A 54,781-nucleotide genomic window follows, 5' to 3' on the forward strand; every position below is an offset into this window, starting at 1 on the left:
GTGCTGTGATGGATCTGGTGCTGGGCGGGCGAGATCAGGATGCGCTCCACCAGCGGCGTCCGCCTCGGCACCCCGGCAGGCACCACCCGCGGCTTCGGTGAACCCGAGTTCCGCCAGATCGGCCGCTGGATCATCGAGGTGACCGAGGGCCTGGCCGCGAACGGCGAAGACGGCAACGGCGCCGTCGAGGCCAAGGTCAAGGCCGAGGTCGAGGCCCTGTGCCAGACCTTCCCGATCTATCCGGGGCTGTGACGCGGCAAGGGGGGGTGGTAGGCCCGGAGGGACTCGAACCCCCAACCAAGGCGTTATGAGCGCCCTGCTCTAACCAATTGAGCTACAGGCCCGTAGCGGCATCTGCCTAGCAGACCGGTCGCACGGGTCAAGCCAAAGCGGCGCTTGAGATATGGCCGGGCTATGCTAGGGTTTGTATTGCGTAACCCGAATATGGAAAGAGGGACATCCCCGATGCTGAAGACCATCTCGACCGCCTTCGCCTGGGCCGGAGCCTGGGTTGCCACCTCGACCATCGTGGTGGCTGGCGTTCCGGCCCCGCCGCCTGCCGTCGACAACGACAACGGCAACGAAGGCCTTCTGCTGCTGGTCCTGGTCGGCGCGGTGATTTTCGCTGTCGCCAAGGGCAAGGGCAAACCGGTGGAAGAGGGCGCGCCCGAGATCGTCGATGCCGAGGACGGCGCGGGGACCGGCAAGTACTGACCCCTCACGCCCGCCGCAGCATCCTGCGGACCGGGTCCCACAACACCGGCCAAAGCCGCTGGGACATCAGCGGTTTTTCCATATCTTCGGTCAGCCCGAACGTCAGCCGCTCATCCCCCCGGATCACGTAGAGCGTGCCGAACATCCAGTCCCAGACCGCAAGCGAATTCCCCAGGTTCTTGCCGTAATGCGCGGGGTCGGTGCTGTGATGGATCTGGTGCTGGGCGGGCGAGATCAGGATGCGCTCCACCAGCGGGCCATAGCTTAGCCAGACATGCGAATGGTGCAGCGCCGCAAGGCCTGCATTGGCCAGCACGATGAAAAGGTTGATCCCAGCGATCTCGGCCACCGCAAGATCCCCGTCTGCGGCCCCAAGCAGAAGCCCCTGACACAGCCCCACGAACAGCGCCACTCCCCAACCGGTCAGTAGGATCGACAAGGGATGCTGGCGGTAGGTGGTAAAGGGTGTCATCACCTCGGCGCTGTGGTGCACGGCGTGCAGGGGCCAGATCACGCTCCAGCGGTGGAAGAAGCGGTGCATCCAGTACAGCGCGAAGTCCGACGGCAGCCAGAGCAGGAACGCCAGCGCCACCGGCCCCAGGCTGGTCGCGGGCAGAAGGGCAGGGACCACGCCCGCCACCCAGGCTGCGACCGCCGTGGTCAGCGCAACCCCGCCAAAGAGCCCCAGTACCGCCAGGACCCGACCCAGCACGAAAAGCTGCAGGTCGATCCAGTGCGACGGATGCCCCCAGATGCGCGCCGGCACAAGCCAGCGCCAGAAGCCATCCCCTTCGCCGCGCCAGCGCCAGACGCCCCAGGCCGCCAGGCCCGCCAGCGCGAGATAGACGGGTGCCGTCACCAGCCCCGGCCCGAACAGCACCTCATAGACGAAACGGATCGACTCCACCGGCCCCCCTTGTTGCGCCTAGCCAATAGGCAGCCGCTGAATCCCGTCAAGCCCGCAGTTGCCGCAGGGCTGCATCTGGTGTAGCGGACGGGCGGAACCGGGATCGAAGGGGATGCGATGATGGCGACGGGGCACAACGGTCTGACCTATGCCGATGCGGGCGTGGACATCGACGCCGGGAACGCTCTGGTGGACCGGATCAAGCCTGCGGCCAGATCGACCAGCCGCTCGGGCGTGATGGGCGGGCTTGGCGGGTTCGGGGCGCTTTTCGACCTCAAGGCCGCAGGATATCAGGACCCGATCCTTGTGGCCGCCACGGACGGTGTCGGCACAAAGCTGCGCATCGCCATCGACACCGGGCATGTCGACACGATCGGCATCGACCTGGTCGCGATGTGCGTCAACGACCTGGTCTGCCAGGGCGCGGAACCTCTCTTCTTCCTGGATTACTTCGCCACCGGCAAGCTGGAGGTGGAAGAGGCCACCCGCATCATCACCGGCATCGCCAAGGGCTGCGCCGACAGCGGCTGCGCGCTGATCGGGGGCGAGACGGCCGAGATGCCCGGCATGTATCACAAGGGCGACTTCGACCTTGCCGGTTTCGCGGTCGGCGCGATGGAACGCGGGCAGGACCTGCCGCGCGACGTGCAGAAGGGCGACGTCCTCCTTGGTCTCGCCTCCAGTGGCGTCCATTCCAACGGCTACAGCTTCGTGCGCAAGGTGGTCGAGCTTTCCGGCCTTGGCTGGGATGCCGCGTCCCCCTTCTCCGAAGGCAGCCTCGGCCAGGCGCTCCTCACCCCGACCCGCCTTTACGTCAAACAGGCCCTTGCCGCCGTCCGTGCGGGTGGCGTCCACGGCCTTGCCCACATCACCGGCGGTGGCCTGACCGAGAACCCCCCACGCGTCCTGCCCGAAGGCCTTGCCTGCGAGATCGACCTTGGCGCGTGGACGTTGCCGCCCGTCTTCCGCTGGCTGGCCCAGACCGCGAACATGTCGGAACCTGAACTTCTGAAGACCTTCAACTGCGGCATCGGCATGATCCTTGTCGTGGCCGAGGACCGCGCCGAGGCCCTGACCGAACTCCTGCAAGCCGAAGGCGAGACCGTCACCCGTCTGGGATGCATCGTTGAAGGGCAGGGGGTTGTCTACCAGGGCCGCCTGTTGTGAAGCGTGTCGCCATCCTGATCTCTGGGGGTGGCTCGAACATGCTGGAGCTTCTGAGGGACATGGCTGAAGGCGGTTATGCTGAGGCCGTCCTCGTCGCGTCGAACGACCCGGCCGCGAAGGGGCTGGAGAAAGCCGCCGCCCAAGGCGTTCCCGTGGCCGCCGTCGACCACCGACCCTTCGGAGGCGACCGCGAGGCTTTCGAGGCCGTGCTGACCCGGAAGATCGACGCCACGCGCCCCGACATCCTGTGCCTTGCCGGCTTCATGCGCATCCTGACCCCGGGCTTCATCCGCCGCTACGAAGGCCGGATGCTGAACATCCACCCGTCGCTTCTGCCGAAATACCCCGGCCTGCACACCCACGCCCGCGCCCTTGCGGCTGGCGATACCGAGGCCGGTTGCACTGTCCACGAGGTCACTGCCGAGCTTGACGCCGGTCCCCTGCTTGGCCAGGCCCGCGTCCCCGTACTGCCCGGCGATACCGAGGATACACTGGCCGCCCGCGTCCTGACCCTGGAACATCAGCTTTACCCCCAGGTCCTGCGCCGTTTCGCCGCCGGGGACCGGACGCCCGTCCACCTAGGCTGACGGCCCATTCGGCCGCGTCAGGACGAAGGCGGACCCGACCGCAATCAGCAGGACCTGGGCCAGAAGAACCTTCCACGACAACCCCAGCACCAGCGACACGACCAACACTCCGGCCATGCTGCCCACCGCCAGCCGCTTGGCCTTGCGGGAAATTGCGCCGTTCTCTTCCCAGTTCCGGATCGGTGGTCCGAAGACCGGATGGCCCAGCAGCCAGCGATGCAATCGGGGCGAGGACCGGGCGAAGCATCCCGCGGCCAGCAGCAGGAAAGGGGTCGTCGGCAGGACCGGCAACACCACACCCAGAAGCCCCAGCCCCAGGAACAACACTCCGCCTGCCAGCCAGATGCCCCGCATGTGATTATTCCTTGCGCCAAGGTCGCACCAAGGCACGCCTGTGTCCCCGCCACAACCCCGGCTCTTCCCTTTTTGTCCCGTCCCGCCTATAGCGGTGCGACACATGGGCGGGATGACCCCGCGGGCGAAAGGCAGGACATGCGCACGATCACCACGACCGAAGACCTTGCCGCCTATTGTGCGCTTGCCAAGTCCCAGCCCTTCGTCACCATCGACACCGAATTCCTGCGCGAACGCACCTACTGGTCGAAGCTCTGCCTGATCCAGATGGCGCTTCCCGGTGCAGGCGAGGCCGTGCTGATCGACCCGATCGAGGGCGACAAGATGTCGATGGAGCCGCTCTACGACCTCTTCCGCCACGAGGCGACAGTGAAGGTCTTTCACGCCGCCCGGCAGGATCTTGAGATCTTCTTCGTCGAAGGCGGCGTCTTCCCGACCCCCCTCTTCGACACGCAAGTTGCCGCGATGGTCTGCGGCTTTGGCGAACAGGTCGGCTACGAGACGCTGGTCAAACGCATCGCCAAGGCGAACCTCGACAAGACCTCGCGCTTCACCGACTGGTCGCGGCGGCCCCTTAGCGACGCCCAGAAGGACTATGCGCTGGCCGATGTCACCCATCTGCGGGTGATCTACGAATTCCTTGCGGCGCAGCTGAAGAAGAACGGCCGCGCCGACTGGGTGGCCGAGGAACTGTCCCTGTTGACCGATCCCGCCACTTACACCGTGAACCCGGACGAGGCCTGGCAGCGCATCAAGACCCGCACCACCTCGGGCCGGTTCCTCGCCGTGGTGAAGGCGTTGGCAAAGTTCCGCGAGACCTATGCGCAGGGCCAGAACGTGCCCCGCAGCCGGGTGATGAAGGACGACGCGCTGCTGGAACTCGCTTCGACCCGGCCCACAACGGTCGAGGAACTGGGCCGTTCACGCATGCTTCTGCGCGAAGGCCGCAAGCCCGAGATCGCCGATGGCATCCTTGCCGCGGTGAAAGAGGGGCTGGAGATGAAGCCCGAGGACATGCCGAAGATTGACGCTTCACGCGAACAGATGCAGGTCAACCCGGCGCTGGCCGACCTTCTGCGGGTGCTGCTCAAGGCCAAGTCCGAATCTCTGGGCGTCGCCCCCCGGCTGATCGCATCCTCCTCCGAGCTTGACCAGATCGCCGCCGGCGACCGCGATGTCCCGGCGCTGAACGGCTGGCGGCGCGAGGCGTTCGGAGACGACGCCATGCGGCTCTGCAAGGGCGAGATCGCGCTTTCCGCCAAGGGCAACGAGGTCCGCGTCGTCCACCTCTGACCTGCCGCTCGTCGAAGACTTCGTCACTCCTCGCTCGCGACGAGAAGCCGAAGGCGCACGAGGAGCTTTTCCGGAAAGCTACCGCCGCGCTGACCGCGCGTTGCTGGCACCCTGCACCACGATCTCGCGGACGTTCTGCAGTTTCACGTCCGAGATGTAGATCGCCACGTCGATCTCACGCGACTGTTGCGTGTTCACGTCCGTCTTGCCCAGCGGGGGCAACAGGCGGAATTCGTAGACCAGGACTCCGTCGTCACCCAGATCGCGCGCGACCAGTTCGGCATTCCACCAGCCTTGGGTCGGCGTCAGCCCGCGCGCCCGGACCACCGCGCCGCCGGGGATCGGCTCGACGTCCATCGACAGCACCGTATCCACCAGCCCGCGCGGATCGGTTTCCTCGCCGGGCAGCACGATCGTCTCGCGCGGTTCGGACCGACGGAACCAGTTGAACGGGTTCAACCGGCTGTCCCGCAGCCCCCCGCAACCCGCAAGGGTCAGGCCAAGGCCAAGAACGACAAGACGGCGGGAAACGGGCATGGCATCTTCCTGAACGACTGCCCCTTGGGTAGCCGATGGCACCGCATTTGAAAAGCGCTTCTCTGGGCTGGACCTTTGCACTCGGCGGGCTTACCTCCCCCCCAAGCCAAGGAGCAGCGCATGGCCACGCCAGCCTTTGAAGAGATCGCCGAAACCTTCGACTTCCTGGATGACTGGGAAGACCGCTACCGGCACGTCATCGAACTGGGCAAGGCGATGCCGCCCCTGGACGACAGCTTCAAGGTCCCGGCGCTGAAGGTTCAGGGTTGTGCCAGCCAGGTCTGGTTGCGCCCGATGATCGACGCGGGCAAGTTCGATTTCCAGGGCGAGTCCGACGCGATGATCGTGCGCGGCCTGATCGCGGTCCTGCACGCGCTTTATTCCGGCGTGCCGCTGGCCGAAGTCGGCAAGATAGACGCCAGCGCGGAACTTGGCCGCCTGGGCCTGAACGAACACCTCTCCAGCCAGCGGTCCAACGGGGTGCGCGCGATGGTCCAGCGCATCCGCGAAGAAGCCGCTAGCCGCGCGTGACCGTCACCCGGTCTGGGTAAAAGGCCAGGTGCCCGGCAATCGCGGCCACGTCGGCACGCGGTTCCTCATAGGTCCAGACGGCGTTTTCCAGCAGCCCGGCCTCGCCCATGATCGAGTAATAGCTGGCCCGGCCCTTCCAGGGGCAGGTCGTCGTCCGGTCGCTCCGCACCAGACGCGACATGTCGATGTCTGCCCGGGGGACATAGGCGACCGGCGGATAGCTTCCCTCGCGCAGCTCCAGCGCCCGGTGGCTTTCGCCCAGAACGACGCCGCCCGCCGTGACCCTGACCGGCCCGTCGATTGCCGAGATGGTGATTTGGGCCATTGGTGCCTCCTCAGATCGGGGCGCAGGCATCCTGCAGCCACGAAAGGGTAGCACCCGCGACCCGCGGGGCAAGCTTTTCCATGACCTCGGCGTGATAGGCGTCCAGCCAGCGCTTTTCGCCTGGTGACAGCTCCTCGCGCAGGATGAGGCGGCGGTCGAAGGGGACAAAGGTCAGCGTCTCGAAGCTCATCTGCGCCCGGTTGTCGCCCAGGGCAGGGGCCTCCTGCACCACGATCAGGTTTTCCAGCCGGATGCCAAAGGCGCCTTCGCGGTAGTAGCCCGGCTCGTTGGACAGGATCATGCCCGGCTCCAAGGGCACTTCCGAGACCCGACTGATTCGTTGCGGCCCCTCATGCACGCTGAGGAACGCGCCGACGCCGTGCCCCGTGCCGTGGTCGTAATCCTGCCCCGCGACCCAAAGATTGAACCGCGCCAGCGCGTCGATATCCCGACCTGGCAGCCCCTTCGGGAACCGCACCCGGCTGATCGCGAACAGCCCCTGCAAGACCCGCGTGTAGCACTCCCGCGCCTCTGGCCCCGGATCGCCCACCGCTATGGTGCGCGTGATGTCGGTCGTCCCGTCCAGATACTGCGCGCCCGAATCCACCAGAAGAAGCTCGTTCTGCGCGACCGGACGGTTCGTCTCCTCGGTCACGCGGTAGTGCATGATCGCGCCGTTCGGTCCCGCCCCGCAGATCGTGTCAAAGCTGATGTCATGCAGCGCATTCGTCGCCCGCCGGAAGCCTTCCAGCGCCTGCACCACCGAGATCTCGGTCAGGCCCCCGCTGGGCGAGGCCTCGTCCAGCCAGCGCAGGAATTCGACCATCGCGGCCCCGTCGCGCAAATGCGCCTCGCGCGTCGCCGCGACTTCGGCGGCGTTCTTGCAGGCCTTGGGCAGACGACAGGGATCGTCACCCCAGACGACCTCGACCCCCGCGCCCCTCAGAATGTCCGAAACCGCAAGCGGAGCCGTCGCCTTGTCCACCCGCACCGGCCCGGTCAGCGTCTGCAGCGCCGCCGCAAAGCTTTCCACCGGATGCACTTCAACCCCGGCGCCAAGATGCGTCCGCACCGCCTCGTCCAGCTTCGCCGTGTCCACAAACAGATCGACGCGCCCGTCGTCATGCAGCACCGCAAACCCGTGCAGGACCGGGTTCTTCGGCACATCCGCGCCCCGGATGTTCAGCAGCCAGCAGAGCGAATCCGGCAGCGTCACCACCGCCGCCCTCTGCCCCGCCTTGCGCAACGCCTCGGCCAACCGGGCGCGCTTGGCCTCGTGGCTTTCCCCCGCAAGGTCCACCGGATGCACAAAGGCTTTGCCGGAGGGAGCGTCCGGCTGATCCGGCCAGATGGTATCCACCGGATTTTCATTTGTTGCTGAAATGCTTACGCCAGTTCCTTCAAGTGCTTTCTCAAGCTTCTCGATCTCATCCGCCGTGTGCAACCACGGGTCGAACGCCACCACACCTGCGGTCAGCTTCTCCTTCACCCAGTCGCCCGGCTTTACCTCCGGCCACGGCACCGGGGTGTACGCGCCAAGGTCCACCTGGGCCTTCACCTGCGTCCGATAGCGCCCGTCGATGAACACCCCCGCCACGTCGGGCAGCACGATGCAGAACCCGGCCGAACCGGTGAAGCCGGTCAGCCACTGCAACCGCTCATCCCGAGCAGCCACATACTCGCCCTGATGCACGTCCGAACGGGGGATGATGAATCCGGCAAACCCCAACGCCGACAGCCTTTCCCGCAGCGCTGCCAGACGTGGCGGCCCCTGGTCCGGAGACGCATGGCTCTCGAAGCTTTGAAACATGCCCTAGCCTTTCATACTGGCCAAAATATCCTCGGGGGTGAGGAGCGTCAGCTCCGAGGGGGCCGACGGCCCCCTTTACCCCGCCCGTCGCCCGCCCAACGCCCGGGCGCGCTTCTTCGGGTCCACCTCGAAGAGGCCCGCCAGCTGCTCGGTCATCGCGCCCGCCAGCTGCTCGACATCCGTGATCGTCACCGCCCGCTGGTAATAGCGTGTCACGTCATGGCCGATGCCGATGGCAATCAGTTCCACCGCTCGCCGCCGTTCGACCATCGCGATCACGTCACGCAGGTGTTTTTCCAGATAATTCGCGGGGTTGACCGACAAGGTTGAGTCGTCGACCGGCGCCCCGTCGCTGATCACCATCATGATCTTCCGCGCCTCGGGCCGCGCCAGCATCCGCCGGTGCGCCCATTCCAGCGCCTCGCCGTCGATGTTTTCCTTCAGCAAACCCTCTTTCATCATCAGCCCAAGGTTTGGCCGCACCCGCCGCCAGGGCGCATCGGCCGACTTGTAGATGATGTGCCGCAGGTCGTTCAGCCGCCCCGGCATCTGCGGCCGCCCCTGCGCCAGCCACCGCTCGCGGCTCTGCCCGCCCTTCCAGGCCCGGGTGGTAAAGCCCAGGATCTCGACCTTCACCGAGCACCGCTCCAGCGTCCGGGCCAGCACGTCGGCGCAGATCGCCGCGATGGAAATCGGCCGCCCCCGCATCGACCCCGAGTTGTCCAGCAGCAGCGTCACGCAGGTATCGCGGAACTCGGTGTCCTTCTCCTGCTTGAACGACAGCGGAGTGGTCGGGTTCGCCACCACCCGCGCCAGACGGCCTGCGTCCAGCGTGCCCTCCTCCAGATCGAACAGCCATGACCGGTTTTGCTGCGCCTGCAGCCGGCGCTGCAGCTTGTTCGCCAAGCGGCTGACCGCGCCCTTCAGGGGCTCCAGCTGCTGGTCCAGATAAGCGCGCAACCGCTCCAACTCGGCCGGTTCGGCCAGTTCCTCGGCCTTGATTTCCTCATCAAAATCCGTGGTGTAGACGGAATAGTTCGGGTCCGCGTCCGAATAGGGCGCAGGCGGCGGCGGCTCCAGGGGCGCTTCGCCCTCGGGCAGCTCCGCCTCGTCGCCCTGTTCCATGTCGGCGCTGTCCTCCATCGTGACCTGCGCCTGGTTCTGATCCTGCTGTTCCTCCTGGCTCCGCTCGGGCGAGGCTTCGGTGTCCTCGGACTCTTCCTGCTCTTCCCCCGCCGAATCCGGCGAATCCTGGTCCTCTTCGGCCTGATCGTCGCCCGCATCCTCGGGCGCGTCGGGGTCGTCGCCCAACTGGTCGCCGTACCCAAGGTCCGCAATCACCTTCCGCGCCAGCCGTGCGAATGCCGCCTGATCGGCAAGCACATGGTCCAGGTTCGACAGCGTCTCGCCCGCCTGATCCTCGACGAAGCCACGCCAGAGGTCCGCTGCATGCTCTGCCGACTTCGGCAGCGCCCGCCCCGTTGCCATCTGCCGCACCAGATACCCTGCCGCCACCGGCAAGGGGACCTCGGACGCCTGCGTCACCTGGCCATAGCCTTTGCGGTCCGCCTCATGCGCGATCTTCGCGTCGATGTTGCCCGCCGTGCCGGGCATGGCAATCGCGCCCACTGCCTCACACCGGGCGTTTTCCATCGCCTCGTAGATGTCACGCGCCAGGGGGCCGGTCGGCGCATAACGCGCGGCTACCCCGTCGTCGTGGAACCTGCGCCGCAGCGCAAAGGCATCCGCCGTTCCGCGGGCCAGCATCACCTCGTCCCGCGTCATCCGGCGGCTGACCTGCGGCAGGCGCACGCCCTCCTTGTTCATCCCCGCCGGGTCGACCGAATAGGTCACCGTCATCTCGGGGTCATCCGCCATCGTGCGGGTGGCCTCGGCCAGGGCTTTCTTGAACGGATCGGCGGGATTGTCGGTGGGCTTGTTCATAGCGAAGATAAAGCACCCCGCCCCAGCCTCGGCAAGCCCGCGAGCTGCCCGGGGGTCGGAAAAACCCACTGTGCGGGCCGCGCGCGGCGGGCTAAGCCAAACCCAGCCGATGCTGGAGACCCCGATGCGCCCCGCAGCCCTTGTCTTCCTGACAACCCTGCCGCTGCAGGCCCAGACCGCAGACCCGCTGCCGAACTTCCCGCTGGACAGCGCGATCACCTGCCTGGCCTACACGGTCAGCGCCATCGAGGCCGACCCGAAGGGTGACATCGCTGCGGCCCGCGCAGACTGGCTGGTCTTCTTCTCGGGCCTCGTTGCCGCCAAATCGACCCCGGCCGATACCAAGGTCCTTGGTGACCGCTTTGCCAAGGAACTCCTGTTCTACCGCGCCCCCAGCTTCGAGGAAGGCACGACCGCCTCGCCTGCGGAGGTGGACGAAATCCTTACCGGAACGGCCAGGATGTGCTGGTTCGATGCGCTCGCGGCGGACGGCGGGCCTTACGCCGACCAATAATCTCCAGTGCGCCCCTGCACAGACCCGGCGCGGGTGTGCGCAATTGGCATAAGGACACTCCGCCGCACATAAGGGGGGCAGTGAATCGCACCCTTTGTGAAGGATATCTCCCGTGGCCAACAAACCGAAAATCGCCCTGATCATCGGGTCGACCCGCCAGCATCGTTTCGCCGACATCCCGGCCGCATGGATGAAAGCCCAGGCTGACGCCCGTGGCGACATGGATGTCGAGGTCGTGGACCTGCGCGACTTCAACCTGCCGATGTTCGATGAACCGGCCTCGGACGCCTACATGCCCTCGTCCAACGCGGCCGCCGTCGCGTGGCAGAAGAAGATCGCGAGCTTTGACGGCTACATCTTCGTCGTCGCCGAATACAACCACTCGGTCACCGGCCCGCTGAAGAACGCCGTTGACCAGGCCTATACCGCCTGGGCGCGCAAACCGATGGCGGCGATTGCCTACGGCTCGATGGGCGGCGCCCGCGCGCTGGAGCATCTGCGCGGCATCGCGGTTGAACTGCAGATGGTCCCGACCCGCAACGCCGTTCACATCGGCGGCGGCGACTTCTGGAAAGTGCACCCCGGCATGGGCGGCTCGGGCAACCTGGCTGACATCGAAGGCGCGCTGCTGCCGTCGGCTGCGGCCACGCTGGACGACTTGGCCTGGTGGGCCAAGGCCACGATGGCGGCCCGCGGCTAAGCCTTTGGCCTAGCTCAGGATCATCGAACGACACTCGGCGGCCAGGGCTTCGGCTCTGGCCGCTGCCGTTTCCGACACCCGCTGATCGCCCCCGAACCGCGCTTGCGCCAGCAATCCCCGCTGCGCCACCTTGGCGTCGATCCGCCAGGCCATGACCTGCCGCAAAGCGCCGTCTGGCATCGAGGCTTCGATCAGCGACACCATTGCACCAAGCTCCTCTGCCGTCCGCTCGGATGCAGGTCCGTCGAACATCCACTGATCTTCCATGATCGCGGACAGCCGTCCCGCGCAGACCGCAAACTCGCGCAACAAGGGATCGGCCGCTCCGGGGGCGGGCAGGGCCCCGAGCACAAGGACGGCCAGAAAAGTTTCCAAACCGCGCGCCATTTCAGCATTGGGCGCTGAAATATGCACTTTTTCAAGGCAGGAATATAACGTGATCCGGCGGCTCTATGGACTCAGTGGGCCGGGTCCGGCCCGCGCATCACAGCATGCGGCACCAATTCGGGTTGGCCCCGCCGGAATAGGGCACGGCATACCCGGTCGATATCATCTGTCGCGCGACATCCTGCCCCGCCACCTCCAACCGAACCAAGGAACGGCCATAGCGATCCAGGCCCTGAAATCTGGCATCGGTGATCGGGCCGGACTGAACAATCTGGCGCAGGATGGCGGTGGCCTGCCGCCCCGCCGCAAGCTCTGCTGTGCATCCGGGCGAATAGACCTCGGGCGTATCATACCCCAGAAGCCGCGCCTTCACTTCACCCGTGCCTGGGCAAGTCATGTGCACAGTGTCGCCATCGGCTATATAGGTCACTCTGCAGCCATTGCCCTTGGCAGGTAAAGGGCTCGCGGTCCCCAATTCTGTATACGGCAAACATCCCGCAACAAGCGAGACGCCCAGAAGGCAGGCGACGGCCTGCCTCCGCCAAGCCCCTCGCACTTACTTCATCGCCATGCTGGCCGCCGACTCGGGCAGTTCCTCGTTGAAGCAGCGCTGGTAGAACTCGGCCACGGTCTGGCGCTCCAGCTCGTCGCACTTGTTCAGGAAGGTCAGCCGGAACGCATAGCCCACGTTGCGGAAAATCTCGGCGTTCTGCGCCCAGTTCAGGACCGTCCGGGGCGACATCACGGTGGACAGATCGCCGTTCATGAAGGCCGTGCGGGTCAGGTCAGCCACGGTCACCATCTGGCCGATGGTCTTGCGGCCCTTCTCGGTGTTGTAATGCGCGTTCTTCGCCAGCACGATCGCGGTCTCGGCATCGTGCGAAAGATAGTTCAGCGTCGCGACCAGCGACCAGCGGTCCATCTGCGCCTGGTTGATCTGCTGGACGCCGTGATAGAGCCCCGTCGTATCCCCAAGCCCAACTGTGTTCGACGTGGCGAACAGCCGGAAATAGGGGTTCGGAGTGATGATCTCGTTCTGGTCCAGCAGGGTCAGCTTGCCGTCATGCTCCAGCACCCGCTGGATCACGAACATCACGTCCGCCCGGCCCGCGTCGTATTCGTCGAAGACGATCGCCACCGCATTGCGCAAGGCCCAGGGCAGGATGCCCTCGTGGAATTCCGTCACCTGCTTGCCGTCGCGCAGCTTGATCGCATCCTTGCCGATCAGGTCGATCCGGGAGATGTGGCTGTCGAGGTTGACCCGCACGCAAGGCCAGTTCAGCCGTGCGGCCACCTGCTCGATGTGGGTCGATTTGCCCGTCCCGTGATAGCCCTGGATCATGACCCGGCGGTTATAGGCAAAGCCCGCCAGAATCGCCAAAGTCGTGTCCGGATCGAACTTGTAGGTCGGGTCGATCTCCGGCACCCGGTCGGTGCGGTCGGCGAAGCCCTTCACACGCATGTCGGTGTCGATCCCGAACACATCGCGGACCGAGATTTCCTCGGTCGGTTTCATCACCTGATCCAGCATCCTGAAGGTCCATCTTTCGCCGGCGGCACCCCATTGCACCGCACCCGGACATCCTTGGAACATAACGCAGGGGGGTTCAAGGGGAAGGGCGGACTTCCCAATGCCGTGAGCCTGAAACTTGCGACTTCGTGCCGGCGTAGCTTCGGCCTATCCTCCACAGAAAAGGACCGCCGATGCACCGCCGCCTCTTCCTTCTCACCGTCCTCGCCGCCCCGATGGCCCGGGCCGAGACCTTCGAATTCACCCTGACCGAGGCCGAATGGCGCGCCCGCCTGTCTGACACGGCCTTTCAGGTCCTTCGCGAAGAGGCGACGGAACGCCCGCACACCAGCCCCCTCAACCTGGAAAAGCGCCCCGGCACCTACCACTGCGCCGGATGTGATCTTCCCGCCTTCTCGTCCAGGACGAAATACGACAGCGGCACCGGCTGGCCTTCGTTCTGGGACCCGCTCCCCGACGCCATCCGCACCCGTGAGGACGGCGGCCTCTTCGGCGCGCGGACCGAAGTCCACTGCCGCCGCTGTGGCGGCCATTTCGGCCATGTGTTCGACGATGGCCCGGACCCCACTGGCCTGCGCTACTGCATGAATGGCGTTGCGCTGGTGTTCACACCGGCCTAACCCCCACCGGCCTAGTCCCGGAAATACCGGCTGTCCTTGATCTGCTCCCAGGCCCAGACGACTTCCTGCAGCTGCTCTTCGTGGCTGCGGTCGCCACCGTTCATGTCGGGGTGCAGCACCTTGATCAGCCCCTTGTAGACCTTACGGATCTCGGTCTTCGACATCGTGTCGCGGGCATCCAGGATCTCGATCGCCTTGCGTTCCGTCGGCGGCAGCTTCCGCGTCGCGGCCGAGCTTGGGCGGCCCGGATTCTGCGTGGCCTTCTCGCCCAGAAGCGCCATCGGGTCGTTCACCCCCAGCCGCGCCCAGGCATTGCCGTCGCCGATCCGGCTGAAGGGCTTTGTCTCCCGCTCCCACACCCGGTCCTTGTCGAGAAACTTCTGGAACTCTTCGTCGGTGGTGCCCTGGAAGAAGTTCCACTTCAGATTGTACTCGCGGATGTGGTCCTTGCAGAACCAGAAGAACTCATCCAGCAGGTCCGGCGATTTCGGCGCGCGGAACGCGGCCTTCTCCTTGCAGCCCGGGTAATCACACGGCTTGTCCGCCGTGTCGAACGCCCCCGACATCCCGCGCCGCCCGGTTTTCTTGCGCTTCTTGTCAGCGGCGGCGCTGATGTTGAACTCAAAGGGTGGGCGACTGGACATTGAGGGCCTTTCCGACTCGGGGCCATGAGTTTAGGGCTTTTCCCGGAAGTTAGAAGGGGGCTGGCCTGACATGACGGTGAAAGACGAGATTGAGGCCCGCCTGACCGCCGCTTTCCGGCCGTCCGTCCTAAAGGTGGAAAACGAAAGCCACAAGCACGCAGGTCACTCCGGCGACGACGGTTCGGGCGCCAGCCACTTCCACATAACCATCCGGGCCGAGGCTTTCGCGCCGATGTCCCGCCTCGCCCGCCACCGCGCCGTGCAAGCCGCGCTGGGGGACCTGAACCAGCGCATCCACGCGATTGCATTGGATATCGGCTGACGGCGATCATGTACCTGCCGCGCTACCGGCATCAGTCCTTGGGCGACCTGTCCCAGATGGTGCAGGAGCCGCTGATCCGCGATCGCATTGCCATCGCCCGGGCCGCCGAAGGACCAGCCCGGCATTCTGACCGACATCGCGGGCTTCGCGATCTGGGCCTCGGTGTCCGAGGAGGTGGACGCGAAGATCCGTGAGCAGATCAAGGCGGGGACCTTCCCGGTGCGGCTGAAGCCCGAGGACTGGCAGTCAGGGTCGGTCAACTGGCTGCTGGACGTCATCGCGCCGGACCGGAAGACGGCCGGCCGGGTGATCGCCAACTTCGCCCAGGTGGTGAAGACGGGCGAGCTGCGGCTGCACCCCCAGATCGGCGGGCTGGTGGAGAAGGAGCTGTTGGAGAAGATGGGCGGGTCGCGCGGGCCTGTTGCGGGGGCGGCGTGACCACGGTGGACATGGTCGCGGACCTGTGGATTTGCAATGGGTTACGTGTGGGCGTTAGGACTTTGGTAAGAATTGACGAGCGCGCTTGATCCGCAAGGCGGGCAAAATCGAGCGACGGACGGCATGAAGGAATGTATGAAATGGCATGGGCGGTAAGGTTCAAGAGCGAGATCGGACAGTTCTTCCCCGATGGAGACTTTCCGGAATTGCGGGAGCGACTGCATACCTACTTCACCCAGGAAATGTCCGAGAAGGAGAGAGCGATCTTCGGCCACAAAGTCGGTTATGCCCGCTGGGTCTTTGAAAAGTTCACCAATGAAGTCGGTATTCTGCATCCGGGGGACCGGGCCGTCCTGACACTGCCGCAAGATCATGAATGGCCAGTGGCTTTCCAAGCAGCGCGACCGATCAAAAGCCTTGGATCACTCTTCAAAACAATTAACCGCGTCCTTGCCGTCGACGAGGCCATGAAGGATCTGATCGAGGGTCTGGAGCCCGGCATTCATCAGTTCCGTTCGATCACAATTCTGCAGCCGAATTCCGAAGCTTTCCCCGGCAGCTATTTCACGATGATCATCGGCCAATTCCGCGATAGTTTCATTCTCGAACCGGAAACCGAAGGCACTTTGTGGAACCGGTCCAGCTATCTTGACCCGGTCAAGGGGCGCACGTTCACCGGCGCATATACCTTCTCTGCATTGAGTGCGGAACGTTACGCACGACTTCCCCTTTCGAGCGCAACGATTGCCGACGCTCATTTGTGGCGGGAACGTAATCTGATAGGGCCGGACTTTTTCATTTCCGACGCCCTGTATGATGCGATCAAGAAGGCAAAGCTGAAGATCCCGCAGCATTTCAAGGTAAAGGAAGCGTAAGATGGCGCAGGGATTTCAGGGACACCACTCGACGCCTTGGGCCGTTTTCCGGGACAATAGGGACCTATTCGAAGACTTCCTTCCCGGATGGGATGCCGATGGAGAGTACAATTTCGAACTGCGGGCGAACACGCAGGCTGGCGCCATTCAGCGAGCGTAGGGTGCGTGATCACCAACACAATTTGTAGGGTGCGTGATTTCACGCACCACCACCGTCTCCATGCGCGCACCGTTTCAAATCCTTCCCCACCCGGATATCATCCGCCGCTCCAACCGATGGTGCGTGGAATCACGCATCCTACCTGTCGCGCTGGCTTGAAATCACCACCCGTATCGGCCGTCCCGGATATCGCGGTGCACCGATGAATAGGGCCAATCCTCGGGCTTCTCGACCAAGCCATGCTTCACCGGATTGATCCAGCAATACCGAAGATGTGCGGCGAAATCCGCCTCGTTGCGGATGTGACGCTCCCAAAACCGGCGCCGCCATATCCCGCGCTCTTGTCGGAGCTGGTGGCTAAGACGCTGTGGCCCGGCAGGCAGACCACGGGAAAACCGCGCCTTGATCAGCCGCCACCGGGTCGAATAGTCCGCGTCGCCTTCCGGCAAGGTCCAAAGGGCGTGCAGGTGATCGGGCAGGACGACCCAGGCGTCGATCTGGAACGGACGCTCCTTCCGCGTGATCCGGACGACATCCCGCAGGGCTGCGACCTCATCGACCAGAAGCTGCGAGTTGCGGTTGCAGAGTGCGACGGTGAAGAACACCGAAGCCCCGGGAACACGGGGGCGGATATAGCGCGACATGCCGCGCAGCCTGGCCTGCAGGACTTAAGAAACCCCTTACGCCCGCGCCCAACCCGTTGAATCCAAAGGATCGCGCGGGACTGTCCACCGTGGACACTACCCCGCCTTGACCCGCAGCCGCCAGGCGTGGAGGAGGGGTTCGGTGTACCCCGAAGGCTGCTCCCGCCCCTTGAAGACCAGATCGCAAGCCGCCTGGAACGCCGCCCCCTGGAAGGCCGGGGCCATCGGCCGATACAGGGGATCGCCTGCGTTCTGCCGGTCCACCACGGCGGCCATCTTCCGCATCGCCTCCATCACCTCGGCCTCGGAAACCACCCCATGATGCAGCCAGTTCGCCAAGGCCTGCGCCGAGATCCGGCAGGTTGCCCGGTCCTCCATCAGCCCGACATCGTTCACGTCCGGCACCTTGGAACAGCCCACCCCCTGATCAATCCAGCGCACCACATAGCCGAGGATTCCCTGCGCGTTGTTCTCGACCTCGCGGGTCACCTGCGCCCGGGTCCAGGCCTGGAAACTGGCCAGCGGGATATCCAGGATCCCGTCCACATGCGCCCGCCGCCCGCTCTTGGCCAGCCGCGCCTGCACCGCGAAGACGTCGACCTTGTGATAGTGGAGCGCATGCAAGGTCGCGGCGGTCGGCGAGGGCACCCAGGCCGTATTCGCCCCGGCCCGCGGATGGGCGATCTTCTCGTCCAGCATCGCCGCCATCAGGTCCGGCATCGCCCACATCCCCTTGCCGATCTGGGCCTTCCCGGACAACCCGCACTCCAGCCCGATATCGACGTTCAGATTCTCATAGGCCGTGATCCAGGACTTCCGCTTGATGAAGTCCTTCCGGCTGAACGCCCCCGCTTCCATTGAGGTATGGATCTCGTCCCCGGTCCGGTCGAGGAACCCGGTGTTGATGAACGCCACCCGCCCCTTCGCCGCCCGGATGCACTCCTTCAGGTTCACCGAGGTCCGCCGTTCCTCGTCCATGATCCCCAGCTTGACCGTGGCCTTGGGCAGCCCCAGCACCTCCTCGACCCGCGCCATTACTGCATCGGCAAAGGCCACTTCCTCGGGCCCGTGCATCTTGGGTTTCACCACATAGACCGACCCGAGGACCGAGTTCCGCATCCCCTCGGTTTTCCGCAGGTCATGCAGCGCCAGCGTCACCGTCACCATTGCGTCCATCAGTCCCTCGGGCACCTCGGACCCATCCGGCAACAGGATCGCCGGGTTGGTCATCAGGTGGCCGACGTTCCGGATCCACATCAGCGCCCGGCCTTTCAGGGTAAAAGGCGAGCCGTTCGGGTCCAGATACTGCCGGTCCGCCGCAAGCCGCCGCTCCACCGTCCGGCCACCCTTTTGAAACGCTTCGGACAGCGTCCCCTGCATCAGCCCCAGCCAGTTCCGGTAGGCCCCGACCTTGTCCTCGGCATCGACGCAGGCGACCGAATCCTCGCAGTCCATGATCGCCGTCAGCGCGCTTTCCAGCTGCACGTCGGCCAGCAAGGCCTGATCGCGCGAGCCAATGAAATGCGCCCGGTCGAAGACCAGTTCCACATGCAACCCGTTGTTCCGCAGCAGCACCGCATCCGGGGCCTTCGGATTGCCCCGGTAGCCCGCGAACTTCGACGGGTCGACCAGCGGCAGATCGTCGATCAGCAGCGCGCCGTCTTTCACCACATAGCGGCGGACGTCGGCATGGCTGGTCCCGGCAATCGGAAACGCCTCGTCCAGGAACACCCGTGCCCGGGCGATCACCCTGGCACCCCGACCCCGTTCATAGCCGCCCGAGGGCGGCAGTGACCCCATCGCATCGGTGCCGTAAAGGCAGTCATACAGGCTGCCCCACCGCGCATTCGCCGCGTTCAGCGCGTAGCGGGCGTTCGTCACCGGGACCACCAGTTGCGGGCCGGGGACCTTGGCGACCTCGGGGTCGACGTTGGTCGTCTCGATGCTGAAGGCAGGGCCTTCGGGGAGCAGATAGCCGATCTCGGCAAGGAAGGCTTTGTAAGCTGAATGGTCATGCGGCTGGCCACGGCGAGCAACGTGCCAAGCGTCGATCTTTCCTTGCAGATCATCCCGCTTTGCCAAAAGCGCCCGGTTCTTCGGCGCGAAGTCGGCAAGCAGCCCCGCCAGACCCGTCCAGAACGCCCCGGCTGCGATCCCGGTGCCGGGAAGCGCCTCGTCCTCGACGAAGCGGGCAAGCACCGCGTCCACCTGCAGCCCTGCACGATCCATACGTTCGGTCATCGCTCGTCCTCCGCAAGGCCTTCGGGCCGTTCAGTATGCTGTGGCACACAATAGGCGAGGGGGCCGGGTGACGGCAAGGAAAGCAGGGGCTCAATTTCAAGCAAGGCCGAAAATCACTTGTCTGGAAATCAAGAAAGAGAAAACTTTGCCATCTGGCTAAGTTTACCTTGCGCGACTCGGAGAAACGGATTTAGTTAGCGATATGGCTAAGCATGATCCCCACCTTGATCTTCTGTTCCACGCGCTCTCGGACCCGACCCGGCGCATGATGTTAAGCCGTCTGGCCAAAGGGCCGGCCCCGGTGACGGAACTGGCGGGGCTGTCGGGGTTTAAGCTGCCGACGATCCTGCGCCACTTGTCGGTGTTGCAAGAGGCGGGGCTGGTCGAAACCCAAAAGGACGGCCGCGTCCGGTCCTGCGCCTTCCAGCCCAAGGCCCTGCAACCGATGACCGACTGGCTGGAAGACCAGCGCAAGGTCTGGGAGGCGCGGCTGGACCGCCTGGATGATTATGTGATGAACCTGATGAAGGAGCGCGACAAATGACCCCCGATCTTGACCCCGACCTCGACCTTGTCCTGGTTCGCGAGGTGAACGCCCCGCGCGAGATTCTGTACATGTGCTGGACCACGCCCGAGCATCTGGTCCACTGGTTCGTCCCCAAACCGCACAAGGTGACGGCCTGCGAACTGGATGTCCGCCCCGGCGGCAAATGCAACACGACCTTCAACGTCGAAGGCAACGAGATGCAGAACAACGGCGTCTACCTGGAGGTGGTGCCGAACGAGAGGCTCGTCTTCACCGACGCCTACACCGAAGGTTGGAAGCCCGCGCCCGAACCCTTCATGACTGCGATCCTGACGTTCGAGGATATCGGCAACGGCCGCACCAGATACACTGCCATCGCCCGGCACCGGAACGCCGACACCGCCAAGGTGCACAAGGACATGGGCTTCTACGACGGCTGGGGCACCGTGGTGACGCAGCTTGAGGAATATGCGCAGGGGCTGAAGTCATGAGCCGGGATGCGGTGGCCGACCGCTTCGCCACGCTGACCTTTCACCGCAGTGTCGCGGCCCCTGTGGCCACGCTTTACGCCGCCTGGACCTCACCCGTGGCGCGGGCGGTCTGGGCCTCTCCGGCGCCTGCGGTGACGGTAGAGTTTCTGGAAGCGGACAGCCGGGTTGGGGGCCGCGAGGTCTCGCTTTGCAAGGTCGCGGGGCAGCCCGACATCAGGGTCGAGGCCGGATGGCTGGACCTTGTCCCCGAGGCGCGGACCGTGGGGTATGAGGTGGTCTCGCAAACGGGCCGACGGCAGTCGGCGGCCCTTGTCACTGCCGATTTCTTGGGCGACGCAAAGACGAGCCGGATCGAGGTGACCGTCCAGCTGGCCTCGCTGGCTGAGGATATGGCCGACGGCTACCGCCAGGGTTTCACCGCAGGACTGGCCAACCTTGCGGGAGTGGCCGAGCGCACGATGGTGATCCAGCGCGTGATCAAGGCCCCGGTTCCGGTGGTCTGGGGCGCCTGGATGAACGCTGACAGTCTGCCCAGGTGGTGGGGGCCGGACGGGTTCTCGTGCCGGACCAGCCGAATCGACCTGCGGGAAGGCGGCGAGTGGGTCTTCGACATGATCGGCCCCGACGGGACGGTTTACCCCAACCACCACAAGTATGGGGCGATGATCCCCGAGGCACGGCTGAGTTACACCCTGCACTGGGGCGAGAACGGTCCGAAACACGCCGACGCCTGGGCCAGTTTCGACGACATCGGCGGGGCGACCAAAGTGACGCTGGGCATGGTGATGGCGACGGCCAAGGAATATCACGACGCCAAAGGCTTTGGCGCGGTCGAGCTGGGCCTGCAGACCTTGGGCAAGCTGGCGCGGGCCGTCGGAGCGGATTGATCAGCCCAGATGCGGTGCCAGGAAGGCCCGGCAGGCCGCCTTGGCCGCCTGTGGAGACATTGCGTCGGGGTCCAGGCAATGCTGCAGGCAAAGGCCGTCGATCAGGCAGATCAATGACCTGGCAAGCGGGGGGGCATCGACGGCTTGCCCCCGCGCTTCTGCAAGCGCCGCAATCGCCTCGCTGACCTGCGCCAGATAGGCCTGGTACTGCCGCCGGTGTTCGTCCCGCAGCGCCGGAGTGTTGGCGATCTGGCCCCAGAGGGCGACCCAGGCGTTCAGCGTGTCGCGGTTGAAGGCCTTGGGCGCGAAGGTGCCCTCGATCAGCGCGTCGATCCGGGTTTCCGGGGGCAGGGCGGTCAGGTCCGGCGTCGTCTCGCGGTAAAGCCGCGCATAGACCGCCGCCAAAAGCCCCGCCATCGACCCGAAGTGGTGCAGGATCAGTCCGCGCGACACCCCTGCCGCGGCGCAGATCCGGTCCACCGTGAACTCCTGGATGCCACCCTTCGCCAGTCCCGCCAGCGCCACGTCCATCAGCTGGGCGCGGCGGTCCTCGCTGGACAGGCGGGTGAAGCGGGCCGGCATCAGTTCGTCGGCGCCCCGCCCTCGGCCTTGCGGCGGGCAACGAAGGCCTCCAGCGCCTCGCGTGTGCCGGGGTCAAGGAGTGGTTCCTCGTAGGTCGACAGCAATTCCTTCCAGATCCGGTTCGCCCGCTGCGGAGCCTCCTCCGACCCCCGCGCTTCCCATGTCGGGAAGTTGTCCCAGTTCGACAGCATCGGCGGGTGAAAGGCGGTTTCATACTGCGCCATCGTCTGCGCCGTGCCGAAGAAATGCCCGCCGACACCCGCTTCGGCGATGGCGTCCAGCGACAGGGCTTCGTCATTGACGGCGATGGGCCGGAAATAGGCCTGCATCATCCCCAGAAGTTCTGCGTCCAGGATCAGCTTTTCGAAACTGGCCGTCAGCCCGCCATGCATCCAGCCCGCCCCGTGGATCACCAGATGCGCGCCGCCCATGAGACACCCCCACAGCGACATCATCGACTCGTACGCCGCCTGCGCGTCCAGCGCATTGGCCGCCGTGGTGTTCGACGATCGGAACGGCACGCCAATCCGCCGCGCCAACTGGCCGCTCGCCTGCGCCGCCTTGGCATATTCCGGCGTCCCGAAGGCTGGCGCGCCGGTCTTCATGTCGACGTTACTGGTAAACCCCCCATACATCACCGGCACGCCCGGCCGCACGATCTGGGTCAGCGCCACGCCGAACATCGCCTCGGCATGCTGCAACACCAGCGCCCCCGCCAAGGACACCGGAGCCATCGCGCCGGCTAGCGTGAAGGGCGTCACGATCGCCACCTGCCCATGCTCGGCCAGCGCGATCAGTCCCTGGCTCATCGGGTCGTCCAGCTGGCGGGGCGAGTTGGTGTTGATCACCCCCATCATCATCGGCTGCCGCGCGAGGTCGTCCAGCGACCAGCCCATCAGGATCGCGGCCATCTCGATCCCGTCCATCGTCCGTTCGCGGCCCAAGGCGTTCAGCTGCCAGCTTTTGTCCAGAAGCGTGCATTGCGAAAGATACAGGTCCAGGTGCCGGGTCGCGGCGGGCAGGTCCATCGGCTCCAACGGCCCGCCGGATTCCTGCTGGATCACGTTCAGGCTTTGGCACAGGCGCAGGAAGTCCTGAAGGTCCTGAAGAGTGCCGTCCCGCCGCCCGCGGTCAAGGTCCATCACGTAGGCTGGACCGCCGACGCTGGCGAAGACCATGTCATTGCCGCCAAAGCGCAGGTCCTTCGCCCGGTTCCGTGCGGCGATGGTGAAGGTTCGGGGAACGGTCGCAAGCAACCCCTCGATCAGGCCGGGATCGGGGTAGACCATCTGCCCATCGACCCGCGCCCCCGCCCTGCGAAAGAGGTCAATCGCCCGACCGTTCAGCACCCGCATCCCCTGTTCGGCAAGCAGCCGCAGCGCGGCCTGGTGGATCGCCTCGACATGGTCCTCGGACAGCACCTGGATCGGATCGTAGAGGCGCGGCACCTGGCCAAAGGGCGGCTGCGGGATGGCGTTCGGGGACCGGGCCGGGCGGCGTTGGCGCATCAGAGGGTCCTCTCCGGCGCGCGTTCCCGGCGCGGGGGCAGGTCGGGCACGCCCAGCAGGCGGGCGTAGCGGTGGGCGGAATGCACCGCATCGGCGACCGAGGACGGCGCGAGGCAATCGCCGATCCTTGTGGCGGTGATCCCTTGCGCGGCAAGGTCGCCCAAAAGCGCGGTCTCGGGCAGTCGTCCCGTGCACAGGATCAATGTCGCGCAGGGCAGGGGCTTTTCCCGGCCCGTGTAGACGCAAGCCAACGTCACTGCGCCATCACCTTGCGATTTCAGCGACTTGAGCGGATGCAGCCGCACCCCAGCCTCGATCAGCCGGGCCTGCAGGAAGTCCTGCTCGTTGGTCATCACGGTCCAGGACGACGCCACGGCAGCCGTGGTCACATAGTGCACCTCGTGCCCGGCGACAGCCAGCTTTTCGGCCAGCGCCCCGGCCATGAAGTAATGCTCGTCATCGTAGATCACGACCGGGCCTTGGACCTTTGCGCCCGCAAACACATCATCTGGTGTCAGCGCCCCCGGCAGCGTCAGCGGCCGGATCGCGTAGACCCCGACCGCATCGCGCCGCCAGGTCGCCCCCGTCGCCAGCACCACATGATCCGCCCCGAACTCGGCCACATCCGCAGCCGACATCCGGCTGGCGGGGAACAGCTCCACATTCGGCAGCTTGCCGATCATGTGCAGCCGCCAGTCCCTGACGCGCAGCCAGGTCTGCAACCCGGGCAAGGTCGCCTCACGCAACAGCCGCCCGCCAAAGCTGTCGCCAGCTTCGGCCAGCGAAACCTCCAGCCCACGGCGTCCCAAGGTCAGCGCCGCCTCCAGCCCCGCAGGTCCCCCGCCGATGACTAGCGCCTTTTCGCGCTTCGGATACAAGGCGATCCGCTCGGGATGCCAGCCGCGCCGCCATTCCTCGCCCATCGTCGGGTTCTGCGTGCAGCGCAGACCCACGCCCTCGTTGTTGGCTGCCCGGCAGATGTTGCAGCCGATACATTCCCGGATCTCGTCCTCTCGCCCCTCGCGGATCTTCGCGGGCAGGAACGGATCGGCGATGGAGGGCCGCGCCGCCCCGATGAAATCCTGCACGCCCCGCCTGATCTGGGAAACCATCCGGTCGGGAGAGGTGAACCGCCCCACCGACACCACCGGCTTCGAGGTCAGCGACTTCACGAAAGCGACGTTCTCCTCCTGAAACCCTTCGCCCGAGAAACGCGCCGATCGCGAGTCATTGCCCAAGGCCCCCGCCACGTTCACGTCCCATAGGTCCGGGAGTTCCGCCAGCATCTCTATGATCTCGCGGCCTTCGCCTTCCGACGTGATCCCCTCCGGCCCGTGCAGTTCGTCCACTGCCAGCCGCACCGCCACGGCGCAGGTGTCGCCGACGGCCTCCTTCGTGTCCTCGATCATCTCGCGCAGCAGACGCACCCGGTTTTCCAATGATCCGCCATAGGCATCGCCCCGGTGGTTCGTCCGGCGCGACAGGAACTGGAATGGTAGGTAGTCGTGGCCCGCGTAGACATAGACGATGTCGAACCCCGCCCGCTTGGCCCGCAGCGCCGCATCCCGCTGCCAACCGCGAAACGCCTTGATGTCGCTGGCATCCATCGCCCGCGCCGTCGCAGGCAAGTGATACAGCGCCGGCTGCACGTCCGGCGCGATCCCCGGCACCCGCGTCATCCGGTTCGACGCATGCGCGCCGCCGTGCCACAACTCGATCCCGGCCAGCGAGCCATGCGCGTGGATCGCCTCCGCCGTCAGCGCCAGGGGCGCGATGTCGTCGTCCTCCCACAGCGTCAGGAAGGCATAGGGGCTGTCGTCCGAGCTTGGGTGGATCGAGCAATACTCGGTGCAGACCACCCCCCAGCCGCCCTCGGCCTTGACCCCGCGCAGCGCTGCCCCCGATTGCGGGCGCTGCCAGCCAAAGCCGGTGGCGTGCGGCGTCTGGTAGAAGCGGTTGGGGGCGGTGACGGGGCCAATGCGGACCGGCTCGAACAGGATGTCGTAGCGGGGATCACGCGGCATCGGGTCATCCTTGTTGAATTACCGTACAGTAAGCGCGCCCCGATTCAAGTCAAGCTTAGAAGGGCAGGGACAGCTGCGCCTGCACGGGCTTCCTGACCGGCCGCCGCCCCTCGCGGTTGCCGGACCGGCTGGCGTGGCGCTGGACGATCTGACCGGCGACCTCGGCAAATCCTGCCGACTTCCGGGCGGACCAGATCAGGTCCCGCGCCTCTCGCGCAGCGCTGGCGATGTCGATGATCGGTTCGGGATAACGGTGGCCCAGAAGCCGCCGCGCTTCGGGCCAAAGCCACGGCTCCTGAAGGAAAGCGTCGGGGACAGCGGCCAGTTCCGGCAGCCAGCGGCGGGTGAAAGCTCCGCCCGGGTCCTGGTCCAGCCCCTGCTTCACTGGGTTGTAGATGCGCGGAATGTTGATCCCCGTCGTCCCCGACTGCATCTGCACTTGCGGCCAGTGGATGCCGGGTTCGTAATCGGTGAACATCCGCGCGAGGTGCTGTCCCGTCGCCCGCCAATCCAGCCACAGGTGATAGGACGCGACCGAGATCACCATCGCCCGCATCCGGAAGTTCAGCCATCCCGTCGCCCGGACATAGCGCAGGCAAGCGTCCAGAAACGGCAACCCCGTCTCGCCCGCCGCCCAGGCCGCCAGCCGCGTGGCATCCGTCTCGCGTGGCCGAGTCACGGCGACGGGATGCAGATCGCGCAGCTCGATCGAGGGCTGGTCCTCCAGCTTCTGGATGAAGTGATCCCGCCAGGCCAGCCGCGACTGGAAACTGGACAAGGACCCGCCCCACTTGCCCCCCGGCCGCTCCGCCTGCCGAACAGACGTCGCCTGCACCACCTCGCGGATCGACAGCGTTCCCAGCGCGAAATGCGGGGACAGCCGCGAACAGGCCCGCTCGGCGGACAGGGGTGAGGACATCGCCACCCGATATGTCTCCCCCCGGCGGGTGAGGAAACTCTCGACCAGCTCAAGCCCGCGCGTCCGCCCACCAAGCTGGCGGTGCGGGCAGGGGTCCGGGGCCAGCTTCAAGGCGCGGGCTGTGGGGATCAGGCCAGGCTCCGCGCCTTCCACTGACTGCAAAGCGGGGACCGGCAGCACGGGCTGGGCCATGAACCCATCCCGACTGGCCGCCCAGATGTCCCGCGTCGGCAAGCGGCGCACCACACCGGACTGCGGGACCTCGGTCCATGCGATCCCAGCCCCTCGCGCCCAGGTCGCCACCCGCCGGTCGCGGGCATAGGTCCACAGGGTCCCCGTCTCTTCATGGCTGACGATCCGGGTGATCCAGTGCCGCCGACACAAGCCTTCCAGCACCGTGACCGCGTCGCCCACCCGCACGACAAGGGGCGCGCCGATCCCGGCCAAGGCCTCGCGCAGGTCGGCCAGGCTTTCCGCAACGGCCTCCCACTGCCGGGCCGAGGCGTCCGCTTGAGCCCACAGCTCCGGCTCGACCACATAGACCGGCAGAACCGACCCAAGACCGGCGGCCAGGGTCAGCGCGGGATGGTCATGGACCCGCAGGTCGCGCTTCAGCCAGACGAGAACATTCATGGAACATAGATGTAGTCACCCGCGCAGATTCGTAAAGCGGCAAAAGACTGTTACCGGCCTGCCCCTTGCGCCGCGCGCCATTCCCCGTAGCTTCTGTTCCAAATGGAGCGCCCAATGACCGAGCAGAAGACCGTCTACCTGGCCGACTACCAGCCCTACACCCACCTCGTCGACAGCGTGGACCTCACCTTCCGTCTTGCTCCCTCGGCGACGCGGGTGTCGGCGCGGCTGAGCCTCCGGCCGAACCCCGAGCGCCCCGGTCGCAACGACCTGCGGCTGGATGGCGAGGGGCTGACGCTGGTGTCCTGCGCGGTGGATGGCAAGGCGGTCACGCCGACTGTCGAGCCTGACGCCCTGACCCTTGCCGCAAAGGACCTGCCTGACGGCCCCTTCACGCTGGAAACCGAAGTCGAGATCGCGCCCGAGGCGAACACCGCCCTGGAAGGCCTGTACATGTCGAAGGGCATGTACTGCACCCAGTGCGAGGCGGAAGGTTTCCGCAAGATCACCTATTACCCCGACCGCCCCGACGTGATGAGCCGCTTCAAGGTGCGCATCGAATCCGATCTGCCGATCCTCCTCTCCAACGGCAACCCCACCGCGCAGGGGCCGGGCTTTGCCGAATGGGACGACCCCTGGCCCAAACCCGCCTACCTTTTCGCCCTTGTCGCAGGCGACCTTCGCGCCCATTCCGCCAAGTTCACCACCGCCTCGGAACGCCCGGTGGACCTCAACATCTGGGTACGCCCGGGGGATGAGGACCGCTGCGCCTATGCGATGGACAGCCTGATCCGGTCTATGCGCTGGGACGAACAGGTTTACGGCCGCGAATACGACCTTGATGTCTTCAACATCGTCGCCGTCGACGACTTCAACATGGGCGCGATGGAGAACAAGGGGCTGAACATCTTCAACTCCCGCTATGTCCTGGCCAGCCCCGAAACCGCGACCGACGACGATTATTACCGGATCGAGGCGATCATCGCCCACGAATACTTCCACAACTGGACCGGCAACCGCATCACCTGCCGTGACTGGTTCCAGCTGTGCCTGAAGGAAGGCCTGACCGTCTTCCGCGACCACCAGTTTTCCGGCGACATGCGATCGGCCGCGGTGCGCCGGATCGAGGATGTGGTGACGCTCCGCTCCCGCCAGTTTCGTGAGGATGACGGCCCGCTGGCCCACCCGGTGCGCCCCGAAAGCTTTATCGAGATCAACAACTTCTACACCGCCACCGTCTACGAGAAGGGGGCCGAGGTCATCGGGATGCTGAAATCCCTGGTCGGCGACGGGGCCTACAAGCGCGCGCTTGACCTATACTTCGACCGCCACGACGGCGACGCGGCCACCATCGAGGATTGGCTGAAGGTGTTCGAGGACACCACCGACCGTGATCTGTCCCAGTTCAAGCTCTGGTACTCCCAGGCTGGCACGCCCCGGCTGAAGGTTGATGAGGCCTGGGACGACGGCGTCTACACACTGACCTTTGCCCAAGCGAACCCGCCGACCCCCGGCCAGCCGGAAAAGCAGCCGAAGGTGATCCCGATCAAGGTCGCACTTCTGAACCCCAACGGCGACGAGGTTGTGCCGACGATCATGCTGGAGATGACCCGCGAAAAGCAGTCCTTCCGCTTCGAGGGGCTGGCGGCGAAGCCCGTCCCGTCGATCCTGCGCGGCTTTTCCGCCCCGGTGGTGCTTGACCGCAAGCCCGCGCCGGGGGAACGCGCCTTCCTGCTGGCCCACGACACCGACCCTTTCAACAAATGGGAGGCGGGCCGGGCGCTGGCCAAGGAAGTGATGTCCGAGATCGCGCTGAAAGGCACACCGGTCCGGTCGGACTGGCTGGACGCTCTGGCCGCCGTCACCTTCGACGATACGCTCGACCCCGCCTTCCGTGCCCTTTGCCTGCGCCTGCCGGGCGAAGACGATATCGCCCAGACCATCCATGCGATGGGCCGCATCCCGGACCCCGCCAAGATTCACGCGGCCCGGCGTGAAATGGCTGGCGCATTGGCGATCCGGTTGGGCGACGGATTGTCCAGGCTTTACAAGGATCTGGATGACAACGCGCCTTTCTCGCCCTCGGCCTCACAGGCGGGGCGTCGGGCGCTGAAGGTCGCAGCGCTTCAGCTTCTGACCCGGCGGGATGGAGGCAAACTCGCGGCCTCGGCCTTTGCCCGCGCCCGCAGCATGACCGAGGAGATCGGCGCCCTGGCCGCCCTGCTGGAGGTGCATCAGGGCCAAGCGGAACTTACCAGCTTTGCGGCCCGCTGGGGGCGCGATGCCAACGTCATGGACAAATGGTACGCGCTGCAGATCACGACGGCGGAACCGGGCGACGCTGCGGCGCTGGCCGACCGACTGATCCAGACCCCCGGCTTTGACTGGAAGAACCCCAACCGCTTCCGTACCGTGATCGGGGCGCTTGCGGCCAACCATGCGGCCTTCCACCATCGGTCGGGCGCGGGCTACAGGCTGGTTGCCGACTGGCTGCTGAAACTTGATCCCCTGAACCCGCAGACCGCTGCCCGCGTCTCGACCGCGTTCGAAACCTGGCCGCGCTATGACGCAAGCCGCCGCAAGCGCGCGAAAAAGGAACTGGAGCGGATGCTGGCCGCCCCGGACCTGTCAGGCGACCTGCGCGAGATGGTGGAACGGATGCTGGCCGCGGGTTAAAGCCTTACGAGGCCTGGCAATAGGGCTGCTGGCTGGTCCATGCCGCCATCGCCGACCGCTTCTCGTTGGACCGCAAGGGGGCCCAGTCGCGCCCGATGCCACGGTTGCCACCGCCGGCCACAAGACCGTCCTTGGCGACCTGTTCCGACATGATCTCGACGGCGCATTCCAGGTTGGCCTCGCCATCCTTCAGCGCGCCGACCGAGGTCGCCTCGCAGCCGTAGTTCGCCGCCGACCGGGGCGAGATCTGCATCAGCCCGATCCAGCGCCCACCGCCGCCGGACGCCCGTTCGTTCCAGGTGCTTTCATACTTGGCGACCGCCGACAAAAGCCCCGCCCAGAAGGCGCGACGCTCTTCGACCGAGGCATCCTGATAGCCGGGGCACCAGGTTTCGATGTCGGCAGGGACACGCTCGGACAAGAGCTGATCCTTGCTTGACAGCGCCGTCAGCGTTGATTCGGTCCATTCCTCGCCCTCGGGATGATGATCCCACTGCATCGGAGGCGCCACGAAAGAGATCGCCTCCTCGGGTTTGGTCTGGACACAGGCAACCAGCGAAGCGGTTGCACACACACCGAAAATCACACGCAGCAGCATGAGTAAGTCACCTGAAGATCACCGCATTTCCATTTTTCCGCCCTGATCCGCGGTCACTCTTGACACTGGATCGGGCGCAACCAGCCCGGAGGGGCGAGTCGATGTTAGTTACACCGTCACTGTTGCATGTGAAAACCCGGACCGGCCGCAGTCAGCAAGAAGACGCCGCTTTGCTGCGTCTGCAGGCAGGAACGGCTGTCGACATGCTGGATGGCCTCACGGCCGATCAGGTCCTTGGCCGGGTCGATGTTCCGGTCATGCGCGCCGGCCCTGAAAAGACCGAATGGCAGTGCGTCCGCGACGACCATGCCGCGATGGCTGCGGCCGGCGAATGGACTGATCTGTTGGAAGCCCTGCGCTACACCGATCAGGAGCGGGTCATGGCGTCTGGCGGCCGCCGGGTGGCCCCCCTGATCAGCGAAGGCATGCGCTCGGGTCTGACCAGTGCGATCGCGCGGGCGGACTGGACCTCGGCCGGGGCTGAACTTGCCCTGCTGGAAGACGTCTACGACCGCAACTCCGAGGATTACTGCGCCGCTCAGGTGCTGGCCCAGGCCCATGTCGACCTTGCCAATGCCAAGCGCAACCCGACCGCGGCCCAGCTGTCCCGCGACGCCTGGGCCGAGGCTGCTGCGCATTACGCCGCGGCCGAGGATCTGGTGACCCTCTTTGATCCCATCGAAGAGATGTCGCCCCTGCTCGCCGCCACCCGTTACGCGCTGGTGCCCGGGATCGAAGACGGCGGCGCGGTCTGCCGCGAATGGTACGAAGATTGGGTCGATCTTGATCCCGAAGACGCCGAGGTCCATGCCGCCCACGCGGTGAACATGCTGCCCGGCTGGTACGGCTCGCTCTCCGCGTTCGAGCGTGAGGCCCGCCGTGCTGTGCGCATGACCGAAGGTGTCACCGGCAAGGCGGCCTATGCGGTCTTTCACATCGCGGCGGTCGAGGCTTTTGGCGACCTGTCGCCGACGCTGGATCACGAATATTTCTTCGAGGCGCTGGGCGACTACCAGTCGGCCACCGGCTGCCAGGTCCGCGCGAACGTCGCCGCGCACCTTCTGGCTGACATGGCGATGGGGTTTCGCAAGGCGGGCCCGACGGCTGCCTGGCACCTGACCAAGACGCGGGCGGCCCTTTCGGACGTGCTTTGGAACCGCCTGCGCGAAATCCAGCTGGATTGCTGGCAGTCGGGCAACCAGACGCTGGCCTTCGCGATGGCCGAAGTCTTCGGTCCCGCGCTGAAACGCGGCGCCCGCATCGTCCGGCGCGGCGATGGGCTTGGCACTCTGGTCCGGCGGACCTGATCGGCCAGCCTCACCCTCTTGCCCTGACGGTCCTTGCGGCCTAAACCCGGCCTCAAGACCACTCGGAGGCTTCCATGCTCGACCTGACCTACACCGCGCCCGTGCCCCGCGTGATCGCCGGGGCCAAGCACGATTGGGAACTTGTCATCGGGATGGAAATCCATGCCCAGGTCTCGTCCAACGCCAAGCTCTTCTCCGGCGCTTCGACCACCTTCGGGGCCGAGCCGAACTCCAACGTCGCCTTCGTCGATGCCGCGATGCCCGGAATGCTGCCGGTCATCAACGAATTCTGCGTCGAACAGGCGGTCCGAACCGGGCTGGGGCTGAAAGCGCAGATCAATCTGGTCTCGGCTTTCGACCGCAAGAACTATTTCTACCCCGACCTGCCGCAGGGCTATCAGATCAGCCAGCTTTACCACCCCATCGTGGGCGAGGGCGAAGTGCTGGTGGAAATGGCTCCCGGCGTCGCGCGTCTGGTCCGGATCGAGCGTATCCACCTGGAGCAGGACGCGGGCAAGTCGATCCACGACATGGACCCGACCCTGTCCTTCGTCGACTTCAACCGGACGGGTGTGGCGCTGATGGAGATCGTCTCACGTCCCGACATCCGGGGACCCGAGGAAGCCGCAGCCTACGTCACGAAACTGCGCCAGATCCTGCGCTACCTCGGCACCTGCGACGGCAACATGCAGAACGGGAACCTCCGCGCCGACGTGAACGTCAGCGTCTGCCGCCCCGGCCAGTATGAAAAATACCAGGCCACGCAGGACTTCAGCCACCTCGGCACGCGCTGCGAAATCAAGAACATGAACTCGATGCGGTTCATCCAGCTTGCCATCGACTACGAGGCCCGCCGCCAGATTGCCATCCTGGAAGACGGCGGCAAGGTGGTGCAGGAAACCCGGCTCTACGATCCCGACAAGAACGAAACCCGCTCGATGCGGTCCAAGGAAGAAGCGCATGATTACCGCTACTTCCCCGACCCCGACCTCCTGCCTTTGGAGATCGAGCAGGCCTGGGTCGACGACATCCACGCCAGGATGCCCGAGCTTCCGGATGCCAAGAAGGCCCGCTTCATGGCCGACTACGGCCTGACCGACTACGACGCCAACGTCCTGACGGCCGAACTTGATAGCGGCCGCTACTTCGACGATGTCGCCAAGGGCCGCGACGGCAAGATGGCCGCGAACTGGGTCATCAACGAACTTTTCGGCCGCCTGAAGAAGGAAAGCCACGACATCACCGCAAGCCCGGTCTCGGCTGCGCAACTGGGCGGGATCATTGACCTGATCGCGGCTGGCACGATCAGCGGCAAGATGGCCAAGGACCTGTTCGAAATCGTCTACACCGAAGGCGGCGACCCGGCAGCGATTGCCGAGGCGCGGGGGATGAAGCAGGTCACCGACACAGGCGCGATCGAGAAGGCCGTGGACGAGATCATCGCCGCCAACCCCGAGCAGGTGGAAAAAGCCAAGGCCAATCCGAAACTTGCGGGCTGGTTCACCGGCCAGGTCATCAAGGCCTCGGGCGGCAAGGCCAACCCTGCGACCGTCAACGCGCTGGTCGCGCAGAAACTCGGGTTGTAAGCCGCGGGCCAAGACTTTTCGAAAAGTCTTGCAAGATCCTTTGAAGGATTTTGACCCCGACTGTCGCCTGGCAGGCACGGTTCTGCCGGGAAAAATCTTGGTGATTTGCGCTATGCGCCGGAATCTCCTATCACTTCCGCGATCAGTGCGGGAGCGACCCGATGCAGCGTTTTGAGTTCAAAGTCATTCCGGCCCCCAAGCGGGGTGAAAAGGCGCGTGGGGTGAAGACCACCGAGGACCGCTTTGCCCTGGCCCTGACCACCCTGATGAACGAACTCGGGGCCGAAGGCTGGGACTATGTCCGTGCCGATTCGCTTCCGTGCGAGGAACGGACCGGTTTCACCGGCACCAAGACCACCTTCCAGAACGTGCTGGTCTTCCGCCGGGCCGTTGAGATGAGTGCGATGGAAACGCTGCAAGCGTCGCGCCTTCTTTTGCAACAGCCGATGCCGGCCACTCCGCGCCTTGGCCCGGCCGAGGCTCCCACGCCGGGCAATGCGCCTGCGGTCGGCCCGGCGAAACCGGACCTCGCGGCCGAGTGATCAGCCCGCCGCTTTCAGCGCAAGCGGCAAGGTTTCCTCAAGAATATCAAGCGTCTGATCGTCACCCAGACTGATGCGGATGCAGCGGTCCAGGGGGGCGACCCCCGGCATCCGGATGAAGACTCCGTGGCGTCCCAACTCGGCCAAGACCTTGCGCGCATGGTCGCCGTCGCGGCCGCAATCGATGGTGACGAAGTTGGTGGCCGAGGGCAGGGGTGTCAGCCCGCAGGTCCGGGCGATGGCCGACAGCCGCCCGCGCGCCGCAACCGTCCGGCTCTGCACGCCTTGCAGCCAGTCCTGATCCTGCAGCGCCGCCAATGCTCCGGCCTGCGAAATCCGGCTGATCCCGAAATGGTCGCGCACCTTGTCGAAGGCCAGCGCCAGATCGGGATTGGTGATCGCATAGCCAACCCGCGCGCCGGCCAGCCCGTAGCCCTTGGAGAACGTCCGCATCCGGATGACCTGCGGATGATTGGCCGCGATGGTCGGCACCGTGCCCTCGGGCGCAAGATCGGCATAGGCCTCGTCCAGGATCAGAAGCGTCTCATGGGGCAGGTTTGCCACCATGTCCTCAATCACCCGCGCAGGGTGGTGGCTGCCCATCGGGTTGTCCGGGTTCGCGAGGTAGATCAGTTTCGCGCCGAAGGTTCGGGCGGCGGCAAGAAGGGCCTCGGGGTCCTCATGGTCGCCCCTGTAGGGGACGCGGGTCAGCATCCCGCCGTAGCCTGCGACGTGGAAATTGAAGGTCGGATAGGCACCGAGGCTTGTCACCACTGGCGTCCCCGGTTCAAGGACCAGACGGCAGATCAGGCCAAGAAGACCGTCGATCCCTGGACCGACGGCGACATGGGCGGGCGTCACGCCGTGGTGGGCGGCAAGCGCCTGCTTCAGATCGTGGTTCTCCGGGTCGCCGTACATCCAGGCCCCGCTCGCGGCCTCTTGCATCGCGGTGATCGCGTGGGGGGACGGGCCGAAGAGGCTTTCATTCGCGCCAAGTCGGGCGCGGAACGGGATGCCGGTCCGCCGTTCCAGCGCCTCGGGGCCGGTGAAGGGGACGGTGGAGGGCAGGGCGGCGGCGTGGGGGGTCAGAAAGCGGCTCATGGCCTGCAGGCTGACACGGGGCGGGGGGCCGCGCAAGGGGGCTGTCCACGCAGGACAGGGGAAGGGGGCCAAGCCTTTTCAAGGGCTTGGCCGTGGGCCTTCACGATGCCCTAACCACGTGGTCAGCCGAGGTCGGCCAGCCGCCGCAGCGCTTCCTGCATCTTCGCGGCCTCGTCCTGCCGAGCCTCCAGGTTCGACTGCGCTTCCATCACCACATCCTCGGGCGCGGACTTGACGAAGTTCGGGTTGTCGAGACGGCCTTTCAGCCCGCCGATCTCTTTCATCAGCTTGTCCAGACCCTTCTGCAGGCGGGATTTCTCCTCGGCGATGTCGATCAGCCCTTCCAGCGGGATCGCGAAAGCCGCGCCCTCGGCCGCCACGGCGATGGAGCCTTTCGGGGCCGCGCCGTCCGTCACCTGGTCGATACGGGCCAGGCGCTTGATGAGGGTCTCGTTCCGGGCGAAAGCCTGGCGGGCCTCATCCGTCAGGCTGGTCGCCACAAGGTCCGCCTTCAGCCCCACCGGGACATGCACCTGCGCGCGGGCACTGCGGATGTCGTCAATGAGCGTGGTGACGAAAGTCATCTCGCGTTCCGCGTCGCGGTCGATCAGGCTGGCGGGAAGCTCTGGCCAGTCGGTGTGGACGAGGAGTTTTGCGCGCTTGCCGGTAGTCCCCCACAGCTCTTCGGTGATGAAGGGCATGAAGGGGTGGAGGAGGATCATCGACTGATCCAGCACCCAGGCCATCGTCTGGCGGGTTTCCCCGGCGTCGGGGCCGTCGAACAGGGGTTTGGCGAATTCCACATACCAGTCGCAGACCTTGCCCCAGACGAATTTGTAGAGGGCATCCGCCGCCTGGTCGAAGCGGTAGTTCTCCAGCGCCTCGTCGACCTCGGCCAGAGTCTTCGCGGTTTCGCCGATGATCCACTTGTTCGCGGTGGCCTTCGGGCTGGGGGCCGGGCCGGTCGCGTGACCCTCCCAGACCCCGTTCATCTCGGCAAAGCGGCCGGCGTTCCACAGCTTGGTGCCAAAGTTCCGGTAGCCCGCGATGCGCTGGGTATCCAGCTTCAGCACGCCGCCAAGCGAGGCCATCGCGGCATTGGCGAACCGCAGCGCATCGGCGCCGTATTCGTCGATGATCTCCAACGGGTCGATGACGTTGCCCAAGGACTTCGACATCTTCTTGCCCTTGGCGTCGCGGACGAGGCCGTGCAGGTAGACGGTGTGGACCGGAATGTCGTTCACCACGGCCAGCTGCATCATCATCATCCGGGCGACCCAGAAGAACAGGATATCCTGCCCGGTGACGAGGACCGAGGTGGGGAAGTATTTCTTGAGTTCCGGCGTTGGTTCCGGCCAGCCGAGCGTGCCGATGGGCCAGAGGCCGGAGGAGAACCAGGTGTCGAGGACGTCGGGGTCGCGCCCGATCTTGATGTATCGCTTGGAAGGGCTGAGCTTGTAGTGCCGCCGATTGTCGATGCTGTCCCGCATGTGGAGGCCGAGCAGCGCCATCATTTCACGACGCTCGTCGTCCGCTAAGTTGCGATCCCGCTCTTCATCGAACTCTTCGATTTGATCGACCCAATCGACCTGTGAGTAATACTCACGAGCCATTTCTTGCGCTTCTGGGAAGCTACTTGCGCAAAAGAACTTAGATTCGCCGAGAGAAGGCTTGCCGTTCTCGTCGAGGCTCGGCCCATACCAAACCGGAATCTGATGCCCCCACCAAAGCTGGCGGCTGATGCACCAGGGTTCGATGTTTTCCAGCCAGTGGTAATAGGTCTTCTCGCCCGAGGGCGGGATGATCTTGGTCCGGCCCGTCCGCACTGCCTCCAGCGCGGGTTCGACGATCAAGCCAGTGTCGACGAACCACTGGTCGGTCAGCATCGGCTCGATCACCACCTTCGACCGGTCGCCGAAGGGCTGCATGATCGGTTTTGACTCGACGTAAGGCACCAGTTCCAGGTGCTCGGCCCCGGTTTCCTTGTCGACGGATTTCTTGAGCGTGGTGACGGCGAGCCCCTCGGACGTGATCGCCTCGACCACGCGCTTGCGGGCCTCATACCGGTCCAGCCCGCGCAACTCGTCGGGGACGAGGTTCAGGGCGTCGATCTCGGATTCCGACAGGGTGAAGGGCTGCTCGGCGATGCCGGGGGTGGCGTAGCCCTTGGCGACCAGCCAGGCGCGGGACATGCGGCCGGCGATCTCTGCCGCCTCGGCATAGGGCACCCCATCCGCCCGCATCTGGGCGCGGGTGTCCAACAGGCGGTAGCACGGGATATCGCCGCGCTTGGCGACGGCGTAGTCGTTGAAGTCATGCGCGCCGGTGATCTTGACGGCACCGGAGCCGAAATTGGGATCGGGGTATTCGTCGGTGATGATCGGGATCAGACGGCGATGCTCGGCAGGCCCCACCGGAATTTCGCAAAGTTTCCCGACGATTGGGGCATAACGTTCATCCGATGGATGAACTGCGACGGCCCCATCCCCAAGCATCGTCTCAGGCCGGGTGGTCGCAATCGAAATGTAATCCCGCGTCTCGCGCAGGGTCACGCGGCCTTCGGCATCCTTCTCGACGTATTCGTAGGTCTCCCCTCCGGCCAAAGGATACTTGAAGTGCCACATATGGCCGGGGACTTCGGTGTTCTCGACCTCAAGGTCGGAAATCGCGGTCTCGAAATGCGGGTCCCAGTTCACCAGCCGCTTGCCGCGGTAGATGAGGCCCTTGTTGTACATGTCCACGAAGACCTTGATCACCGCGTCGTGGAAGTTGCCTTCCTCGCCCGCGGGAGCGCCCGGAGCGCCGGACATGGTGAACGCCTCACGGTCCCAGTCGCACGATGCCCCCAGCCGCTCCAGCTGGCCCCGGATGTTCCCGCGCGACTTCTGCTTTTGCTGCCAGACGCGTGCCAGGAATTTCTCGCGCCCCATGTCGCGGCGCGAGGGTTCGCCGTTCTTGGCCATCTCGCGTTCCGTCACCATCTGGGTCGCAATGCCCGCATGGTCTGTTCCCGGCTGCCACAAGGTGTCGTCGCCCTGCATCCGGTGCCAGCGCGTCAGGATGTCCTGCAGCGTGTTGTTGAACGCGTGGCCCATGTGAAGCGCACCGGTGACGTTCGGCGGCGGGATCATGACGGAGAAGGCGGGACGTCCGGGCTTGGCATTGGCGCCCGCGCGGAAGGCCTTGGCGTCGAGCCAGAGCTTCGAAATCCGGGCTTCGGCCTCGGCGGCGTTGAAGGTCTTTTCCATCGGCATGAGCGTTCCCCTTGTCCGCGCGGGTTCTAGCGTGACCCGCGCAGAAGGGGAAGCGTCAGAAGGGCGGCAGGCCCTGCAAAGCACGGGCAAAGCACCACAGGGTCAGCGCGGTGAAGCCCGCCGCGGTGGTCCAGACGGCGGTGCGGCTGCCGGTCAGGCCCGCCAGCGGGACGGCGTGCATCGCGTGCGTCGCCAGAAAGTGCGGCAGGCGCAGATCGCCCACCTCGGTCGACCAGCCCATCAGAGGGAAGCGGGCGCCGGTGACGGGCGTGCCGATCAAATGCCCGGTGCCCGAGGACATGGTGCCGGCAACCGGGACGGTCAGCACGAAGGTCAGGATCAGCCCCAGCGCCACCGACAGCAGCAAGGGGTCGGTGCGATGCTTCCAGAAGGCCAGGCCCATGACCAGCGACAGCGAGGTCAGCGTCACCGCCGCCGCGCCCATCAGGCTGTAAAGCGCGGCCCAGAGGCCGGTGACGTTGAAGTGCGAGGCGGTGCCCAGGGCTGCCGCGCCGCCGATCCAGGCCAGCTCGGCCAGAATGCAGGCAGTGACCACGCCGATGTAGACCCGCCAGCGGCGCGAGGTGAAGGTGCCCTCGGGCAGAAGCATGGCGTAAAGCGCCAGGGTGCCGGTGTAGACGGCCAGGGCCAGGTGGAATTTCAAGGGCTTGAGCCAGATGTTGTCGCCCTGGAACAGACGGTCGTCCAGGCCGTAGGCGGCCATCACGGGCAGGGCGGCAAGGGCCACGAACAGGGTCAGGCCCATCAGCTGGCGGTTCGGGGCTGACACAGCCCAGGTGCGCGGAGCGGCAAGAAAAGCAGTCATGGCAATACCTTTCTGACAAGGGTGAAGCGCAAGATGGCAAAGGCCAGAAAGCCCGCCGGACCAAAAAGGAAGGTCAGCACCAGGCAGGGGATCACCATCCAGTGCGGGATGCCCTCGGCCCGGGCCGTGCGGACCTGCCAGGCGCCAAGGAACAGGTCGAAGGCCAGGTAGTGCAGCCACCCCGCCAGCGCGATCTGGGGGTGGGTGAACAGCGCCTGCACCTCGGGCAAGGAACCGAAACCGCCGGGAGCGTCCCACCAGAAGGCCAGAACCAGACCCGCATAGGCCAGCGACAGCAGCAGCGGGATTGTAACTGCCGCAATGACTTGGGCAATCCTCGGGGCCAGCGGTGAGACCAGAAGCGCCAACCAGCCCAGAAGGGCGGCCGGATTGGCAAGTTGGAAAAGCTGGTCGGGGGTCATCGGCGCCTCGTATCTTTACACTGTCAGGATTATGCGGCGATGGGTCGCGCCGTCAAGAAAAATCTTTACGGTGGAAAGATGGGCGGCTAAGCCTTGGACATGATGGAAAAACCCTACCACCACGGCGATCTGCGGGCGGCCCTGCTGGCGGCGGCCGAGGCGGAACTGACCGAGAAGGGGGTCGAGGGATTCTCGCTCCGCTCGGTCGCCAAGCGGGCCGGGGTCAGCCATGCCGCCCCGGCGCATCACTTCGGCGATACGGGCGGGCTTCTGACCGCGCTGGCGGCCGAGGGCTTCATCCTGTTCCAGAACACCCTGGACGCGCGCGAAGCCGGCGCGGCGGACGCCCGGGACAAGGCAGTGCGCGCGGGCCTGGGCTATCTGGAATTCGCGCTGGCGCGACCGGCACTTTTCCGGCTGATCTTCTCATCCGCCCGGCCCGACTTCGCCTCGCCCGACCTGATCGCCGCGGCCAACCGGGCCTATCAGCACCTTGTCGGGCTGGTCACGACCCTGGGCGGCGGCGAGACCGACGTCATCGCCCTTTGGGCCACCAGCCACGGCATTGCCGACCTTTCCGCCGGGCAGAAGATGCGGACCCTGCAGGGCAAGCCCCCCGAAGCGCGAGAGGCGATGATCCGCGCGGTTCTGCTGCGCTGTCTGCCGGGGGCAGAAGCGGAATTTTCGAAAGTTCCGGACCGAAGCCTTTGAAGGCTCCGACACGATTTCTCTGAAGAAATCGGCCCTGCGGTCAGACGGGCAGCCCCGCATCGGGCTTGGGCTGGTCCATGACGATCTGACTTTGCACACGGGCCACCGCAGGGTTTGGCAGCAACCTGTGATGGATCAGCAGGTTCAGCGCTGGCAGGTCGGCACACCAGACCCTGAGAAGATAATCCGCCTCGCCGGTCAGGGTCCAGCAGGCCACGACCTCGGGCTGGGCGGCGATCAGGCGCAGGAAGTCGCGCGCGGCCTCGGGGGAATGTGCAGCCATCTGCACCTGCACGAACGCCTGGACCGTCAGCCCCAGCTTTGTGGGCGACAGGCGCGCGGCATAGCCGGTGATCAGACCATCCGCCTCAAGCTTCGCGCGGCGACGGGCGGCTTGGCTCGCGGACAGGCCGACACGCTCTCCCAGGTCCTGGGCGGTGATCTGGGCGTCGGCCTGCAAGGCGGCCAGGAGGCGGGAATCGGTGGCGTCGATCATGCGGATTTCTCGCGTTCCATCGGGATTCTGCGCAGAAAGCGCGCATCCCTTACCCGATGCAAGCCTGAAAATGCGCGCCGTTGACGGGGCGTGCGTGTCATCCTGAGAAGGATCAGCTTTTCCCGAAGGAACAATCATGGGTCCCTTTCCGCACGACGCCCCCCGCGCAGTGATCTCGGCCGAGAACCCCGCCGGGACCGATGGCTTCGAGTTCGTCGAATTCGCCCACCCAAACCCGGACGAGTTGCGCGCGCTGTTCACGAAGATGGGCTACACGCTGACCGCCCGCCACAAACGGAAGGCCATCGAGCTTTGGCAGCAGGGCGACATCACCTATATCCTGAACGACGAACCCGGCAGCCACGCGCGTCGCTTCGTCGACGAGCACGGGCCCTGCGCCCCCTCGATGGGCTGGCGGGTAGCCGACGCGGCCCATGCCTTCGCGCATGCGGTGAAGAACGGGGCCACGGCCTACACGGGTGAGGACAAGACGCTGGACCTGCCCGCCATCGTTGGCATCGGCGGCTCGCTGATCTATTTCACCGACGAGTATGGCAATGCCAACCCTTACGACGCCGACTTCGACTTTGTCGGCCCGGCAAAGCCTGCAGGCGTGGGCTTCCACTACCTTGATCACCTGACGCACAACGTCCATCGCGGCAACATGGACACCTGGTTCGACTTTTATCAGCGGCTCTTCGGCTTTCGTCAGATCCGGTTCTTCGACATCGAGGGCAAGTTCACCGGGCTCCATTCCCGCGCGTTGACCAGTCCCTGCGGCCGCATCCGCATCCCGATCAACGAGGATCGCGGCGAGACCGGGCAGATCGTCGAGTACCTCAAGCGCTACAGGGGCGAAGGTATCCAGCACATCGCCGTGGGCTCCGACGACATCTATGCGGCGACCGACGCCATCGCCGAGGCGGGCCTGAAGTTCATGCCAAAGCCGCCGCTGGCCTACTACAAGCTGTCGAAGACCCGCGTCGTAGGGCACGAGGAGCCCATCGAAAAGCTGGCCAGGCACGGTATCCTGATTGATGGCGAAGGCGTGGTGGACGGGGGCGAGACGAAGATCCTGCTGCAGATCTTCTCGAAGACAGTGATCGGCCCGATCTTCTTCGAGTTCATCCAGCGCAAGGGCGACGACGGCTTTGGCGAGGGCAACTTCCGCGCGCTGTTCGAATCGATCGAGCAGGACCAGATCGACCGCGGGGTGCTTCGCGCCGTGTAGGTAGGGTGGGCAGGATTGCCCACCCTACGCCTGCGCGTCAGTCGAATGTCGTTACGGCCACGACCACCGCATTGGCGGGTCGGCGTTCTCCGTCAGGCAGCACCAGCATCCGCGCCCGCGATTCGTCGCCGATCTCGGGCGCGCGCCCGACCGCTTCCAGCGCCATCTTGCGGTGTTCCGGGCTGACCTCGCGGCATTCCCTGGCACTCCAGCGCGCTTTCGAGAACGGGCTGGTCACCGCGAAGGTCACCGCCGCCCCCGAGATGTCGCGGGCGTTGACCCGCTTGGACACCTCAAGCGCCTTGATGCTTTCGGCGATGATCTCGGCCGAATCCTGGAACGTCAGTGGCGCCAGATCGGTGTACGTTGCATCGGTCGCCCCGGTGTTCAGGCACTGCCGCGCCATGAACACCCAGTCATGCACGATATAGGCGGGACCGTAGTTCCAGGGCGTCAGTCCGCGGAAGGCGCGGGCCAGGCCCGGGACCGAGCCGCCATCGGTGTACATCATCGGCGGCGTGATGGTCTGTCCTGCGGTCTTCCCCTTCGGGCGCGTGAAGGTGAGCGGTCTTTGCGGGGTCGGCACGTAGACGAAGGTGCCGTCGCCGGACGGGCCGGTGCCCTTCAGCCAGACCACGGCCACCTCGCCCTTGAACGCGCCGGGCTCTGTGCGGTCGTAGTTCACGTTGGCGCAGCCTGCGACCGTCAGCAGCACCAGCGCTGCGAACATCCCTTGCATGGACAGTTCCCATTGCTTGGACCTTTGGCAGAACCTAGCACGGAATCGCCGGATCTGCGTGGGTCTTTGCGGGATGGTCAGGCCGACCCGCGCGCCGCGATCAGCCCCGCCAACCGCTGGGCATCCTTCCAGGCCCCCCAGATGAAGGCGGAACCCCGGCAGGACAGCCAGGGCAGACCGACGAAGTAGAGGCCCGGGACCTCGGTCACGCCGTCCTGGTGGCGGGGGCGGCCATCGGGCCGGAAGATGTCCAGGTCGATCCATCCGAAGTCGAGCTGGAAGCCGGTGGCCCAGATCACGCTGGTGATCCCGGCTGCCGCCAGGTCCAGGGTCAGGGTCGGGTCCGTCACGCAACGGGGCAGGGGCAGGAGGGTGCGCGCCTGGGGGTCCTCGGGCAGGTCCAGCCCATGCGCCGTGGCGTAGGCGTCTGCCTCGTCCAGCACCGACAGATAGTTCCGGTCGCCGTTGGCGATGTTGGTCGCAAGGTCATCGGCGATCTGCAGCACGCCGTCGTCGTAGGCTCCCGCGCGGCCCAGAAGTGTCACCCCCAGACCCGCCAGGCGGCGAAAGTCCATCGTGTGCCCGCCATAGGCGCCGCTGACCGCGATGGTCACGTGTTCGGTGCCGGGGGTGGGGGCCTTCGCGTCCCACTTGCCCAGCTTGCCCAGCCACCAGACGAAGTCCTGTCCCCGGTAGCGCCGCGGCGGGCGGTCGTGCGGGCCGACCGAAAGGTAAACGGGCCGCCCCGCCCGGACCAGTTCCTCGGCGATCTGTGCGCCGGACGAGCCTGCGCCCACGACGAGAACCGCGCCCTGCGGAAGCGCGTTCGGGTTCTTGTAGGCGTTCGAGTGCAACTGGGTGAGCGTCGGATCGGTGATGACCGTCGGGATCACCGGCTTCTGGAATGGCCCGGTGGCGATCACCACGTTCCGCGCCTCGATCTCCCCTTGCGCGGTGGTCGCGCGGAAGGTGTCGCCGTGGCGCTGCAGGTTCGTCACCTCGACCCCGGTACGGATCGGCAGGGAACGGTCGCTGGCGAAGCGGACGAAGTAGTCTGCGACGGCCTCTTTCGACGCGAAGGCGTCGGGGTCAAGCCCCGCAAATTCGGCGTCGGGGAAGCGGTCATGCCAGGCTGGACCGTTGGCCACCAGACTGTCCCAGCGCCAGGACCTCCAGCGTTCGGCGATCCGGTCGCGTTCGAGCACGAGGTGCGGCACGCCGTGTTTCTGAAGGTGCGCCGAGGTCGCCACCCCGGCCTGACCGCCGCCGATGACAAGGGTGTGGATGGTTTCGGTCATGCGAGATGCCCTGTTCCAGAGGTTGAGACTGGATGAAGTGTCGCGGCCAGGCCGTTTTGTCGAACGGAGGTCCCGGGAGTGTCCAGCCTGGACAGATACGCCTTACTCATCCCCGGGTACCCCATATTTCGGGGCCTGGGTGGGGTCCTCTGCCCGCTGCACATAGGCGGCCATTTGCGGCGCGTAGATGTCCCAGGCCGACCGCAGCATTCCGATGGGATCGTCAGCCCAGTCGATCCTCAGATCGACCAGCGGCCAGGACAGACGGTCGGCAAGCTTCAACCCGGCGGACTGCACCGGTCCGGCTTCGCCACCGGCGGCAAGACCGGCTTCCAGCGCCCGCATGAGACGTTCGCCAAGGTGGCCGGTCGAGGTCGCGAAGGCCTCTACCATTGCCAGCGGCACCCGTTCTGCAGCCAGAAGATTTCCCCCCGCTGCACAGTCGGTGGCCCGTGCTTCGCCCCAGATGCCCAGCACCTGACGCCCCGAATGGATCGCCGTTCGCCCCTGCCGGTCGATGACCAGAAGCTGGCGGTAGTCGATGTGGGGCCGCCCGTCGGTGACGGCCGTCAAGGCCTCCGACGCAGGCAAGCCGGCCTCCAGCCGATCCAGCACCAGCGGCCCCAGCGCCGGGTCGGTGATGTTCTGGCTGGCAACCGCCCCCACCCCCGCCCGGACATGGGCACAGCGGGCGGCGACGGCGGGGGACGAGGACGAGATCGCCATCCCGACCTGCCCGGTCCGGGCGCAGCGCGCGACGATGGAAAAGGTCATTCCGCGTCGTCCGGGATCACGGCGGTTCCGTCGATTTCGACCAGCCAGCCTGGCCGGGCCAGCGCCGTGACCACGACCCCGGTCGAGACCGGATGTACGCCCCTGATGTATTCGCCCATCGTCCGGTAGACCGCCTCGCGGTGGCGGACATCGGTCAGGTAGACGACGACCTTGCACAGGTGGGTCATGTTGCCGCCGACCTCCTCCAAGAGTTGCCGGATGTTCTGCATGACCTTGTGGGTCTGTTCGACCGGGTCATGGCTGCCGATATCCTTTGCGGTGTCGAGGTCCTGCGGGCACTGGCCGCGCAGGAACACGATCCGGCCCCGCGCGACAACGGCCTGGGCGAGGTCGTTGTCCAGCTTCTGCTCGGGGTAGGTGTCTTTCGTATTGAACTTGCGGTGGCGGAAGTGGGTCATGTCGGTGTCCTGGGTCAGGGCGGTTACTGAATTGAGCGCGTTCCGCGCGAGCCTTTTGTCTCGGCCTTGCGTGTGAAGGACACGCAAGGCCTCGGGGGCCTCCGGCGGGGAGATTTGGGGCCAGGTGAAAGCTGCGCGGTCATGGCAGAAGGGTTGGTCCGGGGTCCAGTGCCGCGATTTCGCGGCGGAAGGTGAGGGCGTCGACCTGGCCGGGCTGATCAAGCGATTCGGCCCAGGTCCGGCCGGCGTAGGTTGCCCAGGCGATGGGGCCGGGGGCGGCGGCGTCGCCGACAAGGCGGAGGGTCTTGAGGCCGGAGGCCTGCCAGTCCAGCGCCTTTGTGGCGTGATAAAGCTGGTCGTTCGGGGTCCGGGACGTCACATGGATGACGGCCTCGCAGGCAAGTGCGGTCTGACGTCCTGTCCAGGTGCATCCGAGCGTTATTTCAGCTTTACCAATGACTTCCGGTGCTTTGCTGAGGTGGATGCCCACGCCGAGGTCCAGCAGGCGGCGCATGATGCTGCCCTGTTCCAGCGTGTTGTCGGTCCATTCGGCGACCTTGGCCGCAGGGGTGATTAAATGGACGCGGTTGTCGTTCTGCACTAGAAGCTCTGCCAGCACGGACCCCATGTAGAAGTGGTCGTCGTCGTAAAGGGCGACGGTCAGACCCTTGGGGCTGCGGCCCGCCATCAGGTCGTCGGGGGTGTAGACCGTCATTGCGGGGTCGGTCGGGATCGGGTGCAGGTGGAGGCGTGCCACGGCGTCGCGGCGCCAAGTGGCCCCGGTGGCAATGGCGACGTGGTCTGCGCCCATCGCGAGGATGTCGTCGGGGGTCAGCGGGCTGTCGCGGTAGATTTCCACGTTCGGCATCGGGGCGAGTTGCCCGGTGCGGTAGTCGGCGACGCGGCCCCAGGCGGAGAGGCCGGGCAGGAGGCGTTCCCTGGCGACCCGACCGCCGAGGGTCGTCGTCGCCTCGGCCAGGGTGACGGTGTAGCCGCGTTTGGCGGCCTGCAGGGCGGCTTCAAGCCCGGTGGGGCCGGCGCCGACGATCAGGACGGACCGCGATGCCCCTTTCGGGCGGGCGCGTTCGGGGTGCCAGCCCTTGCGCCATTCCTCCATGAAGGCGGTGTTCTGGGTGCAGCGGCTGATCCCGCCGGTCATATCGCCCGAGACGCAGATGTTGCAGCCGATGCATTCGCGGATGTCTTCGTAAGCCCCGTCCAGAACTTTCTTCGGCAGGAAGGGGTCGGCGATGCTTGGCCGCGCCGCGCCGATGAAATCGAGGATGCCGGACTTGATCTGGCGGACCATCGCGTCGGGGGACGTGAAGCGGCCGACGCCGACAACGGGTTTCGGGGTCAGTTCCTTGATGCCGCGGACGAGGTCTTCCTGCGCGCCTTCGGGCTTGAAGCGGCTGGTGCCCGAACAGGCCTCCCAGGTGCCTTGGGCGAGGTCCCAGAGGTCAGGAAGGTCTGCGTGCATGGCGATGAAATCGCGAAGCTCGGCGTTGGAAAAGCCATAGGCCCCGGCTTCGTGCAGCGACATGCGGAGAGTGACAGCCAGTTCGCCTTTGGTGGTTTCCCGTGCATCTTCAACGATCTCGCGCAGGAACCTCGCGCGGTTTGTCAAGTCGCCGCCGTATTCGTCGGTGCGGTGGTTGGTCGCGCGGGAAAGGAAGTGTTGCAGGATGCCAAAGCCGTGGGCACCGTAAAGGCAGATCAGGTCGAAGCCCGCCTGATGGCTGCGGCGGAAGGCGTTGCGGAACCAGCGACGGAGGTTCCGGATATCCTCCTTGTCCATCGTGCGGGCCTGGACGGGGTCAGAGGTGAAGGTAAGGATCGGGCCGCCGGTGACGGCCAAAGGGACCTCGCGCGAATAGAGGTTCGGGCCGTTGATACCGCTGTAGGCAAGCTGGATGCCCGCAAGCGCGCCGTGGGATTTCATCGCCTCGGCCATCCGGGACAGGGCGGGGATGTCGCGGTCATCCCACAGGTGCTGTTCGATGAAGGGGGTGATTTCCGAGGTCGGGTGAATCTCGGTCTGTTCGGTGAAAATGACGCCCCAGCCGCCCTCGGCCTTGGTGCGGCGCATCTCGACCACGGCGGAGGGGTCGCGGTAGCCGCCGCCATTGCAGTGCGGGACCTGATAGAAGCGGTTCTTGGCCGTTTTCGGGCCGATCTGCAGCGGCGTGAAGAGGATGTCGTGGCGGGGGTCGCGCATCAGAGCTGTCTCAGGTCGGTGGCTTGGGTGGAGAGGCGCCCAAGGTCGCGGGGGGGCAGGTCGGTGACGAGGAGGGTGGGCGTTTCACCAGCCTGGGCGAGAATCTCGCCGTGGGGGCCGGCGATGGTGGAGGTCCCGACATAGGTCAGGTCGCCTTCGGTGCCGCAGTAGTTGGCATAGGCGATGGTCACTCCGTGGCTGGCGGCCATCGCCGGGACCGTGGCGCGGGGGACGTGGGTGAAGGGGGCCATATTGGCGGTCGGGACCAGGATCAGCGTTGTGCCGCGGGCCGCAAGAGAGCTGACGTGAGGTGCGAACTCGATGTCGTAACAGATCAGGATTGCTGCGGTTTCTGTCCCGAGGCGGAAGGTGTGCAGGGTGTCTCCGGGGGTGTATAGTGCGGCCTCGCGGGGGCCGTAGAGCTGCACCTTGCGGTAGTTGCACAGAAGTGCGCCGTCGGGGCCGAAGCAGGCGGCAGAGTTGTAAAGGCGGTCGCCCGCACGCTCGGCATAGCCCATGACAAGGGCGGTTTTGTGCGTCCTGGCGGCGGCGGCCAGTCGGTGGAGGGGGGCGCTGTCGAGGGGAAGCGCAAGGGCGGGGATACCGGGCTGGTTGTAGCCGGGCAGCCAGACTTCGGGCAGGACCAGGGCCGCGGCACCCATCGCGGCAGCGGCGGCAAGGGCGACTTCGGCCTGGGCGCAGGCGGCCTCGATGTCGGAGGCGGGGGATGTGCCCTGCCAGAGTGCCAAACGCATCGGGTCTCTCCTGTGGACTTCCGGGCCATCCTAAGCGGGTCCGGTGCAGCGGCCATACCCCTTGGAATTCGGGTTATTGCTAGGTTAATTGGCTTCCGGGGGTATATACCCCCAGCGAGGTATGCGTGAGAGAACCTGCCGAAAGCGTCGCGCCGCAGCTGGCGAAAGCCATTGCAAGCCTTGGCCGTTCAGGGTTCGAGGCAGCGCTTTGGCAGCTGTTTCAGGCCCTTGCACGGCCCGACAACATGCTGGTGCTGGCCTACAGCGATGGCGGGCCGGCGCTGGAGCTGTTCCGGCGGGCGGGAAACGCGCAGGTCTTTGCGCGGCTGCAAAGCACCTACATGGCGGGCGCGTTCCGCCTAAGTCCGTTCTACGGGTTGCACCTGCAACGGGCCGAGGAGGGGCTTTACCGGCTACGCGACATCGCGCCGGACGCGTTCCAGCGGAGCCGGTTCTACGTCGAGTACTTCGGGCAAACCACGATCATCGACGAGTTGGCGTTCACGGTCTGGCTGGGCGCGGGCCTGTCGCTGAACCTGTTCCTTGGTCGGGACGGACAGTCGGGGAGGGTCTTCTCGGCCGGCGAGATTGCCGCCTGCCGACGGATCGTGCCGGTCATCGCCGAACTTGCAAGGGCGCATTGGCCGGTGCCGAAACTTGCCGCGCAGCCAGTCGAGGACACCCCGGCAAAGCTGGCAGCGGCGGCGGAGCGGTCGTTGGGGATCGCGCTGTCACCACGCCAGGCGCAGGTGGCGCTGCTGATCCTGAAGGGGCACTCGACCCTGTCGATCGGGCTGCACCTGGGCGTCTCGCCGCAGACGGTCAAGGTCTTCCGCAAACAGCTTTACGGGCGGTGCCGGATCTCGTCCCAGGCCGAGTTGTTCGCGTTGATGCTGCCCCTGCTTTAGAGGCTACCAGCGACGCTCGATCCGGCGACGGAGGAGGATCGCGGCGACGTTCATGACGACGAGGAACACCAGAAGAACGATGATCGCGCCGTTGGAGCGTTCGATGAAGGCCGGATCGGCGCGGCTGGCCCAGGAATAGACCTGCACGGGCAGGGCGGTCGCGGGGTCAAGGAAGCCTTCCGGCGGGGCCGAGGGGTAGTTGTCGACGAAGGCGACCATGCCGATCAGCAGAAGCGGCGCGGTTTCGCCAAGGGCCGACGCAAGACCCAGGATCGTGCCGGTCAGGATACCGGGCATGGCAAGCGGCAGGACATGGTGGAAGACGGTCTGCATCTTCGACGCGCCGACGCCAAGCGCCGCATCGCGGATCGAGGGCGGCACGGCCCGGATCGAGGCGCGGGTGGCGATGATGATGGTGGGCAGCGTCATCAGGCTGATGACCAGCGCGCCTACGACCGAAGACGATTGCGGCATGCCGGCAAAGTTGATGAAGATCGACAGGCCCAGGATACCGAAGACGATGGAGGGGACGGCGGCAAGGTTCGAGATGTTGACCTCGATTGCGTCGGTCCAGCGGTTCTTTGGCGCAAATTCCTCAAGGTAGATCGAGGCCGCGACGCCGACGGGCACGCACATGACCAGGACCATCAGCATCATGTAGGCCGAGCCGAGGAGGGCCACGCCCAGACCTGCGGCCTCGGGGCGCTGGTCCGAGGCGTCGGGGTTGGTGAAGAAGGTCCAGTTGAACGAGGACTGGACGATCCCGGCATCGCGCAGCTGTTCGACAAGCCGCAGCTGATCGGGGTTGATCTGGTTGTCACGCTCGGCCGTCTCATAGGTCACGCGGCCCTTCAGGAAGCCGTCCACCCGACCTGCGGCCAGGATGGTCGCGTCGATGGTGGTGCCGATCAGGTCGGGGTTCGCCAGGACCTGCGCCCGCAGCGTGCCGGCCGCGTCCTTCGAGATCAGCTCGCCAATCTCTTTGTCCGAGACACCCTCTTGCGTGATACCGCGCGCCTGCAGTTCGGCGACAAAGGCCTGGGACAGCACTTTCTGGTAGCCGACCGTGGTGACCTTGCCCAGTTCTTCGGGGTTGCGATTGCCCTTCGGGTCCAGCGTTTCCGCCGACAGTTCGACCGGGAAGCTGAGCGTGGCCTGCTGGAACGACGACACGCCGTCGCGGAAGATCGTGAAGAGCATGATCGCCAGCATCGTCAGCGAGATGGTGATCGCGATGATGCCATAAAGCTTGAAGCGGACCTCGGCGGCATTGCGGCGCTTCATGTTGGCGCTGGCGGTCAGGATCGACTGCTTGGGACGCTTGATATAGGGGCCGTCGGCGCTGAGGTCGGTCATTCGTACTGCTCCCGGTATTTCCGGACGATCCAGAGGGCAAAGATGTTCAGGCCAAGCGTGATGACAAAGAGGGTCATGCCAAGCGCGAAGGCCACAAGCGTTTCGGGGGCGGCAAAGTCGGTGTCGCCGGTCAGCTGGCCGACGATCTTGACGGTCATCGTGGTCATCGCTTCGAACGGGTTGAGCGACAGTTTCGCAGCAGCCCCTGCGCCCATCACCACGATCATCGTCTCGCCGATGGCGCGGCTGGCGGCCATCAGGATCGCGCCGACGATGCCCGGCAGGGCCGCGGGCAGGATCACCTGGCGCACGGTCTCGGACCGGGTGGCGCCAAGGCCCAGGCTGCCATCGCGCAAGGATTGCGGCACGGCGTTGATGATGTCGTCCGACAGCGACGAGATGAAGGGGATGTTCAGGATGCCGATCACGATACCGGCGGTCATGACCGAGGAGCCGGAGTTGCCAAGGCCCATCGGCTCGGCGAACCAGTCGCGCAGGGCGGGGCCGACGGTGACAAGGGCGAAGATGCCGAAGACCACAGTGGGGATGCCCGCGATGATCTCGATCAGCGGCTTGACCCAGTTGCGCACGGGCCGCGAGGCATATTCCGCCAGGTAGATCGCCGCGAAAAGGCCGATGGGGACCGAGACCAGCATCGAGATCACGGTGATGTACAGCGTGCCCCAGATCAGCGGGATGATCCCAAGATCAGACCCACCGCGGAAGTTCGGCGACCAGGTCAGGCTGAAGAAGAAGTCCTCGATCGGGTATTTGGTGAAGAAGTCGAAGGTTTCGGACACCATCGACCAGACGATGCCCACCGTCGTCAGGATCGCGATCGACGAGGCGGCGATCAGAAGGGCAAGGACCACACGCTCGACCTGATTGCGGGCGCGGAAGTCGGGCTGTGCACGCTTGACGCCCCAGAAAAGGCCAAGGACGGCCAGCAAGAGGATGATCGCCGTGCGGGCCGCGGCCCCCCAATGCGACTGGGCGCGATAGTCCTGCGCGGCGGTCAGGACCTCGGGTGAGACCTCGGCGGCCAGGGCCACGCCGGACTGGGCCAGAAGGGCGCGGATGTCGGTTGACCCGGTTGCAAGCGCCTGGACGTCGGTTTCGCTGATGGCGCCGCTGGCGATGGCGGTATCAAGGCCACCCGCGACTCGGCGGACGTCGGCCATTGTCAGCTCGGCCGTTGTGGCATCGGCGACAAGCTCGGCGGGAAGGTTTGCAGAGATGCGGGCCTCTAGCACCATAGGCTGCACGATCAGCCACAGGATCAGGGCTGCAAGCGCGGGGACCAGGACCGAGATTGCGCCGTACCAGGCATAGTAGCCGGGCAGCGAGTGCAGAAGCCGGGGGTTGCCCTGGGTCGAGGCAAGCGCGCGCTGCCGTGCCAGGAAGAAGGCGGCGGTCGCCAGGACGGCAATGGCGGCAAGAAGCATCAGGACGGACATGCGGGCTTCCGGGTTCGTAAGGGAAGGGCGGGGCTTGAAAGGGAAGGGCGGGACCCGAAGGTCCCGCCCGGCTGTCAGATCACTCCAGCGGACCCATCGGGGTTTCCGCGGTCACCATTGCTTGCGTCGCGGCCAGTTCCGGGTCGGACACCAGGCCGTATTCCGCCAGCGGGCCGTCCGGGCCGGCCATGTCGTCGCTGACGAAGAACTCGATGTATTCCTTCAGGCCGGGGATGACGCCGATATGCGCCTTCTTGACGTAGAAGTAGAGCGGACGCGACACCGGGTATTCGCCGGAAGAGATCGATTCGGTCGAGGGAACCACACCCGACATGGTCGCAACCTTCAGCTTGTCGGTGTTGTTCTCGTAGAACGACAGGCCGAACACGCCGACGGCGTTCTTGTCGGCGTCGAGGCGGGCCAGCGTCTCGGTGTAGTCGCCGTCGATGTCGACCGACTTGCCGTCAGTGCGCAGTTCCATGCAGGCCTTGTCGGCGTTGCCGGCCTTTTCCTTGTCATCCGCGCCCTCGGCGGTCGCGAGGAACAGGTCATGCGCGCCGGTTTCCTTGCAGCCGGCGACGATCACCTTGGTGTCGAAGACTTCGCGCGTGCCGTGCTTGGTGCCCGGAACGAAGGCCAGGATGTCCTGGGCGGGCAGGGCGGGGTTCACGTCGGCCCACTGGGCGTTCGCGTTGTCGGCCAGAGCGCCGTCCTTGACGACCTTGGCAGCCAGCGCATTGTAGACGTCGGCGGGGGTCAGCGCGAAGTCGGCGCCTTCCACGGCGCTGGCGAAGACGATCCCGTCATAGCCAATGCGGACTTCCATGATCTCTTCGACGCCGTTGGTCTTGCACAGGTCGATGTCCGACTGCGAGATGCGGCTGGACGAGTTGGCGATGTCGACGGTGTTTTCACCGACGCCTTCGCAAAGCTTCTTGCGGCCCGCACCCGAACCGCCGCCTTCCACGACCGGGGTCGGGAAGTCGAAGTTCTCGCCGAAGGCTTCGGCGACGATGGTGGCGTAGGGCAGCACGGTGGACGAGCCGGTGACCTGGATCTGGTCACGGGCAGCGGCGGGCATCGCGGCGGCGAAGGCCAGCACCGAAACGGTGAGGTGGAAGGATTTCATCGAGGCACTCCTGATATCGTGCAGCGTCTTGTGGCGGCCCTCTTGGGCTGTCCCGGCTCTAGTCCCGTCGGATGACGCTTAGATTGCAGAAATGTAAAAGCTGTATGACAGTCAGCTTGCGGATGGTTGATCCAGGATGCAACGGGCAATGGTCTCGGCGATCATCATCGTCGGGGCGTTGGTGTTGCCCGCGATGATCTGCGGCATGACCGAGGCATCCGCCACCCGCAACCCCTGCACGCCGCGCACCCGGCCCTGCGGATCAGTGACCGAGGCGGCATCAAGCCCCATGCGGCAGGTGCCGACGGGATGGTAGATCGTCTCGGCCCGGGCGCGGATGTCGGCCACCAGCGCTTCGTCGCTGACAACCTGCGGGCCGGGCAGGGTTTCGCTAAGGATGTGACGGGCAAGGGGTGGGGCATGAAGGATGCGGCGGGCAAGTTTCAGGCCGGACAAGAGGGTCGGCAGGTCCTCGGGGTGGCCAAGATAGTTGGCGGTGATCCGGGGCGGGGCCATCGGGTCGGGCGAGGCAAGGCTGATCCGGCCCCGGCTTTTCGGCAGCAGATCGCAGACATGCAGCGTCACCCCGTAGCCCAGGGAAAGGCGGCGGCCGTGGTCGTGAAGATAGGCCGGGATGAAGTGGAACTGCAGGTTGGGCCGGTCCCGTGCGGGGTCCGAGCGGGCAAACCCCCCGGCCTCGGCCACGTTCGAGGTGAACTCGCCCTGGCCCCGGCGCAGGTAGGCCCAGGCTGCGCGCACGGCACGGGGCAGGAAGCTGGGCGCGATGCCAATCGCCTCGCGGCCCTTCAGCGCGGCCTGGACCGTGATGTCCAGATGGTCGGCCAGGTTCGCCCCGACCTCGGGCGCATCGTGCAGGACCGGCAGGCCCATCGCCTGCAGCTGTGCGCCGGGACCGATGCCCGACAGCATCAGAAGGTGCGGCGAGTTGATCGTGCCGCCGGACAGGATAACCTCTCCGCCCTCGGCAAGCGCCAAAGTCCGGTCACGAAGCTGGACCCCGGTGGCGCGGCGGCCTGCGAATGTGACCTGGTGGACCTGCGCCTTGGTGACAAGCGTCAGGTTCGGCCGGTCCAGCACTGGGACCAGAAACGCCTGCGCCGAGGACAGGCGGCGACCGTTTCGCTGGGTGACCTGGTACAGGCCGACACCGTCTTGCGTGACCCCGTTGAAATCCGGGTTCCCGGGCAGTTGGCAGTCCATCCCTGCCGCCACGAAGGCGCGGGACAGCGGGTTCGGGTCGGTCAGATCGCTGACGGTCAGCGGCCCGCCCTGGCCGTGGTGGTCGTCCCGCAGGGTCTGGTTGTCCTCATGCGCAACGAAGATCGCCCGCACGCGGGGCCAGTCCCAAAGCGGCCCGGCAAGCCTGGCCCAATCGCGATAGTCCTGTGGATGGCCGCGCATGTAGATCATCGCGTTGATCGAGCTTGAGCCGCCAAGCACCCTCCCGCGTGGCCAGAACAGACGGCGGTGGTTCAGCTGCGCTTCGGGTTCGGTCTGATAGCCCCAGTTCAGCCAGCGCATATGCGCAAGGGCGGCCAGGCCGAAGGGCATGTGGATCATCGGGTTGCGGTCGGCGGGACCGGCCTCGATCAGGCAGACGCGGGTCTTCGGGTTTGCCGACAGGCGATTGGCCAGAACGCAACCGGCCGAGCCTGCGCCGACGATGATGTAGTCGAAGCTCATCCCCGGGGCCGGACTTGCGTCCGGGTGCAAAGGCTGCGGTCTTGGCGTGCGCGGGTCATGGCGCCAGATTAGCCGATTGGTGTGACAGGCCTAGTACGACGCTGCGTCAGGCCGGGTCGGGATCAGGCCGGGTCGAGATCAGGCCAATTCGGGTCAGGCCAGTTCGGGTCAGGCCAGTTCGGGCAGGAAGGCGGGGCAGGCCAGCTCCAGCCCTTCGGCATAGATCACCTCGTCCTCGTCGAAGCGCAGGGTGAAAAGGCGGACCTGGGCGTGGGTTTCCAGACAGATGAATTCGCCATCCGCCAGGCGTGACGCCGGGATCGCGGCCACCGGCACGCCGAAGATCGCCTTGGCGCGCCAATCGCGGATCAGGATCGCCTGGCCGGGAGACACCAGCAGGTCCTGTTCGGGCCGATCGTGCCCGATGGTCGAGGCGCGGATGCGCACCAGATCGACAAC

The 54,781-nt window shown here is 65.8% G+C and carries 54 protein-coding genes, 1 tRNA gene and 1 pseudogene (1 of these 56 cut by a window edge); 22 read left to right on the forward strand and 34 right to left on the reverse strand.

From position 1 onward, the window contains the following. Positions 1 to 48 precede the first annotated feature (48 nt). A pseudogene (glyA, locus tag U1E69_RS15175) lies at positions 49 to 252 on the forward strand (serine hydroxymethyltransferase); the annotation flags it as partial. A gap of 15 nt (positions 253 to 267) precedes the next feature. Here glyA and U1E69_RS15180 read toward each other — a convergent pair. Further along, a tRNA-Ile gene (locus U1E69_RS15180) sits at positions 268 to 344 on the reverse strand. Positions 345 to 465: 121 nt separating this feature from the next. Here U1E69_RS15180 and U1E69_RS15185 point away from each other — a divergent pair. Next, positions 466 to 714: a hypothetical protein gene (locus U1E69_RS15185; RefSeq protein ID WP_322245251.1), complete on the forward strand. Its 249-nt coding sequence runs from the start codon at positions 466 to 468 to the stop codon at positions 712 to 714. A 4-nt stretch (positions 715 to 718) separates the two neighbouring features. On the opposite strand, the gene U1E69_RS15190 is transcribed toward U1E69_RS15185, so the two are convergent. After that, positions 719 to 1,621, reverse strand: coding sequence for a sterol desaturase family protein (locus U1E69_RS15190; protein ID WP_322245252.1), 903 nt, complete (start codon positions 1,619 to 1,621; stop codon positions 719 to 721). 120 nt (positions 1,622 to 1,741) lie between these two features. Between U1E69_RS15190 and purM the strand changes: the two genes are divergently transcribed. Both purM and purN read left to right on the forward strand, forming a co-directional pair. Continuing rightward, complete coding sequence (purM, locus tag U1E69_RS15195) at positions 1,742 to 2,788, forward strand: phosphoribosylformylglycinamidine cyclo-ligase (RefSeq protein ID WP_322245253.1); 1,047 nt, start codon at positions 1,742 to 1,744, stop codon at positions 2,786 to 2,788. Further along, on the forward strand, positions 2,785 to 3,375 hold the full coding sequence (gene purN / locus U1E69_RS15200) for a phosphoribosylglycinamide formyltransferase (protein ID WP_322245254.1): 591 nt from the start codon (positions 2,785 to 2,787) through the stop codon (positions 3,373 to 3,375). Before purM ends, purN begins: the two co-directional genes overlap by 4 nt. Here the strand turns inward: purN and U1E69_RS15205 are convergent. Beyond that, the gene (locus U1E69_RS15205; RefSeq protein ID WP_322245255.1) at positions 3,367 to 3,729 is read right to left on the reverse strand and encodes a YbaN family protein; all 363 of its coding nucleotides are present in this window, start codon (positions 3,727 to 3,729) and stop codon (positions 3,367 to 3,369) included. The genes purN and U1E69_RS15205 overlap by 9 nt on opposite strands. 138 nt (positions 3,730 to 3,867) lie before the next feature. Here U1E69_RS15205 and rnd point away from each other — a divergent pair, with 138 nt between their 5' ends. Next, the gene (gene rnd / locus U1E69_RS15210) at positions 3,868 to 5,022 is read left to right on the forward strand and encodes a ribonuclease D (protein ID WP_322245256.1); all 1,155 of its coding nucleotides are present in this window, start codon (positions 3,868 to 3,870) and stop codon (positions 5,020 to 5,022) included. A gap of 78 nt (positions 5,023 to 5,100) precedes the next feature. On the opposite strand, the gene U1E69_RS15215 is transcribed toward rnd, so the two are convergent. Further along, on the reverse strand, positions 5,101 to 5,559 hold the full coding sequence (locus U1E69_RS15215) for a hypothetical protein (RefSeq protein ID WP_322245257.1): 459 nt from the start codon (positions 5,557 to 5,559) through the stop codon (positions 5,101 to 5,103). A gap of 120 nt (positions 5,560 to 5,679) precedes the next feature. On the opposite strand from U1E69_RS15215, the gene U1E69_RS15220 reads away from it, so the two are divergent. Further along, a complete protein-coding gene (locus tag U1E69_RS15220) occupies positions 5,680 to 6,090 on the forward strand; it encodes a SufE family protein (protein WP_322245258.1) in 411 nt (136 codons plus the stop codon). On the opposite strand, the gene U1E69_RS15225 is transcribed toward U1E69_RS15220, so the two are convergent. From U1E69_RS15225 to cobT, 3 genes are all read right to left on the reverse strand, one after another. Continuing rightward, positions 6,077 to 6,415, reverse strand: a complete 339-nt coding sequence (locus tag U1E69_RS15225; RefSeq protein WP_322245259.1) for a DUF427 domain-containing protein — start codon at positions 6,413 to 6,415, stop codon at positions 6,077 to 6,079. The two genes, U1E69_RS15220 and U1E69_RS15225, sit on opposite strands and share 14 nt — an antisense overlap. Positions 6,416 to 6,425: 10 nt before the next feature. Continuing rightward, complete coding sequence (locus U1E69_RS15230; protein ID WP_322245260.1) at positions 6,426 to 8,225, reverse strand: aminopeptidase P family protein; 1,800 nt, start codon at positions 8,223 to 8,225, stop codon at positions 6,426 to 6,428. A gap of 75 nt (positions 8,226 to 8,300) precedes the next feature. Further along, positions 8,301 to 10,169 (reverse strand): cobaltochelatase subunit CobT, encoded by a 1,869-nt coding sequence (cobT, locus tag U1E69_RS15235; RefSeq protein WP_322245261.1) that lies wholly within the window; start codon positions 10,167 to 10,169, stop codon positions 8,301 to 8,303. A 124-nt stretch (positions 10,170 to 10,293) separates the two neighbouring features. On the opposite strand from cobT, the gene U1E69_RS15240 reads away from it, so the two are divergent. Both U1E69_RS15240 and U1E69_RS15245 read left to right on the forward strand, forming a co-directional pair. Then, positions 10,294 to 10,683, forward strand: a complete 390-nt coding sequence (locus U1E69_RS15240) for a hypothetical protein (RefSeq protein ID WP_322245262.1) — start codon at positions 10,294 to 10,296, stop codon at positions 10,681 to 10,683. A 112-nt stretch (positions 10,684 to 10,795) separates the two neighbouring features. Further along, entirely contained in the window at positions 10,796 to 11,383 is a 588-nt protein-coding gene (locus tag U1E69_RS15245) for an NADPH-dependent FMN reductase (RefSeq protein WP_322245263.1), read from the forward strand. 9 nt (positions 11,384 to 11,392) lie between these two features. Here U1E69_RS15245 and U1E69_RS15250 read toward each other — a convergent pair whose 3' ends face one another. From U1E69_RS15250 to cobS, 3 genes are all read right to left on the reverse strand, one after another. Continuing rightward, positions 11,393 to 11,770 (reverse strand): hypothetical protein, encoded by a 378-nt coding sequence (locus tag U1E69_RS15250; protein WP_322245264.1) that lies wholly within the window; start codon positions 11,768 to 11,770, stop codon positions 11,393 to 11,395. Between the two features lie 97 nt (positions 11,771 to 11,867). Then, a complete protein-coding gene (locus U1E69_RS15255) occupies positions 11,868 to 12,200 on the reverse strand; it encodes a thermonuclease family protein (RefSeq protein WP_322245265.1) in 333 nt (110 codons plus the stop codon). Positions 12,201 to 12,326: 126 nt separating this feature from the next. Then, positions 12,327 to 13,301 (reverse strand): cobaltochelatase subunit CobS, encoded by a 975-nt coding sequence (gene cobS, locus U1E69_RS15260; RefSeq protein ID WP_322245266.1) that lies wholly within the window; start codon positions 13,299 to 13,301, stop codon positions 12,327 to 12,329. 173 nt (positions 13,302 to 13,474) lie between these two features. Between cobS and msrB the strand changes: the two genes are divergently transcribed. Next, positions 13,475 to 13,921, forward strand: coding sequence for a peptide-methionine (R)-S-oxide reductase MsrB (gene msrB / locus U1E69_RS15265; protein WP_322245267.1), 447 nt, complete (start codon positions 13,475 to 13,477; stop codon positions 13,919 to 13,921). 11 nt (positions 13,922 to 13,932) lie between these two features. On the opposite strand, the gene U1E69_RS15270 is transcribed toward msrB, so the two are convergent. Further along, positions 13,933 to 14,565, reverse strand: coding sequence for a DnaJ domain-containing protein (locus U1E69_RS15270; RefSeq protein WP_322245268.1), 633 nt, complete (start codon positions 14,563 to 14,565; stop codon positions 13,933 to 13,935). 70 nt (positions 14,566 to 14,635) lie between these two features. Between U1E69_RS15270 and U1E69_RS15275 the strand changes: the two genes are divergently transcribed. From U1E69_RS15275 to U1E69_RS15285, 3 genes are all read left to right on the forward strand, one after another. After that, positions 14,636 to 14,887 carry a BolA family protein gene (locus tag U1E69_RS15275; RefSeq protein ID WP_322245269.1) on the forward strand — a complete coding sequence of 84 codons (252 nt, stop codon included), beginning with the start codon at positions 14,636 to 14,638 and terminating at the stop codon, positions 14,885 to 14,887. Positions 14,888 to 14,974: 87 nt separating this feature from the next. Continuing rightward, a complete protein-coding gene (locus U1E69_RS15280; RefSeq protein WP_322245270.1) occupies positions 14,975 to 15,325 on the forward strand; it encodes a toxin-activating lysine-acyltransferase in 351 nt (116 codons plus the stop codon). Positions 15,326 to 15,465: 140 nt separating this feature from the next. Continuing rightward, positions 15,466 to 16,200, forward strand: a complete 735-nt coding sequence (locus tag U1E69_RS15285) for a hypothetical protein (protein ID WP_322245271.1) — start codon at positions 15,466 to 15,468, stop codon at positions 16,198 to 16,200. Between the two features lie 321 nt (positions 16,201 to 16,521). Here the strand turns inward: U1E69_RS15285 and U1E69_RS15290 are convergent, their stop codons facing one another. Together U1E69_RS15290 and U1E69_RS15295 are read right to left on the reverse strand one after the other, a co-directional pair. Further along, a complete protein-coding gene (locus tag U1E69_RS15290) occupies positions 16,522 to 17,004 on the reverse strand; it encodes an REP-associated tyrosine transposase (RefSeq protein ID WP_322245272.1) in 483 nt (160 codons plus the stop codon). A 96-nt stretch (positions 17,005 to 17,100) separates the two neighbouring features. Further along, a complete protein-coding gene (locus tag U1E69_RS15295; protein ID WP_322245273.1) occupies positions 17,101 to 19,245 on the reverse strand; it encodes a malate synthase G in 2,145 nt (714 codons plus the stop codon). 202 nt (positions 19,246 to 19,447) lie between these two features. On the opposite strand from U1E69_RS15295, the gene U1E69_RS15300 reads away from it, so the two are divergent. From U1E69_RS15300 to U1E69_RS15310, 3 genes are read left to right on the forward strand one after another with little or no spacing between them, the layout of a single operon-like run. Continuing rightward, positions 19,448 to 19,789: a metalloregulator ArsR/SmtB family transcription factor gene (locus tag U1E69_RS15300; protein WP_322245274.1), complete on the forward strand. Its 342-nt coding sequence runs from the start codon at positions 19,448 to 19,450 to the stop codon at positions 19,787 to 19,789. Next, positions 19,786 to 20,262, forward strand: a complete 477-nt coding sequence (locus tag U1E69_RS15305) for an SRPBCC family protein (RefSeq protein WP_322245275.1) — start codon at positions 19,786 to 19,788, stop codon at positions 20,260 to 20,262. The genes U1E69_RS15300 and U1E69_RS15305 overlap by 4 nt, the downstream gene beginning before the upstream one ends. Beyond that, positions 20,259 to 21,149, forward strand: coding sequence for an SRPBCC domain-containing protein (locus tag U1E69_RS15310; RefSeq protein WP_322245276.1), 891 nt, complete (start codon positions 20,259 to 20,261; stop codon positions 21,147 to 21,149). The genes U1E69_RS15305 and U1E69_RS15310 overlap by 4 nt, the downstream gene beginning before the upstream one ends. On the opposite strand, the gene U1E69_RS15315 is transcribed toward U1E69_RS15310, so the two are convergent. The 4 genes from U1E69_RS15315 to U1E69_RS15330 are packed head-to-tail and all read right to left on the reverse strand — an operon-like array spanning position 21,150 to position 26,815. Beyond that, positions 21,150 to 21,731, reverse strand: coding sequence for a TetR/AcrR family transcriptional regulator (locus U1E69_RS15315; protein ID WP_322245277.1), 582 nt, complete (start codon positions 21,729 to 21,731; stop codon positions 21,150 to 21,152). Continuing rightward, a complete protein-coding gene (locus tag U1E69_RS15320; RefSeq protein WP_322245278.1) occupies positions 21,731 to 23,239 on the reverse strand; it encodes a trimethylamine methyltransferase family protein in 1,509 nt (502 codons plus the stop codon). Before U1E69_RS15320 ends, U1E69_RS15315 begins: the two co-directional genes overlap by 1 nt. Further along, a complete protein-coding gene (locus tag U1E69_RS15325; RefSeq protein ID WP_322245279.1) occupies positions 23,239 to 25,263 on the reverse strand; it encodes an FAD-dependent oxidoreductase in 2,025 nt (674 codons plus the stop codon). Before U1E69_RS15325 ends, U1E69_RS15320 begins: the two co-directional genes overlap by 1 nt. Before the next feature lie 55 nt (positions 25,264 to 25,318). Next, a complete protein-coding gene (locus U1E69_RS15330; RefSeq protein ID WP_322245280.1) occupies positions 25,319 to 26,815 on the reverse strand; it encodes an FAD-binding domain-containing protein in 1,497 nt (498 codons plus the stop codon). A 114-nt stretch (positions 26,816 to 26,929) separates the two neighbouring features. Here U1E69_RS15330 and pepN point away from each other — a divergent pair, with 114 nt between their 5' ends. Further along, a complete protein-coding gene (gene pepN, locus U1E69_RS15335; RefSeq protein WP_322245281.1) occupies positions 26,930 to 29,491 on the forward strand; it encodes an aminopeptidase N in 2,562 nt (853 codons plus the stop codon). 4 nt (positions 29,492 to 29,495) lie between these two features. On the opposite strand, the gene U1E69_RS15340 is transcribed toward pepN, so the two are convergent. After that, complete coding sequence (locus U1E69_RS15340) at positions 29,496 to 30,089, reverse strand: transglycosylase SLT domain-containing protein (protein WP_322245282.1); 594 nt, start codon at positions 30,087 to 30,089, stop codon at positions 29,496 to 29,498. Positions 30,090 to 30,259: 170 nt separating this feature from the next. Between U1E69_RS15340 and U1E69_RS15345 the strand changes: the two genes are divergently transcribed. The 3 genes from U1E69_RS15345 (at position 30,260) to U1E69_RS15355 (ending at position 33,524) form a co-directional block, all read left to right on the forward strand. Then, positions 30,260 to 31,396: a hypothetical protein gene (locus tag U1E69_RS15345; protein ID WP_322245283.1), complete on the forward strand. Its 1,137-nt coding sequence runs from the start codon at positions 30,260 to 30,262 to the stop codon at positions 31,394 to 31,396. A 74-nt stretch (positions 31,397 to 31,470) separates the two neighbouring features. Continuing rightward, the gene (gene gatB, locus U1E69_RS15350) at positions 31,471 to 32,982 is read left to right on the forward strand and encodes an Asp-tRNA(Asn)/Glu-tRNA(Gln) amidotransferase subunit GatB (protein WP_322245284.1); all 1,512 of its coding nucleotides are present in this window, start codon (positions 31,471 to 31,473) and stop codon (positions 32,980 to 32,982) included. 161 nt (positions 32,983 to 33,143) lie between these two features. Then, the gene (locus U1E69_RS15355) at positions 33,144 to 33,524 is read left to right on the forward strand and encodes a DUF4177 domain-containing protein (RefSeq protein ID WP_322245285.1); all 381 of its coding nucleotides are present in this window, start codon (positions 33,144 to 33,146) and stop codon (positions 33,522 to 33,524) included. On the opposite strand, the gene U1E69_RS15360 is transcribed toward U1E69_RS15355, so the two are convergent. From U1E69_RS15360 to U1E69_RS15375, 4 genes are all read right to left on the reverse strand, one after another. Further along, positions 33,525 to 34,625, reverse strand: coding sequence for a pyridoxal phosphate-dependent aminotransferase (locus tag U1E69_RS15360; protein WP_322245286.1), 1,101 nt, complete (start codon positions 34,623 to 34,625; stop codon positions 33,525 to 33,527). Between the two features lie 122 nt (positions 34,626 to 34,747). Further along, the gene (locus U1E69_RS15365; protein ID WP_322245287.1) at positions 34,748 to 37,879 is read right to left on the reverse strand and encodes a valine--tRNA ligase; all 3,132 of its coding nucleotides are present in this window, start codon (positions 37,877 to 37,879) and stop codon (positions 34,748 to 34,750) included. 55 nt (positions 37,880 to 37,934) lie between these two features. After that, the gene (locus U1E69_RS15370) at positions 37,935 to 38,705 is read right to left on the reverse strand and encodes a hypothetical protein (RefSeq protein WP_322245288.1); all 771 of its coding nucleotides are present in this window, start codon (positions 38,703 to 38,705) and stop codon (positions 37,935 to 37,937) included. Beyond that, positions 38,702 to 39,127 carry an ABA4-like family protein gene (locus U1E69_RS15375; protein ID WP_322245289.1) on the reverse strand — a complete coding sequence of 142 codons (426 nt, stop codon included), beginning with the start codon at positions 39,125 to 39,127 and terminating at the stop codon, positions 38,702 to 38,704. Before U1E69_RS15375 ends, U1E69_RS15370 begins: the two co-directional genes overlap by 4 nt. A gap of 99 nt (positions 39,128 to 39,226) precedes the next feature. Here U1E69_RS15375 and U1E69_RS15380 point away from each other — a divergent pair, with 99 nt between their 5' ends. Continuing rightward, complete coding sequence (locus U1E69_RS15380; RefSeq protein ID WP_322245290.1) at positions 39,227 to 39,838, forward strand: TetR/AcrR family transcriptional regulator; 612 nt, start codon at positions 39,227 to 39,229, stop codon at positions 39,836 to 39,838. Positions 39,839 to 39,878: 40 nt separating this feature from the next. On the opposite strand, the gene U1E69_RS15385 is transcribed toward U1E69_RS15380, so the two are convergent. Continuing rightward, on the reverse strand, positions 39,879 to 40,334 hold the full coding sequence (locus tag U1E69_RS15385; RefSeq protein ID WP_322245291.1) for an Lrp/AsnC family transcriptional regulator: 456 nt from the start codon (positions 40,332 to 40,334) through the stop codon (positions 39,879 to 39,881). Positions 40,335 to 40,470: 136 nt separating this feature from the next. Here U1E69_RS15385 and hppD point away from each other — a divergent pair, with 136 nt between their 5' ends. Beyond that, the gene (hppD, locus tag U1E69_RS15390; protein ID WP_322245292.1) at positions 40,471 to 41,565 is read left to right on the forward strand and encodes a 4-hydroxyphenylpyruvate dioxygenase; all 1,095 of its coding nucleotides are present in this window, start codon (positions 40,471 to 40,473) and stop codon (positions 41,563 to 41,565) included. Positions 41,566 to 41,602: 37 nt separating this feature from the next. On the opposite strand, the gene U1E69_RS15395 is transcribed toward hppD, so the two are convergent. The 6 genes from U1E69_RS15395 to U1E69_RS15420 form a co-directional block, all read right to left on the reverse strand. Next, positions 41,603 to 42,304: a hypothetical protein gene (locus tag U1E69_RS15395; protein ID WP_322245293.1), complete on the reverse strand. Its 702-nt coding sequence runs from the start codon at positions 42,302 to 42,304 to the stop codon at positions 41,603 to 41,605. Between the two features lie 77 nt (positions 42,305 to 42,381). Next, complete coding sequence (locus U1E69_RS15400; protein WP_322245294.1) at positions 42,382 to 43,602, reverse strand: NAD(P)/FAD-dependent oxidoreductase; 1,221 nt, start codon at positions 43,600 to 43,602, stop codon at positions 42,382 to 42,384. Positions 43,603 to 43,704: 102 nt separating this feature from the next. Beyond that, positions 43,705 to 44,376 carry a DUF1028 domain-containing protein gene (locus U1E69_RS15405; RefSeq protein WP_322245295.1) on the reverse strand — a complete coding sequence of 224 codons (672 nt, stop codon included), beginning with the start codon at positions 44,374 to 44,376 and terminating at the stop codon, positions 43,705 to 43,707. Beyond that, entirely contained in the window at positions 44,373 to 44,795 is a 423-nt protein-coding gene (locus tag U1E69_RS15410; RefSeq protein ID WP_322245296.1) for a RidA family protein, read from the reverse strand. The genes U1E69_RS15405 and U1E69_RS15410 overlap by 4 nt, the downstream gene beginning before the upstream one ends. Positions 44,796 to 44,934: 139 nt before the next feature. Then, on the reverse strand, positions 44,935 to 47,013 hold the full coding sequence (locus tag U1E69_RS15415; protein ID WP_322245297.1) for an FAD-dependent oxidoreductase: 2,079 nt from the start codon (positions 47,011 to 47,013) through the stop codon (positions 44,935 to 44,937). After that, positions 47,013 to 47,768 (reverse strand): nitrilase-related carbon-nitrogen hydrolase, encoded by a 756-nt coding sequence (locus U1E69_RS15420; RefSeq protein ID WP_322245298.1) that lies wholly within the window; start codon positions 47,766 to 47,768, stop codon positions 47,013 to 47,015. The genes U1E69_RS15415 and U1E69_RS15420 overlap by 1 nt, the downstream gene beginning before the upstream one ends. A 125-nt stretch (positions 47,769 to 47,893) precedes the next feature. Here U1E69_RS15420 and U1E69_RS15425 point away from each other — a divergent pair, with 125 nt between their 5' ends. Beyond that, positions 47,894 to 48,676, forward strand: coding sequence for a helix-turn-helix transcriptional regulator (locus U1E69_RS15425; RefSeq protein WP_322245299.1), 783 nt, complete (start codon positions 47,894 to 47,896; stop codon positions 48,674 to 48,676). 3 nt (positions 48,677 to 48,679) lie between these two features. On the opposite strand, the gene pstA is transcribed toward U1E69_RS15425, so the two are convergent. From pstA to U1E69_RS15450, 5 genes are all read right to left on the reverse strand, one after another. Further along, positions 48,680 to 50,032 carry a phosphate ABC transporter permease PstA gene (gene pstA / locus U1E69_RS15430; protein WP_322245300.1) on the reverse strand — a complete coding sequence of 451 codons (1,353 nt, stop codon included), beginning with the start codon at positions 50,030 to 50,032 and terminating at the stop codon, positions 48,680 to 48,682. Further along, on the reverse strand, positions 50,029 to 51,489 hold the full coding sequence (gene pstC, locus U1E69_RS15435; RefSeq protein ID WP_322245301.1) for a phosphate ABC transporter permease subunit PstC: 1,461 nt from the start codon (positions 51,487 to 51,489) through the stop codon (positions 50,029 to 50,031). The genes pstA and pstC overlap by 4 nt, the downstream gene beginning before the upstream one ends. A 79-nt stretch (positions 51,490 to 51,568) precedes the next feature. Next, a complete protein-coding gene (locus U1E69_RS15440; RefSeq protein ID WP_322245302.1) occupies positions 51,569 to 52,618 on the reverse strand; it encodes a PstS family phosphate ABC transporter substrate-binding protein in 1,050 nt (349 codons plus the stop codon). Between the two features lie 111 nt (positions 52,619 to 52,729). Further along, on the reverse strand, positions 52,730 to 54,322 hold the full coding sequence (locus U1E69_RS15445) for a GMC family oxidoreductase (protein WP_322245303.1): 1,593 nt from the start codon (positions 54,320 to 54,322) through the stop codon (positions 52,730 to 52,732). Between the two features lie 168 nt (positions 54,323 to 54,490). Continuing rightward, positions 54,491 to 54,781 carry the 3' portion of a Hint domain-containing protein gene (locus tag U1E69_RS15450; protein WP_322245304.1) on the reverse strand. Its footprint extends 192 nt past the window's final position, so 291 of the gene's 483 nt are visible here — the last part of the coding sequence; its start codon lies off the right edge, out of view; the stop codon is at positions 54,491 to 54,493.

The organism is Tabrizicola sp. (genome assembly GCF_034366665.1).
GTDB lineage: Bacteria > Pseudomonadota > Alphaproteobacteria > Rhodobacterales > Rhodobacteraceae > Tabrizicola.

Coding starts and splice junctions, on each gene's coding strand:
- U1E69_RS15185 (WP_322245251.1), top strand. CDS start 466: ATGCTGAAGACCATCTCGACCGCCTTCGCCTGGGCCGGAGCCTGGGTT.
- purM (WP_322245253.1), top strand. CDS start 1,742: ATGGCGACGGGGCACAACGGTCTGACCTATGCCGATGCGGGCGTGGAC.
- U1E69_RS15205 (WP_322245255.1), bottom strand. CDS start 3,729: ATGCGGGGCATCTGGCTGGCAGGCGGAGTGTTGTTCCTGGGGCTGGGG.
- rnd (WP_322245256.1), top strand. CDS start 3,868: ATGCGCACGATCACCACGACCGAAGACCTTGCCGCCTATTGTGCGCTT.
- U1E69_RS15215 (WP_322245257.1), bottom strand. CDS start 5,559: ATGCCCGTTTCCCGCCGTCTTGTCGTTCTTGGCCTTGGCCTGACCCTT.
- U1E69_RS15220 (WP_322245258.1), top strand. CDS start 5,680: ATGGCCACGCCAGCCTTTGAAGAGATCGCCGAAACCTTCGACTTCCTG.
- U1E69_RS15225 (WP_322245259.1), bottom strand. CDS start 6,415: ATGGCCCAAATCACCATCTCGGCAATCGACGGGCCGGTCAGGGTCACG.
- U1E69_RS15230 (WP_322245260.1), bottom strand. CDS start 8,225: ATGTTTCAAAGCTTCGAGAGCCATGCGTCTCCGGACCAGGGGCCGCCA.
- cobT (WP_322245261.1), bottom strand. CDS start 10,169: ATGAACAAGCCCACCGACAATCCCGCCGATCCGTTCAAGAAAGCCCTG.
- U1E69_RS15240 (WP_322245262.1), top strand. CDS start 10,294: ATGCGCCCCGCAGCCCTTGTCTTCCTGACAACCCTGCCGCTGCAGGCC.
- U1E69_RS15250 (WP_322245264.1), bottom strand. CDS start 11,770: ATGGCGCGCGGTTTGGAAACTTTTCTGGCCGTCCTTGTGCTCGGGGCC.
- cobS (WP_322245266.1), bottom strand. CDS start 13,301: ATGCTGGATCAGGTGATGAAACCGACCGAGGAAATCTCGGTCCGCGAT.
- msrB (WP_322245267.1), top strand. CDS start 13,475: ATGCACCGCCGCCTCTTCCTTCTCACCGTCCTCGCCGCCCCGATGGCC.
- U1E69_RS15270 (WP_322245268.1), bottom strand. CDS start 14,565: ATGTCCAGTCGCCCACCCTTTGAGTTCAACATCAGCGCCGCCGCTGAC.
- U1E69_RS15275 (WP_322245269.1), top strand. CDS start 14,636: ATGACGGTGAAAGACGAGATTGAGGCCCGCCTGACCGCCGCTTTCCGG.
- U1E69_RS15285 (WP_322245271.1), top strand. CDS start 15,466: ATGGCATGGGCGGTAAGGTTCAAGAGCGAGATCGGACAGTTCTTCCCC.
- U1E69_RS15290 (WP_322245272.1), bottom strand. CDS start 17,004: ATGTCGCGCTATATCCGCCCCCGTGTTCCCGGGGCTTCGGTGTTCTTC.
- U1E69_RS15295 (WP_322245273.1), bottom strand. CDS start 19,245: ATGACCGAACGTATGGATCGTGCAGGGCTGCAGGTGGACGCGGTGCTT.
- U1E69_RS15300 (WP_322245274.1), top strand. CDS start 19,448: ATGGCTAAGCATGATCCCCACCTTGATCTTCTGTTCCACGCGCTCTCG.
- U1E69_RS15305 (WP_322245275.1), top strand. CDS start 19,786: ATGACCCCCGATCTTGACCCCGACCTCGACCTTGTCCTGGTTCGCGAG.
- U1E69_RS15310 (WP_322245276.1), top strand. CDS start 20,259: ATGAGCCGGGATGCGGTGGCCGACCGCTTCGCCACGCTGACCTTTCAC.
- U1E69_RS15315 (WP_322245277.1), bottom strand. CDS start 21,731: ATGCCGGCCCGCTTCACCCGCCTGTCCAGCGAGGACCGCCGCGCCCAG.
- U1E69_RS15320 (WP_322245278.1), bottom strand. CDS start 23,239: ATGCGCCAACGCCGCCCGGCCCGGTCCCCGAACGCCATCCCGCAGCCG.
- U1E69_RS15325 (WP_322245279.1), bottom strand. CDS start 25,263: ATGCCGCGTGATCCCCGCTACGACATCCTGTTCGAGCCGGTCCGCATT.
- U1E69_RS15330 (WP_322245280.1), bottom strand. CDS start 26,815: ATGAATGTTCTCGTCTGGCTGAAGCGCGACCTGCGGGTCCATGACCAT.
- pepN (WP_322245281.1), top strand. CDS start 26,930: ATGACCGAGCAGAAGACCGTCTACCTGGCCGACTACCAGCCCTACACC.
- U1E69_RS15340 (WP_322245282.1), bottom strand. CDS start 30,089: ATGCTGCTGCGTGTGATTTTCGGTGTGTGTGCAACCGCTTCGCTGGTT.
- gatB (WP_322245284.1), top strand. CDS start 31,471: ATGCTCGACCTGACCTACACCGCGCCCGTGCCCCGCGTGATCGCCGGG.
- U1E69_RS15355 (WP_322245285.1), top strand. CDS start 33,144: ATGCAGCGTTTTGAGTTCAAAGTCATTCCGGCCCCCAAGCGGGGTGAA.
- U1E69_RS15360 (WP_322245286.1), bottom strand. CDS start 34,625: ATGAGCCGCTTTCTGACCCCCCACGCCGCCGCCCTGCCCTCCACCGTC.
- U1E69_RS15365 (WP_322245287.1), bottom strand. CDS start 37,879: ATGCCGATGGAAAAGACCTTCAACGCCGCCGAGGCCGAAGCCCGGATT.
- U1E69_RS15370 (WP_322245288.1), bottom strand. CDS start 38,705: ATGACTGCTTTTCTTGCCGCTCCGCGCACCTGGGCTGTGTCAGCCCCG.
- U1E69_RS15375 (WP_322245289.1), bottom strand. CDS start 39,127: ATGACCCCCGACCAGCTTTTCCAACTTGCCAATCCGGCCGCCCTTCTG.
- U1E69_RS15380 (WP_322245290.1), top strand. CDS start 39,227: ATGATGGAAAAACCCTACCACCACGGCGATCTGCGGGCGGCCCTGCTG.
- U1E69_RS15385 (WP_322245291.1), bottom strand. CDS start 40,334: ATGATCGACGCCACCGATTCCCGCCTCCTGGCCGCCTTGCAGGCCGAC.
- hppD (WP_322245292.1), top strand. CDS start 40,471: ATGGGTCCCTTTCCGCACGACGCCCCCCGCGCAGTGATCTCGGCCGAG.
- U1E69_RS15395 (WP_322245293.1), bottom strand. CDS start 42,304: ATGCAAGGGATGTTCGCAGCGCTGGTGCTGCTGACGGTCGCAGGCTGC.
- U1E69_RS15400 (WP_322245294.1), bottom strand. CDS start 43,602: ATGACCGAAACCATCCACACCCTTGTCATCGGCGGCGGTCAGGCCGGG.
- U1E69_RS15405 (WP_322245295.1), bottom strand. CDS start 44,376: ATGACCTTTTCCATCGTCGCGCGCTGCGCCCGGACCGGGCAGGTCGGG.
- U1E69_RS15410 (WP_322245296.1), bottom strand. CDS start 44,795: ATGACCCACTTCCGCCACCGCAAGTTCAATACGAAAGACACCTACCCC.
- U1E69_RS15415 (WP_322245297.1), bottom strand. CDS start 47,013: ATGCGCGACCCCCGCCACGACATCCTCTTCACGCCGCTGCAGATCGGC.
- U1E69_RS15420 (WP_322245298.1), bottom strand. CDS start 47,768: ATGCGTTTGGCACTCTGGCAGGGCACATCCCCCGCCTCCGACATCGAG.
- pstA (WP_322245300.1), bottom strand. CDS start 50,032: ATGACCGACCTCAGCGCCGACGGCCCCTATATCAAGCGTCCCAAGCAG.
- pstC (WP_322245301.1), bottom strand. CDS start 51,489: ATGTCCGTCCTGATGCTTCTTGCCGCCATTGCCGTCCTGGCGACCGCC.
- U1E69_RS15440 (WP_322245302.1), bottom strand. CDS start 52,618: ATGAAATCCTTCCACCTCACCGTTTCGGTGCTGGCCTTCGCCGCCGCG.
- U1E69_RS15445 (WP_322245303.1), bottom strand. CDS start 54,322: ATGAGCTTCGACTACATCATCGTCGGCGCAGGCTCGGCCGGTTGCGTT.